General features: G+C 62.3%; 50 protein-coding genes (1 of these 50 only partly in view). 26 read left to right on the top strand and 24 right to left on the bottom strand.

The window, feature by feature from the left end:
- A protein-coding gene (locus QMK50_RS08195) for an MDR family MFS transporter (RefSeq protein WP_320332918.1) crosses the window boundary here: on the bottom strand, nt 1–101 show its 5' portion. Its footprint begins 1,417 nt before the window's first position; only the first 101 of its 1,518 coding nucleotides appear in the window; the start codon lies at nt 99–101; the stop codon falls past the left edge of the window.
- Between the two features lie 285 nt (nt 102–386).
- On the opposite strand from QMK50_RS08195, the gene QMK50_RS08190 reads away from it, so the two are divergent.
- Entirely contained in the window at nt 387–1,289 is a 903-nt protein-coding gene (locus QMK50_RS08190) for a helix-turn-helix domain-containing protein (protein ID WP_320332917.1), read from the top strand.
- A gap of 292 nt (nt 1,290–1,581) precedes the next feature.
- On the opposite strand, the gene QMK50_RS08185 is transcribed toward QMK50_RS08190, so the two are convergent.
- Complete coding sequence (locus tag QMK50_RS08185) at nt 1,582–2,487, bottom strand: LysR family transcriptional regulator (RefSeq protein WP_320332916.1); 906 nt, start codon at nt 2,485–2,487, stop codon at nt 1,582–1,584.
- Between the two features lie 115 nt (nt 2,488–2,602).
- Here QMK50_RS08185 and QMK50_RS08180 point away from each other — a divergent pair, with 115 nt between their 5' ends.
- Together QMK50_RS08180 and QMK50_RS08175 are read left to right on the top strand one after the other, a co-directional pair.
- Nucleotides 2,603–3,487: an MBL fold metallo-hydrolase gene (locus QMK50_RS08180; RefSeq protein ID WP_320332915.1), complete on the top strand. Its 885-nt coding sequence runs from the start codon at nt 2,603–2,605 to the stop codon at nt 3,485–3,487.
- A 46-nt stretch (nt 3,488–3,533) separates the two neighbouring features.
- Nucleotides 3,534–4,148 (top strand): NAD(P)-dependent oxidoreductase, encoded by a 615-nt coding sequence (locus tag QMK50_RS08175; protein ID WP_320332914.1) that lies wholly within the window; start codon nt 3,534–3,536, stop codon nt 4,146–4,148.
- 173 nt (nt 4,149–4,321) lie between these two features.
- Here the strand turns inward: QMK50_RS08175 and QMK50_RS08170 are convergent, their stop codons facing one another.
- Nucleotides 4,322–5,203 carry a LysR substrate-binding domain-containing protein gene (locus QMK50_RS08170; RefSeq protein WP_320332913.1) on the bottom strand — a complete coding sequence of 294 codons (882 nt, stop codon included), beginning with the start codon at nt 5,201–5,203 and terminating at the stop codon, nt 4,322–4,324.
- A 159-nt stretch (nt 5,204–5,362) separates the two neighbouring features.
- Between QMK50_RS08170 and QMK50_RS08165 the strand changes: the two genes are divergently transcribed.
- The 6 genes from QMK50_RS08165 to QMK50_RS08140 all read left to right on the top strand — a co-directional run bounded on the left by QMK50_RS08165 (nt 5,363) and on the right by QMK50_RS08140 (nt 12,739).
- The gene (locus QMK50_RS08165; protein WP_320334502.1) at nt 5,363–7,000 is read left to right on the top strand and encodes a 5-guanidino-2-oxopentanoate decarboxylase; all 1,638 of its coding nucleotides are present in this window, start codon (nt 5,363–5,365) and stop codon (nt 6,998–7,000) included.
- Nucleotides 6,997–8,445: an aldehyde dehydrogenase family protein gene (locus QMK50_RS08160; RefSeq protein WP_320332912.1), complete on the top strand. Its 1,449-nt coding sequence runs from the start codon at nt 6,997–6,999 to the stop codon at nt 8,443–8,445. Before QMK50_RS08165 ends, QMK50_RS08160 begins: the two co-directional genes overlap by 4 nt.
- 216 nt (nt 8,446–8,661) lie before the next feature.
- Nucleotides 8,662–9,765: an ABC transporter substrate-binding protein gene (locus QMK50_RS08155; protein WP_095165834.1), complete on the top strand. Its 1,104-nt coding sequence runs from the start codon at nt 8,662–8,664 to the stop codon at nt 9,763–9,765.
- Nucleotides 9,766–9,911: 146 nt separating this feature from the next.
- Nucleotides 9,912–10,820: an ABC transporter permease gene (locus QMK50_RS08150; RefSeq protein ID WP_320332911.1), complete on the top strand. Its 909-nt coding sequence runs from the start codon at nt 9,912–9,914 to the stop codon at nt 10,818–10,820.
- Entirely contained in the window at nt 10,817–11,665 is an 849-nt protein-coding gene (locus QMK50_RS08145; RefSeq protein ID WP_320332910.1) for an ABC transporter permease, read from the top strand. Before QMK50_RS08150 ends, QMK50_RS08145 begins: the two co-directional genes overlap by 4 nt.
- An 18-nt stretch (nt 11,666–11,683) precedes the next feature.
- On the top strand, nt 11,684–12,739 hold the full coding sequence (locus QMK50_RS08140) for an ABC transporter ATP-binding protein (protein ID WP_159997669.1): 1,056 nt from the start codon (nt 11,684–11,686) through the stop codon (nt 12,737–12,739).
- A 58-nt stretch (nt 12,740–12,797) separates the two neighbouring features.
- Here the strand turns inward: QMK50_RS08140 and QMK50_RS08135 are convergent, their stop codons facing one another.
- Complete coding sequence (locus QMK50_RS08135; RefSeq protein ID WP_095165827.1) at nt 12,798–13,727, bottom strand: AraC family transcriptional regulator; 930 nt, start codon at nt 13,725–13,727, stop codon at nt 12,798–12,800.
- Between the two features lie 336 nt (nt 13,728–14,063).
- Here QMK50_RS08135 and QMK50_RS08130 point away from each other — a divergent pair, with 336 nt between their 5' ends.
- Together QMK50_RS08130 and QMK50_RS08125 are read left to right on the top strand one after the other, a co-directional pair.
- Entirely contained in the window at nt 14,064–14,429 is a 366-nt protein-coding gene (locus QMK50_RS08130; protein WP_159997667.1) for a putative quinol monooxygenase, read from the top strand.
- A 9-nt stretch (nt 14,430–14,438) separates the two neighbouring features.
- The gene (locus QMK50_RS08125; RefSeq protein ID WP_174244595.1) at nt 14,439–14,702 is read left to right on the top strand and encodes a hypothetical protein; all 264 of its coding nucleotides are present in this window, start codon (nt 14,439–14,441) and stop codon (nt 14,700–14,702) included.
- 9 nt (nt 14,703–14,711) lie between these two features.
- Here QMK50_RS08125 and QMK50_RS08120 read toward each other — a convergent pair whose 3' ends face one another.
- The 6 genes from QMK50_RS08120 to QMK50_RS08095 all read right to left on the bottom strand — a co-directional run bounded on the left by QMK50_RS08120 (nt 14,712) and on the right by QMK50_RS08095 (nt 22,248).
- Entirely contained in the window at nt 14,712–15,344 is a 633-nt protein-coding gene (locus tag QMK50_RS08120) for a flavin reductase family protein (protein WP_095165822.1), read from the bottom strand.
- Between the two features lie 124 nt (nt 15,345–15,468).
- Entirely contained in the window at nt 15,469–15,687 is a 219-nt protein-coding gene (locus tag QMK50_RS08115; protein ID WP_159997665.1) for a hypothetical protein, read from the bottom strand.
- A gap of 312 nt (nt 15,688–15,999) precedes the next feature.
- Nucleotides 16,000–17,319, bottom strand: a complete 1,320-nt coding sequence (locus tag QMK50_RS08110; protein WP_095165819.1) for an MFS transporter — start codon at nt 17,317–17,319, stop codon at nt 16,000–16,002.
- A gap of 171 nt (nt 17,320–17,490) precedes the next feature.
- The gene (locus QMK50_RS08105; RefSeq protein WP_159997663.1) at nt 17,491–18,819 is read right to left on the bottom strand and encodes a sigma-54-dependent transcriptional regulator; all 1,329 of its coding nucleotides are present in this window, start codon (nt 18,817–18,819) and stop codon (nt 17,491–17,493) included.
- Nucleotides 18,819–20,579, bottom strand: coding sequence for an ATP-binding protein (locus QMK50_RS08100; protein ID WP_095165816.1), 1,761 nt, complete (start codon nt 20,577–20,579; stop codon nt 18,819–18,821). Before QMK50_RS08100 ends, QMK50_RS08105 begins: the two co-directional genes overlap by 1 nt.
- A 145-nt stretch (nt 20,580–20,724) precedes the next feature.
- Nucleotides 20,725–22,248 (bottom strand): fumarate hydratase, encoded by a 1,524-nt coding sequence (locus QMK50_RS08095; protein ID WP_159997661.1) that lies wholly within the window; start codon nt 22,246–22,248, stop codon nt 20,725–20,727.
- 312 nt (nt 22,249–22,560) lie between these two features.
- On the opposite strand from QMK50_RS08095, the gene QMK50_RS08090 reads away from it, so the two are divergent.
- From QMK50_RS08090 to QMK50_RS08080, 3 genes are read left to right on the top strand one after another with little or no spacing between them, the layout of a single operon-like run.
- The gene (locus tag QMK50_RS08090) at nt 22,561–23,667 is read left to right on the top strand and encodes a GGDEF domain-containing protein (RefSeq protein WP_320332909.1); all 1,107 of its coding nucleotides are present in this window, start codon (nt 22,561–22,563) and stop codon (nt 23,665–23,667) included.
- Nucleotides 23,660–24,595 (top strand): iron-sulfur-binding ferredoxin reductase, encoded by a 936-nt coding sequence (locus tag QMK50_RS08085; RefSeq protein WP_095165811.1) that lies wholly within the window; start codon nt 23,660–23,662, stop codon nt 24,593–24,595. The genes QMK50_RS08090 and QMK50_RS08085 overlap by 8 nt, the downstream gene beginning before the upstream one ends.
- Before the next feature lie 27 nt (nt 24,596–24,622).
- On the top strand, nt 24,623–25,372 hold the full coding sequence (locus QMK50_RS08080) for an enoyl-CoA hydratase-related protein (protein WP_095165809.1): 750 nt from the start codon (nt 24,623–24,625) through the stop codon (nt 25,370–25,372).
- A 967-nt stretch (nt 25,373–26,339) separates the two neighbouring features.
- On the opposite strand, the gene pyk is transcribed toward QMK50_RS08080, so the two are convergent.
- A complete protein-coding gene (gene pyk / locus QMK50_RS08075) occupies nt 26,340–27,791 on the bottom strand; it encodes a pyruvate kinase (RefSeq protein ID WP_095165807.1) in 1,452 nt (483 codons plus the stop codon).
- 156 nt (nt 27,792–27,947) lie between these two features.
- Between pyk and QMK50_RS08070 the strand changes: the two genes are divergently transcribed.
- Nucleotides 27,948–28,319 (top strand): hypothetical protein, encoded by a 372-nt coding sequence (locus tag QMK50_RS08070; RefSeq protein ID WP_095165805.1) that lies wholly within the window; start codon nt 27,948–27,950, stop codon nt 28,317–28,319.
- A 230-nt stretch (nt 28,320–28,549) separates the two neighbouring features.
- Complete coding sequence (locus tag QMK50_RS08065; protein WP_095165803.1) at nt 28,550–28,909, top strand: PilZ domain-containing protein; 360 nt, start codon at nt 28,550–28,552, stop codon at nt 28,907–28,909.
- A gap of 24 nt (nt 28,910–28,933) precedes the next feature.
- On the opposite strand, the gene QMK50_RS08060 is transcribed toward QMK50_RS08065, so the two are convergent.
- Genes QMK50_RS08060 through QMK50_RS08035 form a run of 6 tightly spaced genes read right to left on the bottom strand, consistent with a single transcriptional unit; the run spans nt 28,934 to nt 35,691 of the window.
- Nucleotides 28,934–30,265, bottom strand: coding sequence for a DUF58 domain-containing protein (locus QMK50_RS08060; RefSeq protein WP_320332908.1), 1,332 nt, complete (start codon nt 30,263–30,265; stop codon nt 28,934–28,936).
- Between the two features lie 40 nt (nt 30,266–30,305).
- Complete coding sequence (locus tag QMK50_RS08055; protein ID WP_095165800.1) at nt 30,306–31,307, bottom strand: AAA family ATPase; 1,002 nt, start codon at nt 31,305–31,307, stop codon at nt 30,306–30,308.
- Nucleotides 31,304–32,464 carry a DUF4350 domain-containing protein gene (locus QMK50_RS08050; RefSeq protein WP_320332907.1) on the bottom strand — a complete coding sequence of 387 codons (1,161 nt, stop codon included), beginning with the start codon at nt 32,462–32,464 and terminating at the stop codon, nt 31,304–31,306. The genes QMK50_RS08055 and QMK50_RS08050 overlap by 4 nt, the downstream gene beginning before the upstream one ends.
- The gene (locus tag QMK50_RS08045; RefSeq protein WP_320332906.1) at nt 32,461–34,002 is read right to left on the bottom strand and encodes a DUF4129 domain-containing protein; all 1,542 of its coding nucleotides are present in this window, start codon (nt 34,000–34,002) and stop codon (nt 32,461–32,463) included. Before QMK50_RS08045 ends, QMK50_RS08050 begins: the two co-directional genes overlap by 4 nt.
- A complete protein-coding gene (locus QMK50_RS08040; protein WP_320332905.1) occupies nt 33,989–34,969 on the bottom strand; it encodes a stage II sporulation protein M in 981 nt (326 codons plus the stop codon). Before QMK50_RS08040 ends, QMK50_RS08045 begins: the two co-directional genes overlap by 14 nt.
- Entirely contained in the window at nt 34,966–35,691 is a 726-nt protein-coding gene (locus QMK50_RS08035; protein WP_320332904.1) for an RDD family protein, read from the bottom strand. Before QMK50_RS08035 ends, QMK50_RS08040 begins: the two co-directional genes overlap by 4 nt.
- Before the next feature lie 185 nt (nt 35,692–35,876).
- Between QMK50_RS08035 and sbcB the strand changes: the two genes are divergently transcribed.
- On the top strand, nt 35,877–37,304 hold the full coding sequence (sbcB, locus tag QMK50_RS08030) for an exodeoxyribonuclease I (protein ID WP_159997647.1): 1,428 nt from the start codon (nt 35,877–35,879) through the stop codon (nt 37,302–37,304).
- A gap of 99 nt (nt 37,305–37,403) precedes the next feature.
- On the opposite strand, the gene mvaT is transcribed toward sbcB, so the two are convergent.
- Nucleotides 37,404–37,778: a histone-like nucleoid-structuring protein MvaT gene (mvaT, locus tag QMK50_RS08025; protein WP_005790963.1), complete on the bottom strand. Its 375-nt coding sequence runs from the start codon at nt 37,776–37,778 to the stop codon at nt 37,404–37,406.
- Between the two features lie 346 nt (nt 37,779–38,124).
- Here mvaT and purU point away from each other — a divergent pair, with 346 nt between their 5' ends.
- Nucleotides 38,125–38,973 carry a formyltetrahydrofolate deformylase gene (purU, locus tag QMK50_RS08020; RefSeq protein ID WP_095165714.1) on the top strand — a complete coding sequence of 283 codons (849 nt, stop codon included), beginning with the start codon at nt 38,125–38,127 and terminating at the stop codon, nt 38,971–38,973.
- A 71-nt stretch (nt 38,974–39,044) separates the two neighbouring features.
- Entirely contained in the window at nt 39,045–39,218 is a 174-nt protein-coding gene (locus QMK50_RS08015; protein WP_174244594.1) for a hypothetical protein, read from the top strand.
- A gap of 18 nt (nt 39,219–39,236) precedes the next feature.
- Here QMK50_RS08015 and QMK50_RS08010 read toward each other — a convergent pair whose 3' ends face one another.
- Complete coding sequence (locus QMK50_RS08010) at nt 39,237–41,126, bottom strand: methyl-accepting chemotaxis protein (protein ID WP_320332903.1); 1,890 nt, start codon at nt 41,124–41,126, stop codon at nt 39,237–39,239.
- A gap of 191 nt (nt 41,127–41,317) precedes the next feature.
- Here QMK50_RS08010 and QMK50_RS08005 point away from each other — a divergent pair, with 191 nt between their 5' ends.
- Nucleotides 41,318–42,805 (top strand): helicase HerA-like domain-containing protein, encoded by a 1,488-nt coding sequence (locus QMK50_RS08005; protein WP_320332902.1) that lies wholly within the window; start codon nt 41,318–41,320, stop codon nt 42,803–42,805.
- Between the two features lie 123 nt (nt 42,806–42,928).
- Here QMK50_RS08005 and QMK50_RS08000 read toward each other — a convergent pair whose 3' ends face one another.
- Nucleotides 42,929–43,384, bottom strand: a complete 456-nt coding sequence (locus tag QMK50_RS08000) for a DUF721 domain-containing protein (protein ID WP_095165711.1) — start codon at nt 43,382–43,384, stop codon at nt 42,929–42,931.
- 307 nt (nt 43,385–43,691) lie between these two features.
- On the opposite strand from QMK50_RS08000, the gene secA reads away from it, so the two are divergent.
- From secA to QMK50_RS07980, 4 genes are all read left to right on the top strand, one after another.
- Nucleotides 43,692–46,427 (top strand): preprotein translocase subunit SecA, encoded by a 2,736-nt coding sequence (gene secA, locus QMK50_RS07995; protein ID WP_095165709.1) that lies wholly within the window; start codon nt 43,692–43,694, stop codon nt 46,425–46,427.
- A gap of 138 nt (nt 46,428–46,565) precedes the next feature.
- Nucleotides 46,566–47,783 carry a bifunctional glutamate N-acetyltransferase/amino-acid acetyltransferase ArgJ gene (gene argJ, locus QMK50_RS07990; protein ID WP_320332901.1) on the top strand — a complete coding sequence of 406 codons (1,218 nt, stop codon included), beginning with the start codon at nt 46,566–46,568 and terminating at the stop codon, nt 47,781–47,783.
- 76 nt (nt 47,784–47,859) lie between these two features.
- Nucleotides 47,860–48,492, top strand: coding sequence for a glutathione S-transferase family protein (locus QMK50_RS07985; RefSeq protein ID WP_320332900.1), 633 nt, complete (start codon nt 47,860–47,862; stop codon nt 48,490–48,492).
- On the top strand, nt 48,489–49,433 hold the full coding sequence (locus tag QMK50_RS07980; RefSeq protein WP_159997639.1) for a Nudix family hydrolase: 945 nt from the start codon (nt 48,489–48,491) through the stop codon (nt 49,431–49,433). Before QMK50_RS07985 ends, QMK50_RS07980 begins: the two co-directional genes overlap by 4 nt.
- A gap of 96 nt (nt 49,434–49,529) precedes the next feature.
- Here the strand turns inward: QMK50_RS07980 and QMK50_RS07975 are convergent, their stop codons facing one another.
- The 3 genes from QMK50_RS07975 to QMK50_RS07965 are packed head-to-tail and all read right to left on the bottom strand — an operon-like array spanning nt 49,530 to nt 53,113.
- Nucleotides 49,530–50,111: a cob(I)yrinic acid a,c-diamide adenosyltransferase gene (locus QMK50_RS07975; protein WP_095165702.1), complete on the bottom strand. Its 582-nt coding sequence runs from the start codon at nt 50,109–50,111 to the stop codon at nt 49,530–49,532.
- Between the two features lie 2 nt (nt 50,112–50,113).
- On the bottom strand, nt 50,114–52,150 hold the full coding sequence (locus QMK50_RS07970; protein ID WP_095165700.1) for an ATP-binding protein: 2,037 nt from the start codon (nt 52,148–52,150) through the stop codon (nt 50,114–50,116).
- Nucleotides 52,151–52,195: 45 nt separating this feature from the next.
- On the bottom strand, nt 52,196–53,113 hold the full coding sequence (locus QMK50_RS07965; RefSeq protein ID WP_320332899.1) for a putative 2-dehydropantoate 2-reductase: 918 nt from the start codon (nt 53,111–53,113) through the stop codon (nt 52,196–52,198).
- Between the two features lie 144 nt (nt 53,114–53,257).
- On the opposite strand from QMK50_RS07965, the gene QMK50_RS07960 reads away from it, so the two are divergent.
- Nucleotides 53,258–53,743 carry a YajQ family cyclic di-GMP-binding protein gene (locus tag QMK50_RS07960; RefSeq protein WP_095165697.1) on the top strand — a complete coding sequence of 162 codons (486 nt, stop codon included), beginning with the start codon at nt 53,258–53,260 and terminating at the stop codon, nt 53,741–53,743.
- A 136-nt stretch (nt 53,744–53,879) separates the two neighbouring features.
- Complete coding sequence (locus QMK50_RS07955) at nt 53,880–54,716, top strand: mechanosensitive ion channel family protein (RefSeq protein WP_095165695.1); 837 nt, start codon at nt 53,880–53,882, stop codon at nt 54,714–54,716.
- A 247-nt stretch (nt 54,717–54,963) separates the two neighbouring features.
- Here QMK50_RS07955 and QMK50_RS07950 read toward each other — a convergent pair whose 3' ends face one another.
- Complete coding sequence (locus QMK50_RS07950) at nt 54,964–56,262, bottom strand: OprD family porin (RefSeq protein WP_095165693.1); 1,299 nt, start codon at nt 56,260–56,262, stop codon at nt 54,964–54,966.
- Nucleotides 56,263–56,282: the final 20 nt, after the last annotated feature.

Raw genomic sequence — 56,282 nt, 5'->3', positions numbered from 1 at the left:
ATGGTCTGGTCCAGCGCGCCGAGGAAGATCGCCAGCATCAGGGCGATCAGTACGCTGCGAATGGCCGGCTTGGGGGATTCAGGCTGATTCATGGTGGTCACGGGCAAACCCTGCGGGGGATGCCGCAGTGTAAGTCGGTAGCAGGCTATTCGATAGCCTCGTAAGAAAGCTGCTGGACGTTCTCCACCAAGCCGTTGCGCGTGGTTTGCAGGTCGTTATGGCTCAAAAGCGTCACTCGGACCGGCCGGCGGGTGGTTTTTATCGATCCAGCGCTTGCATTTTTCCTTGGTGAGTCGGTCAATTAAGGAAGAACGCTGAGCCAAAACCTGTACATTTCGCCAATCGGGGCGATTATCGCCCGTTACGCTGAGGCCTGGACTGACGTTATGAACAAGCCTGCCCTTCCTGCGATTCCGCTATTCAAACTCTATGGTGAAAGTCTGGACTGGCCGACACCGGACTTGCTGCATTGCGAAACGATCTCCCAGCGCAGCCGCGAACACCAATGGAAAATCAAACCCCACCACCATGCCGATTTATGTCAGTTGCTGTTTGTATTCAAAGGCCAGGCAGAACTCGAAATCGAAGGCCAACTGACCCGGCTTGACGAGCCTGGCATCCAGATCCTGCCGGCGCTGTCGATCCACGGTTTTCGCTTCAGTGAGGATGTCGAGGGTTTCATCCTGACCCTGGCGGCCCCGCTGGTGGTTCATCTGCAAGCTCAACTGGGTCATTCGATCAACGCCCTGGCCCAAGCTGAAAGTTACCTGGCGGGCGCTCAGGCCGAGTACCTCAATAGCCTGTTCGGCGCCTTGCAGGCGGAGTACAACGGCCATCAACCGGCGCGCGAGATGCTCATGCATGCTTTGGTCAGCGTGATTCTGGTCTGGGTCAGTCGCCAGGTGATCCAGCGCCGTAGCACCCACCAGCGCCCGCAGCGCGCCCGGGAATACCTCAACGGCTTCATTCAATTGGTGGAAGAGAATTATCGCCAGCACGTCAAGGTCGAGGATTTGGCCCGCCGCCTGGGAATTTCCGTATCCCACCTCAACGGCACGTGCCGTGAGCTGGCGGGGCAGCCGGCATTGCAGATCATGCACGAGCGCCAGTTGCTCGAGGCCAAGCGCATGCTGACCTACACCAGCATGACGATTTACGAGATGTCCGATCTGCTGGGCTTTTCCGACCCGACCAATTTCACCCGGCTGTTCCGCCGCCGTGTCGGCATCTCGCCCAAGGCCTTTCGTGATCGCTTGAAGAGCGATCAAGAGGGCGCGCGGTCTACCTGAGTGCGTTCAGGGTCGCGTTGTGTGGAATGCACTGGTCAACGCCACAACTGGCCGCGACCCTGGGTTGCTGCCTGGCCTGTTCGACACGGTAGGCGGCGGTGCCATATAGCGCCAATGTGGCGGTGCAGGTAATGAAGATCGCGAAATACCGTCTGGTTTTAATGTTCATGGCATCGACCTCTGAACGAATACCCGGGGGTACTACTATCAGCATAGGTCAGTTGTGCCTGGACGCCATGAATGCTGCCTGCGTTTGTAGGCGGACATTCAGGCGATTCATGGTGCAAAGTCTTTAAAGCCCCTTATCCCATTCCGGCTCTTGTGCAAATCTCGCCACCAGGAAGTCCAGCATGCTGCGCAATGCCGCCGGCATGTGCTTGCGTGATGCATACACCGCGTACATGTTGAGCTGCCGTGGCTCGGCGTGAGGCAGCAGGCGCACCAGTTCGCCGCGGTGAATGTGCACATGGGCCTGGTAGCTGGGCAGCATGGCTATCCCGGCGCCGGCCATGGCGGCGCGCAGCAGGGTGCTGGCCTCGTTGGCGCTGATGTTGCCCTGCACCGGCACCGAGACTTGTTCACCCGCCTGCTCGAAGTGCCACAGGCTCTTGCCGAAGTAGGAGTGAGTCAGGCAATTGTGCAGGCTCAGGTCTTCGACCCGCTGCGGCGCCGGGTGTTCGAGCAGGTACGCCGGGGAGGCGCAGATCAGCGAGCGGCAGACAGTCAGGCGCCGGGCGATCAGGTTCGGGTCCAGGTCGTTGCTGGTGCGAATCGCCAGGTCGATGCGTTCATCCACCAGGTTCACCGTGCGGTCGAGCATTTGCAGGTCGATGCTGACCCCGGGGAAGCGCTTGACGTAGACGGCCATGGCATCGGCCAGTTGCGCCTGGCCGAACGAAGTACTGACGCTGATGCGCAGCAGGCCGCGTGGGGCGTCATCCGGCTCGCTGACGGCGGCTTGCATGTCGCTCGACAGGTCGAGCATCTGCCGGCAGCGGGGCAGGATCTCGTTGCCGGCGGCGGTCAGGCTCAGCTTGCGAGTGGTGCGGTGCATCAGCCGGGCGCCGACCCAGTCTTCCAGTTCCGCCAGGTAACGCGACACCACCGGGCGGGAGAGGTCCAGATGATCGGCGGCGGCCGACTGGCTGCCGAGGTCGACCACGCTGACGAACACGCGCATTGCTTGAAGACGATCCATGATTTGCCCGCTTTCAGAAACAAACTATGTTCAAGCATCGCATTTTTTGTAGCGAGTAAGGCAACTAAGCTCTGTCCCATCGCCAAACCCGGCCCACGGAACACGGAGCAGCACCATGATCGGTTTCAGCACCTTCAAACGCCTTTTACTGGCCACCGCCACCCTCGGTTTTGCGGCGCATGCGGCGGCCGCCAGCCCGGCATTGACCCTGGATGTATATAACCCGGGCACTGCTGCCACCTTCCCGGTGAGCTCGGTGCTGGTCAGCGGCGAAAAAGAGGCGATTCTGGTGGATGCCCAGTTCGGCAAGTCCCAGGCCCAGCAGGTGGTGGAGAAGATTCGCGCCAGCGGCAAACAGCTGACTACCATCTACATCAGCCACGGCGACCCGGATTACTACTTCGGCCTGGACACCCTGACGACGGCGTTCCCCAACGCCAAAGTACTGGCCTCGCAACCGACGGTGGATCACATCAAGGCCACGGTTGAAGGCAAACTGAAGTTCTGGGGCCCCCAAATGGGCGCTGACGTGCCGGCTAAAACCATCATCCCCGGCGTGCTTAAGGGCCATAGCCTGAGCCTGGAAGGCCAGACCCTGGACATCGTGGGCCTGGACGGCAAGCAGCCGGATCGCAGCTTCGTGTGGATCCCGTCGATCAAGGCGGTGGTCGGCGGGGTGGTGGTCGCGGAAAACATCCACGTCTGGATGGCGGACACCCAGACCGCGCAGTCCCATGCCGACTGGTTGAGCACCCTGGACCGCATCGTCAAACTGCAGCCGCAGACGCTGGTTCCCGGTCACTACCTGGGTGACAGCAGCCGCTCGCTGGCCGCCGTGCATTTCACCACCGAGTACATCAAGGCCTTTGATCAAGAAACCGCCAAGGCCAAGGACTCCACCGCGCTGATCGCTGCGATGCTCAAGCGCTACCCGAACCTGGGCGAGGAAAGCTCCCTGGAGCTGAGCGCCAAAGTCGCCAAGGGCGAGATGCAGTGGTAACTCGTCACCCGGTCATTAGCCAACCGCAATCACTGGAGCACTGTTCATGAGCAAGATCGCACTCATTGGCGCCACCGGCCGTGCCGGTAGCCAACTGCTGGAAGAAGCCCTGCGTCGTGGTCACAGCGTCACCGCCATCGCCCGCGACACCTCGAAGCTCAGCCCGCGTCCGGGTGTGGTGAGCAAGAACGTGGACGTTCTCGATGCAGCCGCCTTGCAAGCGGCGGTGGCCGGGCATGACCTGGTGATCAGCGCCGCACATTTTGCGACCATCCCGGCCAGCGCCGTGATCGGCCCGGTGCAGGCGGCCGGGGTCAAGCGCCTGCTGGTGGTGGGCGGTGCCGGTTCGTTGTTGTTGCCAGATGGCAGCCGGGTCATCGACGCCCCGGACTTCCCGGCCGAGTACAAGGCCGAGGCCAGCGCCGGCGCGCAATTTCTCGAGGCCCTGCGCCAGGAGCAGCAACTGGACTGGTCCTTCCTTTCACCTTCGGCGTTGTTTGTCGAAGGCGAACGCACCGGCAGTTTCCGTCTTGGCCGGGATCAACTGCTGGTGAGTGCCGAGGGCAAGAGCTGGATCAGCTTCGCCGACTACGCCATCGCGCTGCTGGATGAGATCGAGCAACCCGCGCATTCGCGCCAGCGCTTCACTGTCGGCTACTGAGGAGGGAGCTGGAACCCGCTTCCACAAGGCCAGGTGCTCGCAGATTGTGCATACAGCCATCAAACTTGTGGGAGCGAGCCTGCTCGCGATAGCGGTGTGTCAGGTACCATCGATGTTGGCTGTGCCGGCCCCATCGCGAGCAGACGGAGGGGGAACAACGGCGCTCCGGCAGCTCAACGGGCCTGCGCCTGCAGCACCAGCCACTCCATCAATTCGCGCAACTGCGGTGATGGCCCGGGTTTCTGCGGGAACACCAGATAGTACGCCAGCCCCGTGCGCACCTTCAGCGCGAAGGGCATGACCAGCCGTCCGGCACTCAGGTCATCGCCAATCAACGACCAGTCACCAATCGCCACCCCGGTGCCTTGAGAGGCCACCGACATCGCCAGGTCGAGGGTCTCGAAGTGCTGGCCCTTGCCCACGGTGCTGAGGTTGACGTCCGCCGCTTTCAGCCAGGCTTTCCAGTCCCGTTGATCCCGCGTGGGGTGCAACAGCAAGTGCCGGTCGAGGTCTGCCGGGCTGTGCAGCGGCACCGGGCCATCGAGCAGCGGCTGGGAGCAGACGGGCGTCAGTTGTTCATCGAACAGGCGCAGCGACGCCAGCGCGCTGTCCGGTGGTGCGCCGTACATCACGGCGGCGTCGAACTGTTCGCGGTGAAAATCCACCCCGTGATGCACCGTGGTGGTCAGCTCCACCGGCACGTCCGGACGCTCCTTCTGCCATTGCAGCAAACGTGGCAGTAGCCAGCGCATCACGCAGGTCGGGGCCTTGAGCTGCAGGGTTTCGCGGTGCGCGCCGACCTGTTCCACCGCCTCGTCGATCAAACCGAACACCTGCTGGATGCGCGGCAACCATTCCTGGCCTTCGACCGTCAGGCTCAAGCCGCGTGCCTGGCGGTGGAACAGTGCGTACCCCAGGTGTTCTTCCAGCCCGGCGATCTGCCGGCTCACCGCGCCCTGGGTGATGTGCAACTGCTCGGCCGCCCGGGTGAAGTTGCAGCACTGGGCAGTGATCAGAAACGTGTGCAGGGCGGGGAGGGGAGGAAGTCGTTTCATGGGACGCCAAGGCATGAGGTGAGGACATGGCGAGTATGACTTTTTATCGATTGTTGCGGCTACCCGCAGACCGTTCCAATAACGCCATGACTGAGCCCCGTCGTGCAGCAACCAATGTCGCGCGGGGTCAGCGTCTCAACGAACAAGAAGGGCAAAGACATGGCGACGTGCGGTGAAGTATTGGTCAAGTTACTCGAAGGCTACGGGGTCGAGCAGGTATTCGGCATTCCCGGGGTCCACACCGTTGAGCTGTATCGCGGGCTGGCCCGTTCGAGCATCAACCACGTCACGCCGCGCCACGAACAGGGCGCCGGGTTCATGGCCGACGGCTATGCCCGCACCAGCGGCAAACCCGGGGTGTGCTTCATCATCACCGGTCCCGGCATGACCAATATCACCACCGCCATGGGCCAGGCCTATGCCGACTCGATCCCGATGCTGGTGATCTCCAGCGTGCAGTCGCGCAGCCAGTTGGGCGGCGGTCGCGGCAAGCTGCACGAACTGCCGAACCAGGGTGCCCTGGTGGCAGGGGTGGCGGCGTTTTCCCATACGCTGATGTCGGCCGCCGAGCTGCCGGGCGTGCTGGCCCGGGCCTTCGCCCTGTTCCAGGCCGGGCGTCCGCGTCCGGTGCACATCGAGATTCCCCTCGATGTGCTGGTGGAAGACGCCGACGCGTTGCTCGACAGCCAGCCGGTGAATATTACCCGCGCTGGCGCCGCGCCGTCGGCCGTGGCACAGATGAGTGAACTGCTGGCAAACGCCCAGCGTCCGCTGATTCTCGCCGGTGGCGGTTCGATCGATGCCGCCGTCGAACTGACCCGCCTGGCCGAGCTGCTGGACGCGCCGGTGGCCCTGACCATCAATGCCAAAGGCATGCTGCCCGCAGAGCACCCCTTGCTGATCGGCTCGACCCAATCCCTGGTGGCGACCCGCGCCCTGGTAGCGGACGCCGATGTGGTGCTGGCGATCGGCACCGAACTGGCGGAAACCGATTACGACGTGACCTTTGCCGGCGGCTTCGAAATTCCCGGGACGCTGCTGCGGGTCGACATCGACCCGGACCAGACCGTGCGCAACTACCCGCCGAAAGTCGCGCTGGTGGCGGATGCGCAATATGCCGCCCAAGCCCTGCTCGATGGCGTGGCCAAACATGCCCTGGCCGAGCGCCGTAGCGATTGGGGCCAGGCTCGCGCGGCCAGCCTGCGGGCTGAACTGGCAAGTACCTGGGACGCAACGACCCTGGCCCAGACCTTGTTCCTGCAAACCGTGCAGGAGGTCTTGCCAGAGGCGGTGTTCGTCGGCGATTCGACCCAACCGGTGTACAGCGGCAACCTGACATTCAATCCGCAGCGTCCGCGTCGCTGGTTCAACTCGTCCACCGGTTACGGCACCCTTGGTTACGCTTTGCCGGCGGCCATCGGCGCCTGGCTCGGCGGTGGCCAGGCGCGCGACACCCGGCCACCGGTGGTGTGCCTGATCGGTGACGGCGGCCTGCAGTTCACCTTGCCGGAACTGGCCAGTGCCGTGGAAGCGCGCACGCCGGTGATTGTCCTGCTGTGGAATAACCAGGGCTACGAAGAGATCAAGAAGTACATGGTCAACCGCGCCATCGAACCGGTGGGCGTCGACATCTATACCCCGGATTTCATCACCGTGGCCAAGGGCCTGGGCTGTGCGGCCCAGACCATCAATGGGCTGGATGAACTACGAGCGGCGCTGCGGGCCGCGGTGGATCGCCAGGGCCCGAGCCTGATTGAAATCGACCAGAACCAATGGCAGAAGGCGGTGTTGGCATGAGCTTCCCGATCACCCAGGACGGTTTGTACATCGATGGCCAATGGTCGGCGGGCAGCGAACACCTGCGGGTCATCAACCCGGCGACCGAAGCCCTGTTGACCACGGTCAACGGCGGCGACGAAACGGCGGTGGATCGCGCACTGAGTGCCGCCACCGCGGCCTTTGCCCAATGGTCGAACACCTCGGGCGCCGAGCGCGGAGCGATCCTGCGCCGCATTGCCTCGGGCGTGCAGGCAGGCCGTGAACGGCTGATGTACCTGCAGTCGAGCAACAACGGCAAACCGCTGTTTGAAGCCGGGATCGACGTCGATGACGTGATCGCCACCTTCGAGTACTACGCCGGCCTGGCAGAGGCGCTGGACGCCAGTCAGGACCGCCCGCTGGAGCTGCCGAGCGAGGCGTTTGCCGCCCGCGTGCGCCGGGAGCCCTGCGGCGTGGTCGGGCTGATCGTGCCGTGGAATTTCCCCATGGTCACCACCGCCTGGAAACTCGCACCGGCCCTGGCCGCCGGTTGCTGCGTGGTGCTCAAGCCCTCCGAGGTCACTCCGCTGCCAGAGCTGGAACTGGCGGCGATCATCGCCCAGAGCGGCTTGCCCAACGGCGTGTTCAATCTGGTCTGCGGCACAGGCCTGGCGGTGGGGGCACCGCTGTCGGGCGATCCGCGGGTGGCGAAGATTTCCTTCACCGGCAGCAACGCGGTGGGCGTCCAGGTCATGCAACGGGCGGCTGAAACCATCAAGGGGGTGAGCCTGGAACTGGGCGGTAAATCGTCGTTGCTGGTGATGGCCGACGCCGACCTCGACCTGGCGGTGGAGCTGGCCAGTGGCGGCGGATTCTTCAACGCCGGGCAGATGTGCTCCGCCACCAGCCGGGTGCTGGTGGCGGATGCACTGGCGGATGAGTTCCTGCAACGCCTGAAGAGTCGTGCCGAGTCGATCCGCGTGGCTGAGCCGTTCGACCCCGAGGTGGAGATGGGCGCGCTGGTCAACCAGGCGCAATACCAGCGAGTGCTGGGCCATATCGATCGCGGCCTGAGCGCCGGTGCGCGGCTGGTGTGTGGTGGCGGGCGTCCGGCGGACCTGCCCCGCGGGTATTTTTTGCAGCCGACGGTCTTCACCGACGTGCCCCTGGACAGTGCGCTGTGGTGCGAGGAGATCTTTGGGCCGGTGCTTTGTGTGCGCCGTTTTGCCAGTGAGCAGGAAGCCATCGCGCTGGCCAACGACAGTCAGTTCGGCCTGGTGGCCAGTGTCGTCAGCGGCGATGCGAGCGCTGCGCAGCGGGTCGCCGACGCGCTGCAGGCGGGGCTGGTGTGGATCAACGCGCCGCAAGTGATCTTCCCGCAGGCCGCCTGGGGTGGCTACAAGCAGAGCAGTCTCGGTCGCGAGTTGGGGCCGTGGGGGTTGCAGGCATTCCAGGAAATAAAACACGTGATTCGCGCCGTCTGACTGCCCGAAAACGGGCCCTGCATGCCTCGTCACGAGGCATGCGTGCGGGACATGGCACCAATGATTTTTTTTCGATTGTTGCGCTCAGGGCGTGACCTCAGGATGAACCCGCCGACATCGCCAAAGCCCTTGTAGCACAGGGGTTGGCAGCGATCGAACAGCGCGGTCGCAAGGGATGCAGCCACCTCAAATCAACAACAATAGAGGGAGTCCTTCATGGGCGAGCATGATCTGAACAGAAGACAATTCATCAAGACCGTTGGGGTCGCCTCGGTGGCGGCCGCCGCCATGAGCATGCCGTTCATCCGCGCCAACGCCAGTGATACGCGCTTTCAAGGCAAGACCTTGCGTCTATTGACCTGGTCCGATGACACCGGCCTTGCGGCACTGCGCAACATCGCCGCGACCTTCGAGGCCAAGACCGGCGCCAAGGTCATCGCCGACCGCACCGGCAGCACTTCGGAAATGGTCGCCAAGCTCAAGGCCGGTGGTGATCGCCCGCAGTACGACATCATCACCCTGGCCGGAGTCGGTGCCGAAGGCCTGGCCGCCGCCGGCCTGCTGGAAAAACCCGACCTCAACCGGATTCCCAACCTGCTCGATGTGCCGGAGAAATACCGTACTGGCGCCAACGGCCACGGCATTGGTTACCTGCTGTGGTGCAACAGCCTGGTCTACAGCACCCGCACCCTGAGCGAAGCGCCAACCAGCTACGCCGCGTTGTGGGATGCGGAGCTGGCGCCGAATATCTTCCTGCCGCCGCCGAACTGGACCGAGGCCATGGACCTGATCATCATCGCCGCGAAACTGGCCGGCGGTGATGAGCACAACATCGAGCCGGGCTTCAAGAAGCTCGCCGAGCTCAAGGACCGGGTAGTGACCCTGGGGGAAAATCCCAACCAGATCGCCGAGCTGTTCCGCACCGGTTCCCTGGACATGGGTGGGCTGTACGCCCCGGCGTTTTTCCCCAAGCAGATCCGCGATCCGGCCTACGGCCTGGGCGCCACTTTTGGCATGAAGGAAGGTTTCTATACCGACCTGATGCTGTCGGTGATGCCGAAGAACCGTCCCGGCGACACCGACCTGGCCTACGCCTTCATCGACCACTCTTTGGACCCGCTGGTCCAGGGCAAGATGGCCGAAGACATCTTCAACGGCCCGGTCAACGCCAAGGCCATCATCTCTGCCGAGGCCCGCAAGAGCCCATTCATCCTGACGCCGGAGCAGATTGCCGAGAAGGCGATCATGCACGACAACGCCTTCCTGGCGAGCGTGCATGACCAATGGATTCGTCGTTACACGGAAATCTTTTCTTCCTGATCTGAATCGCGGGGAGGTTCTTCGAACCTCATCGCTGGCAAGCCAGCTCCTACAAGAATCATGCACGACCTGTGGGAGCTGGCTTGCCAGCGATCGAGTGCGCAGTACTCGCCATGCCCCGATCTTCCATTGACGAGATCATTGCTATGGAACACCAACCCCTGACCCACCCGGTCGGCGCAGCTGTCGTGCGCCGCAACCGGGGTGTATCGCCGACGGCGCGTGCCTGGTTTTTTCTCTCGCCCTCGATGCTGTTCCTCGGCGTGCTGATCATCGCCAGCCTGCTGGTGCTGCGCATGAGCGTGGGCACCAAAGGTGCGGAGTGGAGCGGTTTCAGCCTGGCCAGTTACGCCCAGTTGCTGGAACCCTATTACCTCAAGTCCTTGCTGCTGACCCTGCGCCTGGCGCTGATCAGCGCGGTGATCGCCGTGGTGCTGGCGATCCCGGTGGCCTACACCATGTCGCGCCTGACTTCGCCTTTGCTACGGCGGGTGTTCCTGGCGGCGGTGCTGTTGCCGTTGCTGGTCAACCTGCTGCTGCAAAGCTATGGCTGGCTGGTGATTCTCGGCCCAGGCGGAATGCTCAACCAGGCCTTGATGGGCCTGGGGCTGATCAAGCGGCCGATCATGCTGCTGTACAACCAGAACGGCGTGTTGATGGGCCTGGTGCAAACCGCGTTCCCCCTGGCCGTGCTGCCGATCGCCAGCGCCATGCGTGGGGTTGCCCGGACCTATGAAGAAGCCGCGGCGACCCTTGGTGCCAGTCGCCTGCAGGTGTTTCGCCAGGTGGTGCTGCCCATGAGCCTGCCCGGCATCATTACAGGTGCGACCCTGGTGTTTGCCTACAACGCCAGCAGCTTCGTGGTGCCCTTGCTGCTCGGTGGCCGCCGCGTACCGATGCTGGCGGTGATGGTGCACGACCAGATCGCCCCGCTGATGAACTGGCCCGCAGCGTCTGCCGCCGGCGTGGTGTTGATTGTCACCACGCTGGCGATCATGACTCTTTCTGAATACATCACCGGCCGTCGCCGGCGCATGCTGGAGGCTTCGTTATGAGTCGTTTGTTCAAGCCACGCCAGGCGCTGTTGCCGGGCGACACCGGCAAGCTGGCAGGAGTGTTGTCCGGTTGCATCCTGCTGCTGGCGGTGTTGCCAATCCTGACCATGATCGTCATGTCGTTCAGTGGCGCGTCGAACCTCGACTTCCCGCCCAGCAGCTACAGCCTGCAATGGTACAAGGCCGCCTGGCACACCTTTGTCTCGCCGGATGCCAGCGATGTGCTGAGCCTGGGCAAGGCCATGACCACCAGCTTGATGGTGGCGTGCCTGACCATGGTGTTCGCTACCTTGATCGCAGTGCCCGCGGCCTATGCCCTGACCCGTTGCGAGTTCCGCGGCAAGGCGGTGGCCCTGCAACTGATGTCGTTGCCGCTGGTGTTCCCGATGGTGGTACTGGGCTTGGCCTTGCTGCTGGTATTCGACAGCCTGCCGTTCCAGATGACCACCTCGCGGTTGGTGATTGCCCACGTGATCCTGGCCTTGCCCTTCGTGGTGAAGAACTGCACGGCGGCAATGCTGTCGATCGGCAGTGAAGTCGAAGAGGCGGCGCAGATGCTCGGCGCCTCGCCGACCCGGGCGATTGTCGATGTGGTGGTGCCGATGATGAAGTCGGGGATCCTGGCCGGGATGCTGCTGGCGTTCATCGTCTCGTTCAACGAGTTCACGGTGACCTACTTCCTCTACACCATCGATGTCATGACCGTGCCGATCTGGATGTACAGCCGCACGGTGTCATCGCTGGACCCCACCGTTTTTTCGTTTGCCGTGCTGATCGTGCTGATCGACTTCGTCCTGATCTGGGCGTTGGAGAAGCTGGTGGGCGAAGGCGGCGTTTCCTTCTGATTGCTTGAGGTGATTCACATGACTGGTCTGATTCTGGAAAACGTCGAGAAACACTACGGCTCGGCCTGCGCGGTAAGGGACGTCAACCTGCATTTGCCCGAGGGCAAGCTGGTGTGTTTTCTCGGCCCCTCGGGCTGTGGCAAAACCACCTTGCTGCGGATGATCGCCGGCCTGGAAACCCTCAGTGGCGGCGAAATTCGCCTGGACGGCGAGGACATCGGCAACACCCCGGCGCACCTGCGCAATTTCGGCATGGTGTTCCAGTCGCTGGCACTGTTCCCGCACATGACCGTGGGCGAGAACATCGCCTACCCCCTGAAGCTGCGCGGCGTGGGCAAGGCCGAGCAGCAGGCGCGGGTGGTGGAGTTGTTGGAACTGATCCAGCTGCAAGCGATGATCGATCGCCCGGTCGCCAAGCTCTCTGGTGGCCAGCGCCAGCGGGTGGCGATTGCCCGGGCAATTGCCGCGCACCCGAAAATCCTCCTGCTCGATGAGCCGCTGTCTGCCCTGGACGCCAAGCTGCGGGAGTCGATGCAGGTGGAAATCCGCCAACTGCAACAGCGCCTGAACATCACCACCATCATGGTCACCCATGACCAGCGCGAAGCCATGACCATGGCTGACATCGTGGTAGTGCTGGGTGAGCACCGGATCCAGCAGGTCGGCACGCCGATCGAGATCTACCGGCACCCGGCCAACGCGTTCGTGGCGGACTTCATCGGCTCCGGCAACATCTTCCCGGCAACCGCGCTGGGCAACGGCAGGGTCAGCTTGCCGGGCGGCGACGCGCTGGCGGTGCCGATCTGCAGCAGTATCGTGGTCGGCGAGAAGCTCAAGATGCTGGTGCGCCCCGAAGACCTGCAACTGTCCCATCCCCAGGCAACAGCGGGTAATCGCCTGTTGGGCAAGGTGACGTTCGTGCGAGATATCGGCGCGACCATCGAAACCACGGTGGAGTGCTCCGGGGTCTCGCTGACGGCCTTGAGTACACCGTGCCAGGGCATTGGGTTGAGCATCGGCAACCCGGTGTCGGTGACCATTCCATCCGAGGCTTGCCGCGTATTGGGTGCCTGACTGGCCGCTCGCTCCTCAGTGGGAGCGAGCCTGCTCGCGATGGGGCCATCAGGTCTGATCAGACAGACAGTCGCAACCGCGCCAGGTCCCGCAGCGGCGGTGCGCCAAACAGCCGGCTATATTCGCGGCTGAACTGCGAGGGGCTTTCATAGCCCACGCGATATCCCGCCGCCGAGGCGTCGAGGCCTTCGGCCAACATCAGGCGCCGCGCCTCCTGCAAGCGCAGTTGCTTCTGGTACTGCAACGGACTCATGGCGGTCATTGCCTTGAACCGGTGGTGCAGGGTCGAGACGCTCAGGTTCACCTCGCGGGCCAGGTCATCGATACGCAATGGTTGCTCGAAGTTGCCGTTGAGCCATTTGATCGCCTGGCTGATGCGATGGCTCTGGCTGTTGGCGATGGCAATTTCGTACAGCCGGTGGCCTTGGGGGCTGCGCAGCAGACGGTAGAGAATCTCCCGGCGGATCAGTGGCGCGAGCATGGCGATGTCTTTGGGAGTGTCCAGCAAACGCGCCAGGCGCAGCACCGCGTCGAGCATCGGTTGATCCAGCTGTTCGACATACAGGCCCCGCCCGGTAGGGCGGGCAGGTACGCCAAGGGGGCCGGCATCGGCAATCAACGCGGTGATTTCCGTCGGGTCGATGTCCAGGCGCAAGGCCAGGATCGGCACTTGGGGCGAGACATCCACCACCCGTCCGCTAAGGGGCATCGAGACCGAGACCACCAGGTAGTTGAGCGGGTCGTAGTTGAACAGTTCGTCGGCCAGCCTGACCTCTTTGCGCCCTTGGGCCATGATGCACAGCGCTGGCTGCGCGAGCACCGGGGCAAAGTCGTGGGACTGGCTGTGGCGTGACAACACCAGCGCGTTGATGGCAGTGGTGTAGCTGCCGTCCTCCTGGGTGTTACGCCGGATGATGGCCGCCAGTTCCGCGCGCTGGTGCTCCAGGCTGGCGTCAAGTGGCGTGTGGTTGGAATCCACAGGTGACATGGCGAACATCCTCGGTAAGGCTGATGGGATGGGCATAGCTTAAGTTTGTGCAAGTCTTGGGGATAGGCCGATCCTGCGCAAAACTTGCCTGATCCTGCGGTGGTGGTAGATACCGCCTGCAGAACCGCAGCAAAGGGCTGCGATCGTTGCTTGAAACACTCTTGTCATCTTCATCGGGTAGATGCGCTGGACACAGCGGTGCGCCGGCGGTCGGCGCAGGATTGTGCAACAAGCCGGCAGGAATCGACTAACCAGTCTTGAGCCTGGCGCTTATTCTCTGGTCCTGTCGCAGCTTCTCTCAGGCTGCCGATTGTCTACATCCAGGGAGCGATGAACATGTCCATGCAAATACCCGTCAGCCATATGGCGTTGGTCCGGGCCCAGGCAGGCCGCTCGATGGAGTTGGGCGCGCGTTTGAGTTGCCTGATCGAGCCTACGCGCCAGGCCAGTGGCAACCTGCATTTTGCCCTGCAGCACTCGTTGTGCGACCCCCAGCTGTGGCTGGTGTCCGGCTCCTGGGTCGACCAGCCGGCCATGACCGCCTATTTCAGCAGCCCGGCCATGGCCGTTTTCGGCGAGTTGGTCCAGGAGTTGGTAGTTCATAGCCTGGACTTCCACACCTTCAGCGATGTCGGCGCCGACCAGGCACGCGCCGGGCATCCGTCCTGCGATGCGCTGGCCATGCAGCAGTTGGCCGGCTGAAGGTTTAGAATGGCCGACTTTCCATTGGCCAGGATCCGCAACATGGCACGTAAAGAGTTTGCACAGTTCGAAGCCGTTTCTGCCGCCGTGCGCGGTGACGAAGGTTACACCGCGGCCATCGCCGTCAAGGCCCTCGGTGGGGCGGGCGCCCCGCGTTTCAACAAGGTACTGATCGACCAGACGTTCAACACCGCCCTGGAGGCCGACCTGGCTGCCGAGCAGCAACTGGCTCGATTGGCCGACGTCGGTGAGGACGGTGAACTCATCTGGTAAAGCAATACCTCAAGCCTTGGTCGCCCCCGGGCGGTGCATCTTGAACAGGGCCTCGGGCCCCAACTGGAAGTAATCCGCCGGACCGCCGCCGCGCAGAATCGGTTCTGCCGCGGCGGTGTCGTACACCCCATCCTTGAGCAGCCACTTGGCGATATGCACGGCGACCACTTCGCCGAGGATCAGCCAGCTCGGCACCAATTGCTGGTCTGCACGCTGCAACTGAATGATCTGGGTCACCTTGCACTCGAAGGACACCGGGCTTTGCGCGACGCGCGGCACCTGGATGATTTTTGAGGCGACGGGGGTGAGCCCCGCCAGTTCAAATTCGTTGACGTCGGCGGGGACCATTGCGCAGCTCTGGTTCATCTGCTCGGCCAGCGGGCGGGTGGCCAGGTTCCAGGCGAACTCGCCGGTCTGTTCGATATTGTTCAGGCTGTCTTTGCGTCCGACGCTGGCGAACCCGATGATCGGCGGGATGTAGTTGAACGCATTGAAAAAACTGTAGGGCGCCAGATTCAAGCGGCCTTGGCCGTCCTGCGAGGAAATCCAGCCAATAGGCCGTGGGCCGACGATGGCATTGAACGGGTCGTGGGGCAGGCCGTGGCCCTGGGCAGGTTCGTAGAAGTGGATATCGTCGGGCATGGGCGGATTCCGTCAAGGTGAGGCGCAATAGTGCAGGGCGATTGCCGGTATTGCCAGTGTGCCGGGGCGAGCAAAAAGCACAAAGCCCGACGTGAGCCGGGCTTTGTGGGGGGGCATTCACGGCTTAGCTGATGGAGGCAGAACCGGTGCGATCGTAGCCATCTTCGGCAACGGTCTGGCCTTGCGGGGTGCGCTCGTAGCCATCTGCAGCCAAGGTAGCAGCGCCGGTGCGGTCGTATCCATCAGCGGCGACTGCCGAGCCGGTACGGTCAAAGCCATCGGCGGCGAAGGTGTTGGCAGCCAGTACGGAGAGGGTCAAGGCGAGGATCAGTTGGGTTTTCATGGTCTGTGCTCCAGGTTCGTTGACGTTTTGGGCGTGCGGTATGGAGTTCATACTACTCGCTCAAAACTGATCTAAAAGCGCAAAAATTAGCCTTTAGTGATCGGTTAATTCGATGTGTTTGCCGTCACTGACAGATTGCAGTGCGGCTTCCCCCAAGGGGGCCGAATGCCATGGACGGACGAGACGTCGTTCAGGATTCAGATGACAGCAGAGTGTCGTAGGGGAATTAACGGATCATTAATCGGGAGGGGAGGTACGAGGATAGGTCTGTAGGAACCGCCGCGGGCTGCGGCAGTTCCTACGGGGTGTGGATCAGTCAGTTTCGATCCGCGAGTGTTTGCGGGTGTCTTTCATGGTCACGTATACCAACAGGGACACAGCAATACACGCGGTGACGTACCAGTAGTAACCGGTTTCCATGCCGATGCTCTTGAACCACAGGGCGATGTATTCAGCGGTGCCGCCGAAGATCGAGACGGTCAGGGCATACGGCAGGCCCACGCCCAGGGCACGGATTTCGGTCGGGAACAGTTCAGCCTTGACCACCGCGTTGATGGAGGTGTAGCCGCTGACGATGATCAGCGCCGCCATGATCAGGAAGAACGCGCCCCACCAGGTCTGGATGGTGTGCAGGGTCGTCAGGATCGGCACGGTGAACAGGGTGCCCAATACGCCGAAGGCGATCAGGATCGGGCGCCGGCCGATTTTATCCGACAGGCCGCCGACGAGAGGTTGCAAGCACATGAACAGGAACAGGGTCGCCGCCGAAATGGTGGTGGAGTCGCTGATGCTCATGCCAACCGTGTTCACCAGGTACTTCTGCATGTAGGTGGTGTAGGTGTAGAACGCCAGGGTGCCGCCCATGGTCAGGCCGACTACAGTCAGCAGTTCCTTGGGGTGGCGCATCAAGGTGCGCATCGCGCTTTCCTTGGACTTCTTTTTCTTGGTGAACGACTCGGTTTCTTCCATGCCACGACGCAGGTACAGCGCGACCACGGCACACAGCGCACCGATGGCGAACGGGATACGCCAGCCCCAGGCATACAGCTCTTCGGTGGTCAGCACTTGTTGCAGCACGATCAACACCGCCAGGGCGATGAGTTGGCCGGAAATCAGCGTCACATACTGGAAGCTGGAGTAGAAGCCGCGACGTTCCTTGGTGGCCATCTCGCTAAGGTAGGTGGCGGAAGTGCCGTATTCGCCACCCACCGACAGGCCTTGCAGCAAGCGCGCGAACACCAGCAGGATCGGCGCACCGATGCCGATGACTTCGTAACTTGGACTCAGGGCGATCAGCAGTGAGCCGAAGCACATCAGGTATACCGAAGCCATCAGGGCCTTTTTGCGTCCGACTTTGTCGGCATACAGCCCCATCAGCCAGCCACCGATCGGACGCATCAGGAAGCCTACGGCGAAGATTGCGGCGGTATTGAGCAGTTGGGCGGTGGTGTCGCCATGGGGGAAGAAGGTTTTGGCGAAGTACAGCGAGAATGCGGCGTAGACGTACCAGTCATACCACTCGACCATGTTGCCGACAGAGCCGCTGAAAATTGATTTGATGCGACTGGCCGAGGTTCTTTCTTTGGCAGGCGAAGCCGCCGACCCGAGAGGCAGGGGTTGTGAGTTATCCATGACGGATCCTTCAATTAATTGTTTTTGTGGAGCGCGCAAAAACGCAGCCTGCAGGGGCTATAGCAGGAGCCGTGCCAGGTTGTGCAGGGCCGTTCTAGAGGGGTTTTGTCGGGTAAGTGAGCGGAAATCCGCTCATGCGCCAGATTCGCTGAGCGGAAATCCGCCGAGTATTCAGCCCAGGAACATTTCGCGGGTCAGGCCGTGGCGCTGGAGTTTTTCATTGAAGGTGCGGCGTGGCAGTTGCAACTCTTCGAGCACTGCCTTGATATCGCCCTTGTGCCGAGTCAGGGCGGCGCGCAGGCACTGCGCTTCAAATGCTTCCTGTTGGGCTGCCAGCGACTGGCCGGGTTCGATGGCGTCCGGTTCGGGATCATCGAGGCCCAGCACCTGGCGCTCGGCAACGTTGGCCAGTTCGCGCACGTTACCCGGCCAGTCATGGCTGAGCAGGCGACTCAACTGCGGACCGCTCAGGGGCGCGACGCTGCGGCCCAGGCGTTGCGCCGCCGCACGGCTGAAGTGGGCGTAGAGCAAGGGAATGTCTTCGCGCCGCTCACGCAGCGCCGGCAAACGCAACTGGGCCACGTTGAGCCGATAGGCCAGGTCTTCGCGAAAACGCCCGGCCCGGGCTTCATCCAGCAGGTCGGGTTTGGTCGCGGCGATGATCCGCAAGTCGACATCGATGCTCTGGTTGGCCCCCAGGCGCTCGAGCTTCTGTTCCTGCAGCACGCGCAATAACTTGACCTGCTGGGCCAGCGGCATGCTTTCGATTTCATCGAGAAACAGGGTGCCGCCGTCGGCATATTCCAGCTTGCCGATACGCTTGCCCTGGGCGCCGGTGAAAGCGCCGTGTTCGTGCCCGAACAGTTCGGCCTCGAACAGTTGCTCGGGGATCGCCGCGCAGTTCAGGGCGACGAAGGGCTTGGCGGCGCGCGGGCCGAAATCGTGCAGGCAGCGAGCAACCAGCTCCTTGCCGCTGCCGGTTTCACCGCGAATTACTACGTTGACCGGCAGGCCTGCCAAGTCCAGGACTTGCCGGCGCAGGGTCTGCAGGCCCGGGGACACGCCCAGCAGGCTGGCCTCCAATTTGCTGCGGTGGTCGGCCTGTTCGTGCAGGGCACGGTTTTCCAGGACCAGCCGGCGCTTGTCGAGTGCCCGGCGCAGGCTGTTGAGCAAGGTCTCGGGGCTGAAGGGTTTTTCCAGGAAATCGTAGGCGCCATCGCGCATGGCATCGACCGCCATCGGTACATCGCCGTGGCCGGTCAACAGGATCACCGGCAGTTCGGCATCCCGTTGTTGCAGGGAGGCCAGCAATTCCAGGCCGCTGATCCCCGGCATGCGCACATCGCTGAGAATCACCCCGGGGAAATTCACCGGCAACTGCGCCAGGCAGTCCTCGGCACGGCTGAACAGCTGGACCTGGAATCCCGAGAGACTCAGCCATTGCTCGACGGCGTCGCGAATGCTGCGTTCGTCATCGACCACTATTACCGAGTTCAACATCAGATCTGTGCCTCCAGGTCGACGGGCAGGGTCACGGTGAAGCGCGCACCGTCGCCGTGGTTCTCGGCCGTCAGGCGACCGCCGAGCTCATGAATGATCGCAAAGGATACGGCCAGCCCGAGTCCCAGGCCATCGCCCACAGGCTTGGTGGTGAAAAACGGGTCGAAAACATTGGGCAGGTCCTGCGCAAGAATCCCGCCACCGCTGTCGGTGACGCTCAGGCGCCACAGCTGTTGGTCGGCTTCAAGACTGATGCGCAGCCGCTTGAGTGACTTGTCGCGCATGGCATCCAGGGCATTGCGCAGAAGATTGATCAGCACCTGTTCCAGGCGAATGGCGTCCCCACGAACCCGCGCCGGGCGGACCAGGTCCACAGTGAAGTTGATCTGTTCATCGCGCAGGCGGACTTCCAGCAGGTGCAGGGCCTGGTCGACCACCGCCGCCAGGTCCAGTGGCTCGCGCAAGCCGCTGGGGCTCTTGCGGGCGAAGGTCTTCAGGTGGCCAGTGAGGGCCGCCATTCGGGTGAGCATGTCATCCAGCGGTTTGAGTGCCTTGTAGGCATCATCGACGCGGCCGTGGTCCAGCAGCAGTCTCAGCGTGGCAAGCTGCATGCGCTGGGTGGTGAGCGGCTGGTTGATCTCGTGGGCCAGGGCCGCTGACATCTGCCCCAGGGCGGCGAGTTTGGCTGACTGCACCAGGCCGTCCTGAGCCGTGCGCAACTCTCGGGTGCGTTCCTCCACCAGGCGTTCCAGTTCCTCGCGGCTGCGCTGGCGCAGCTTGGCGATACGCCAGCGCTGGCTGAGGAACAGCAGCACAAACACCAGCGTCAGCCACACGCCGGCTGCGGCCAGTGCGGCGTTGCGCAAATCCTCGAAGGCCACCTGCGGGCGCCGCAACAGGTGCAGTGTCCAGCCTTCGGCACTCAGGGGCAGTGACTCCCAGAGGTACTCGGCCGATCCGTCGGGACCCTCGACCCGCGCCAGGTAACTGTTGTCGTCGAAGCGTCGAAGCTGTTCGTGGGGTAGGGGCACCAGCGTTTGCTTGTCGTACTGACGAGTAGCTTCGAGCTCGGCGAGGTCGGTCGGCGACAGGGTTTCAAGGAGGCGATAGCGCCAGCCCGGCTGGTTGGCAATGAACACAATGCCGCGGGCGTCGCTGACCAGCAGGGTGTCAGTGCCCTGGCGCCATTCGCGCTCCAGTTCCGGAAACTCCAGCTTGACTACCATGGCGCCAAGAAACTCTTGGTTGTCGCCCAACACGGCACTGGACAGGAAGTAGCCGGGAATGCCGCTGGTCACGCCTACCGCATAAAAGCGTCCGGTGCCCTGGCTGCGGGTCTGGCTGAAGTAGGGGCGGAAGCCGTAGTTGTGGCCGACATAACTGCTGGGCAGGCGCCAGTTGCTGGCCGCGACGGCCAGTCCGTTGCGGTCCAGCAGTTCGAGGGTGGACGACTGGGCCGCGCCGTTGATTTTCTCCAGCTTGTGGTTCAGCGAGTCCTGCTGTTGCGGGCTTACCGGGCCTGCCAGCGCCGAGCGCAATTGCGGGTCCAGTGCCAGCACGGCGGGCAGGGCGCGGTAACGTTCAATCAGCGTATGCAGGGACGTGGCGTACAAGGCTAATTGCTGGTTGGCGCGTTGAGCGTCGTCCTCCAGGGCCTGGCGCTCGGCGTGGCGCACGGCGGCGGCGCTGACCAGGACTGTGCCGGCCACGATCAGCAGTACATAGAGCATCAGGCGCAGGGAACGATAAATAGGTGGCATGCGATGGGCACAGACTACGGGGTCGGGGGCGCACGATAGCATGCAGCGCGGCGACGGCGCAGAGTCCGCGCAGTGCGCAGGGACCATAAAAAAGCCGCGCTGTTCTGACAAACAGCGCGGCTTTTCCTGACTGGGGTGTGGGTGCTTACTGCACTTCTACCGCCAGGCTGTCACTGATCTTCTTCTGCCAGATGGCAGGACCGGTGATGTGGACCGACTCGCCGTTGCTGTCGACTGCAACAGTCACTGGCATGTCCTTGACGTCGAACTCGTAGATCGCTTCCATGCCCAGTTCGGCGAAAGCGACTACGCGGGATTTCTTGATGGCTTGCGCCACCAGGTAAGCCGCACCGCCGACTGCCATCAGGTAGACGGCCTTGTGGTCCTTGATCGCTTCGATGGCGGTCGGACCGCGCTCGGATTTGCCGATCATGCCCAACAGGCCGGTCTGCTCGAGGATCTGGCGGGTGAACTTGTCCATCCGCGTCGCGGTGGTCGGGCCTGCCGGGCCAACCACTTCTTCGCGCACCGGATCAACCGGGCCGACGTAGTAGATGAAGCGACCCTTGAGGTCTACCGGCAGGGTTTCGCCCTTGTTCAGCATCTCGACCATGCGCTTGTGCGCGGCGTCGCGACCGGTGAGCATCTTGCCGTTGAGCAGCACGGTTTCGCCCGGCTTCCAGCTTTGCACGTCTTCCGGGGTCAGGGTGTCGAGGTTGACGCGACGGGCCGACGGACCGGCTTCCCAGACGATTTCCGGGTAGGCGTCCAGCGATGGCGCTTCCAGCGAAGCCGGGCCGGAACCGTCGAGCACGAAGTGCGCGTGACGGGTGGCGGCGCAGTTCGGGATCATGCACACCGGCAGGGACGCGGCGTGGGTCGGGTAATCCATGATCTTCACGTCGAGCACGGTGGTCAGGCCACCAAGGCCCTGGGCGCCGATGCCCAGTTGGTTGACCTTCTCGAACAGCTCCAGGCGCATTTCTTCGATACGGTTCTGCGGGCCGCGAGCCTTGAGCTCGTGGATGTCGATGGATTCCATCAACACTTCCTTGGCCATTACCGCGGCTTTCTCAGCGGTGCCGCCGATGCCGATGCCGAGCATGCCCGGTGGGCACCAGCCGGCGCCCATGGTTGGAACGGTCTTGAGCACCCAGTCGACGATCGAGTCGGACGGGTTGAGCATGGCCATTTTCGACTTGTTCTCGGAACCGCCGCCCTTGGCTGCCACGTCGACTTCCACGGTGTTACCCGGGACGATCGAGTAGTGGATCACGGCCGGGGTGTTGTCCTTGGTGTTTTTGCGAGCACCTGCCGGGTCGGCGAGGATGGACGCACGCAGGACGTTTTCCGGCAGGTTGTAGGCGCGACGCACGCCCTCGTTGATCATGTCGTCCAGGCCCATGGTCGCGCCATCCCAGCGCACGTCCATGCCCACGCGGACAAACACGGTGACGATACCGGTGTCCTGGCAGATCGGGCGGTGGCCGGTGGCGCACATGCGCGAGTTGATCAGGATCTGTGCGATCGAATCGCGGGCCGCTGGCGATTCTTCGCGCAGGTAGGCCTCGTGCATCGCCTGGATGAAGTCCACGGGGTGGTAATAAGAAATGAACTGCAGGGCGTCAGCAACGCTCTGAATCAGGTCGTCTTGCTTGATCACGGTCATGAGTCGCGCTCCTCTAAAGGACGGGAACATTTAATAAAGGTGCTTGCAGTGGGGTGCATCGGTCGGCTGCAAACACCTTTCAGGGCACGCCGGGGTTGCTGGCGCGACGCTAAAAAGGCGCGGCAGTATAGCGCGCCTCGCCGCCGGGCACACCCGCCGGCAGTCAAACCAAGGTCGCATAACAATGATGACGCGACCCGAGGCAGCCCGACAAAAATTGGATGGTCATTTTCGAGCAGCAACACTAAAGTGATCCAAGGCCTTTAGGGTAGGACACTCTTATCAGCCCCCCTTTGCACGGTGAGTCAACGATTGACCCATAACGCGATCCAGAATCTATTGCTCAAGCGCTTTATTCTGGCGACGGGCACCTATGTGCTGGCGTTATTGCTGCTATGGCTGGCGATCCTCAGTGGGCACTTCCAGGGCTCGGTGCGCAGTGCGCTAGTTGCCACCGCGTTGGTGATGCTCTGTCAGTCGTTGCTGTTCGCGATCTTCTTCAGTGGGCGCAACCTGCGGTTCCCCGATCCCAGCCTGACCGAAGTCCAGGTGCTGCTGGGCATTGGTTGGCAAACCTGGCTGATCGCCCATCTGGACGCTGCTCGTGGCGCCTTCCTGATCTTTTACGTACTGATTCTGATGTTCGGCCTGTTTCACCTGCCGCGCCGAGCGTTTGTGCGCTGTGCGGCCCTGGTGTTCTTCAGCTTTGCCTGCCTCAACCTGTGGGAAGGCTACCATTTCGAACTGGCCGACCCGACTCTGGCGGCCTTGCAGGTCTGTGTGCTGTTTATTGTGTTGGTCTGGCTGGCGTTGTATGCCAGCTATGTGCAAGCTTCGCGCCTGCGCATGCGCCAGCGCCGGTTTGCCCTGCAGGCGCATCAGGACACGCTGCGCGGGATGATGCGTCAGCTCGAGGATCTGGTGGCCACCGATGAGTTGACCGGTTTGTTCAATCGTCGGCATTTCCTGCGCTTGGCCACCCGTGAATTGCAAAACATGGAAGCCTCGGTGGAGCATGGCCTGGCGCTGATCGACCTGGACCACTTCAAACGTATCAACGACCTGCATGGCCATGCCGCCGGCGACCAGGTCCTGCAGGCATTTGCCGGCGTCGCCACGGCCTGTTTGCGCGAGGGCGATGTACTGGCCCGGTATGGCGGTGAGGAGTTTGTGTTGTTGTTACCTGATTGCAATCCCGAGCGCTTGACCTCCTGTTGTGAACGGTTGCGCCTGGCGTTCACCGAAGTGCAGTTGATCGGCCTGTCTGTGCCGGATCTTAGCCTGTCTGCGGGGATGACCCTGCTGGCCGTCGGCGATGACCTCGACGACGCCTTGCAACGTGCCGACCAGGCGCTTTACCGGGCCAAGCGCGATGGCCGTAATCGCTGTGCGGCGGCCTGGGAAAACATCGATGCCTGAAGTGACTGTCGGTGAGCGTCAATGGACGGTAGCGGCGGGCAGCAACCTGCTTGATGCCTTGAATCAGCAGGGTTTGCAGGTGCCTTACAGTTGCCGGGCGGGCAGTTGCCACGCGTGCCTGGTGCAGTGCCTGCGCGGTGAGGTCGGCGACCGTCGCCCGGACGCTCTGAGTGCCGGGCAGCGCCAGCAGGGCTGGCGCCTGGCCTGTCAGTGCGAGGTGCTGGATGACCTGCAGGTGGCGGTGTTCGATCCGCTGCGTGACGGCGCCCCCGCCGTGGTCGAGGCGCTGGACTGGTTGAGTCCCTGTGTGTTGCGCCTGCGTTTGTTGGCCGAGCGCCCGCTGCGCTATCAGGCCGGTCAACACTTGGTGCTGTGGGCCGGCCACGTGGCGCGTCCGTACTCCCTGGCCAGCCTGCCGCAGGAAGACCGATTCCTCGAGTTTCACCTCGACTGCCGACTGCCCGGTGCCTTCAGCGATGCCGCCCGGGCGCTGAAGATCGGTGATTCGATCCGCCTCGGTGAACTGCGCGGCGGGGCCTTGCACTACGACCCTGACTGGCAAACCCGTCCGCTGTGGCTGCTGGCCGCAGGCACGGGGCTGGCGCCTCTGTTCGGGGTGTTGCGTGAAGCGCTGCGCCAGGATCATCAAGGGCCTATCCGGGTGATTCACCTGGCCCATGATGGGGCAGAGCATTACCTGGCCAAACCCCTGGCGGCACTGGCAGCCAACCGCGCCAACCTGAGTGTCGAGCTGTGGACAGCGGCCGAGCTGTCAGCGGCTTTGGCGCAATTGCGCCTTGTTTCCCGGCAAACCCTGGCCTTACTCTGCGGGAGCCCTGAGAGTGTCGACGCCTTTGCCCGGCGCTTGTACCTGGCAGGGCTGCCACGTAATCAACTGCTGGCCGATGTGTTCCTGCCGCGTGGTTGAGCTGACTTTCTTTGCATGAGATTGACCATGACCGATGCCATTTTGCTGGAACGCGAAGGCGGGCTGCTGACGTTGCGCCTGAATCGCCCGGACAAGAAAAACGCCCTGACCCGCGCCATGTACAGCCAATTGGGCGCAGCCCTGCAACAGGCGGATACCGACCCTGAGATCAATGCGGTGCTGATCACTGGCAGCCTGCAGTGCTTTACCGCCGGCAATGATATCGCCGACTTTCTCCAGGAGCCGCCGAGTGATCTCGACAGCCCGGTGTTCCAGTTCATGCGCAGCCTGCTGGAGTGCCGCAAGCCGGTGGTCGCCGCCGTTGCCGGAGCCGCAGTAGGCATCGGCACCACGCTGCTGCTGCATTGCGATCTGGTGTACGTCAGCGCCGATGCCAAGTTGCGCATGCCATTCGTCAACCTGGGTCTGTGTCCGGAGTTCGGCTCCAGCCTGATCCTGCCGCGACTGCTCGGCCAGGCCAAAGCGGCCGAATTGTTGCTGCTGGGCGAAGCGTTTACCGGCGAGCAGGCCGCCGCCTGGGGCATTGCCAGCCAGGCATTGCCGAGCGCGGAAGCGACCTTCGCCAAGGCGCGGGAGATGGCGCTGCGCTTCGATCAACTACCGCCGCAAGCTGTGCGCATCAGCAAGCAACTGATGACGGCCCCGGACCGCGAACTGCTGCGCAGGGTGGTCGAGGAGGAGGGCAAGTTGTTCGTCCAACGACTGCGCTCGCCGGAAGCGTTGGCGGCGTTGTCGGGGTTTCTCAAGCGGTCGTGAATGTTGGGTGGTCGCGCGAGCCCCATCGTGGCATAGGTATCTACACAACGTTGTAGCGGCCTGTGGCGAGGAAGCTTGCTCCCGTGGCTGCCTCTGGGGGGTTGGATTAGGCGGAGTACATATCCATTTCTTCGGTAACGGCCTCTTATGGTTCCGCCTGACGGCGGCTCACTTTTGAACAGCCGGAATGCCGGCCCAGGCAAAAGTAAGCAAAACGCTCTTGCCCCACCACTTGGCACCTCGCTTGGGCTCGGTGTGCCCTCACTCCGGCTTGAATCCGTGGGCCGCCGCCACGCGCCATCCATGGCGCGGGGCGGCTAACCCGGCGTCCTGCCGGGTTACCCACGGATTCAAGCCTGCGTTCGGCCAGCGTGCTTAACGGGGCGCCCCAGGATCAAAAGCCAAAGCCAAAGCCAGATCAAAAGATTGCTGACTTCGTCAGCGTATTAGGAAGTAGAAGCTACACCGCGCATGCTTTAGCGATCAGGTCGGCTCTAAGGCCGCCTCGCTTTGTTTTTGATCCTGGGCGCCCCGTTAACCACGCTGGCCGTACTTCGATATTGATTTGGGGGTAAACCGGCAGGACGCCGGTTTAGCCGCACTGGGCCAGGGAGGGCCCATTGCGGCGGCCCCCAAATCAATGTCGGAGTACGGGCATGCCGAGCCTAAGCGAGGCACCGAGTGGTGGGCAAGAGCGTTTTGCTTACTTTTGCGCTCCTCAAAAGTGAGCCGCCGTCAGGCGGAACCATAGGAGGCCGTTACCGAAGAAATGGATATGTACTAGGTCTAATCCAACACCCCAGAGGCCCACAGGTGCAACGTCGCACCACAGTTGTGTAGATACCTATGCCCATCGTGGGCAAGCCCACTCCCACAGGGTTCTGTGTTGACCTGGAATCACTGGATCGCAAAGCAAAAAGCCCCGCCATTCACATGGCGGGGCTTTGGTTTTTCAGCGCTTGGTCAATCAGACCATCTTGTCGCCAACGTGCAGGATTTTCATGCCGTTGGTGCCGCCGATGGTGTGGTAGCTGTCGCCCTTGGTCAGGATGACCCAGTCGCCTTTCTCGACCACGCCGCGAGCCAGCAGCTCGTCGATGGCCGCCTGGCTGACTTGCTCAGGTGGCAGGGATGCCGGGTCGAACGGGACGGTGTAGACGCCACGGAACATCGCCGCGCGGGCCTGGGTTTCACGATGCGGGGAGAACGCGTAGATCGGCACCGAGGAGCGAATGCGCGACATGATCAACGGCGTGTAGCCACTTTCGGTGAGGGCGATGATCGCCTTGACGCCCGGGAAGTGGTTGGCGGTGTACATGGCGGCCAGGGCGATGCTCTGGTCGCAGCTTTCGAAGACCTTGCCGATGCGGTGGCTGGAGGTCTTGCTGGTCGGGTGCTTTTCCGCGCCGACGCAGATACGCGCCATCGCCTGCACAGCTTCCAGTGGGTACAGGCCGGCAGCACTTTCCGCCGAGAGCATCACGGCGTCGGTGTAGTCGAGCACGGCGTTGGCCACGTCGGACACTTCGGCGCGGGTCGGCATCGGGTTCTGGATCATCGACTCCATCATCTGGGTCGCAACGATCACCGCTTTGTTGTGGCGGCGTGCGTGCAGGATGATCTTCTTCTGGATACCCACCAGCTCGGCGTCGCCGATTTCCACGCCGAGGTCGCCACGGGCAACCATCACTGCGTCGGAAGCCTTGATCAGGCCATCGAGGGTTTCGTCGTCGGCCACGGCTTCGGCACGCTCGATCTTGGCCACCAGCCAGGCGGTGCCGCCGGCTTCGTCGCGCAATTGACGGGCGTATTCCATGTCGGCGGCGTCACGCGGGAAGGACACGGCGAGGTAGTCGACCTGCATTTCGGCGGCGAGCTTGATGTCAGCCTTGTCTTTTTCAGTCAGGGCCGGAGCGGTCAGGCCGCCACCACGACGGTTGATGCCCTTGTGGTCCGACAGCGGGCCGCCGATGGTCACGGTGCAATGCAGTTCGGTGGCGCTGGCGGTATCAACACGCATGACCACGCGGCCGTCGTCGAGCAGCAACTCGTCGCCAACGCCGCAGTCCTTGACCAGGTCCGGGTAGTCGATGCCGACCACTTGCTGGTTGCCTTCGGTCAGAGGATGGCTGGTGGAGAAGGTGAATTGATCACCGATCTTCAGCTCGATCTTCTTGTTGGCGAATTTGGCGATACGGATTTTCGGGCCTTGCAGGTCGCCCAGCAGGGCGACGAAGCGCCCGTGCTTGGCCGCGAGGTCACGGACCAGCTTGGCGCGAGCCTTGTGCTCGTCGGGCGTGCCGTGGGAGAAATTCAGGCGGGCAACGTCCAGGCCAGCGAGAATCAGCTGTTCGAGAACTTCCGGCGAGTTACTGGCCGGGCCAAGGGTAGCGACGATTTTGGTACGACGGACGGACATGCAAAGACTCCTGAGTTCAAGCGCTGAGTGAGGCTACTATGCTGGGAAGTTGTAGTCATTGTTCGTTTGCACTACTTATTGGATTCTTTATTGAACACGCCGCACTGAAGATTTTTGCCGCCGGGTCGATACAAAGCCCAAGACAGGAGAACTCTCATGCGATTCGTGCTTTTAGCTGCCCTGGCCCTGAGTGTCGTGGGCTGTACCCGTTGGTCGATGGACCATCATCTGAACACCGCCTACCGTGCCTACGACGCCGGCAACTGCGAGCGGGTGATGCTCGAACTGTCCCAGGTCGATCGCAAGAGCCGGGCGCGGCGCTACATCCAGCCTGAAGTGTCGATGTTGCGTGGCCAGTGCCTGGAGCGGCAGAAGCTCTATGTCGATGCCGCCCAGACCTACCAGTTCATCATGGCGCAGTACCCGAACAATGAGTACGCCTACCGTGCCCGCGCGCGCCTGGAAACCTTGCAGTCGCTGGGCTGGTACCCGCCGCGCAGCGCCAGAAGCATTCCCGCGGCATTGTAATGTCGGGTCTCATTTAACCACTGGCCGTGTTTCAGCCTTGAGCTAGTCTCTAGTGAGACGTTTCAGCGGGTCGACCCTGGACGTCGTTGATACCTGAGAACGGCAGAAGTAGCGCGAGCGCAACGCGGGGGCGTTCGCACCGTAATCGGGGACAGCGAGCTCGCTCTGCCGGCTCGTTGCGAAGCAGTAGTGCGACCCTGCTCAAGGGCCTTGGCAAAGCGATACTCAGTATGTTCACAGAACGCCGGATCGAGCGGCACCAGTTGCCGTATTTTCTCAAAGTCTTCAACCGTATCACCGACAAACCCATTGGCTACATCGGCAATGTCTCGGAAGACGGGCTGATGCTGATCAGTCAGTTGCCGCTGATGTTGGGGGCGGTCTTTGACTTGCGCCTGAAGATCCCCGACGGCGATGGAGCCTGTCAGGTCATCGACCTGCGGGCCTGTTGCCTGTGGTGCCATGAAGACGCCACGCCCCATCATTACGACGCCGGGTTCGCCCTGCAGAATCCCCCGCCTGAATACGGCCAGATGGTCAGCGCGTTGCAGCGCTATTTCAGTTTTTATCCGGTCTCGGCATCGGCCTAGCCCCGGCCCCAGGCAGGGGCAGCGCTAAAGCACGCCAGCTTTCTTCCAACTCAGGTAACGGGTGACCAGTTCGGTGCCCAGCTCACCGGGGCGGGTGTCCAGCACCGGCACGCCATGGGCGCTCAAGCGTTCATGCTGATCGGCCCGGGCGTTCAGGTAGTCCACTGTGCCGCAGTAGGCCAGGGCTTCGGGCAGGGTTTGCACCGGGACCTGGCGTAGCCGGTCGAGGACTTCCTCGCGCAGGCTCGCCACCAGCACCCGGTGCTGTCGGCCCAGGCGCTGGACCGCGCCGAGCAGGGTTTCGTCGGCTTCATCGCGCAGGTTAGTGACCAGCACCACCAGTGCCCGGCGCTGCTGGCGGGCGAGCAGTTGGCTGGCGGCGGCCTGGTAGTCAGCAGGGCGCTGGCTGCTGTCCAGGTCATAGAGGTTATTGAGCAGCACGTTCAATTGACCGTTGCCCTTACTCGGGGGCAGGTATCGCGCCTGCTCGGTGGCGAACGTCATCAGGCCGACCGCGTCGCCCTGGCGCAGGGCGATGTAGCTGAGCAGCAGGCACGCATTGAGGGCGTGATCGAAGTGCGACAACTCGCCGTCCTGACTACGCATCGAGCGACCGCAGTCGAGCATGAAGATGATCTGCTGGTCCCGTTCGTCCTGGTACTCCCGGGCAATCGGTGTGCGTTGTCGGGCCGTGGCTTTCCAGTCGATCTGGCGCAGGCTATCGCCTTCGCGAAACTCGCGCAGTTGATGAAACTCCAGTCCCAGCCCGCGCCGCTGGCGCTGGCGTACGCCCAGTTGGCTGAGCCAGTTGTCGACCGCCAGCAGTTGTGCGCCATACAGGTGGGCGAAATCCGGATAGACCCGGGTGCTGTCCTGCAACGTCAGGTACCTGCGGGCCGACCAAAGCCCCAAGGGCCCCGGCAGGTTGATTTCGCAACGCTCGAAACTGAAGTGCCCACGGCGCAAGGGGCGCAGTCGGTAGCTGAGTAGGTGAGTCTGGCCGGGATGCAGTTCGACCGTCTGGGGTAATCCCTCGAAGTCCAGGCCATCGGGGACATGATCGAACAGCTGCACGCTCAGGGGCTGTATGTAATCATGTTGCAGGCTGATCTGCACTTCGCTCCAGCGCCCCAGTGCCAGGCTGCCGGGCAGTTGCCGTTGCGCCCTGGGGGAGGGCCGGCGAATCAGGCGCGCAGCGTCGAGCAGGGCCAGCAGCAACAAAGCCAGCAACAATCCCCAGTTAATCGCCAGCAAGCTAGGTGCCACGTCGACGCCCAGGGCCCGGCAGGCGCCCAGCACGATGCTCAGCCCCAACAGGGTGGCGAGCCAGGCCAGCAGCAGACGGGTCGGCTTCATGGTCAAGGCTTCCCAGGGACGATCATTGTCATGGTGCTATTCACAATCTGGGTGCCGGAACCTGGTCAAGCATTAGCTTGAGCACCTGGTCGACGTCCAGCCCTTCGATGTCCAACTCCGGTGCAATCCGCACGCGGTGGCGCAGCACCGCCAGCGCGCAGCCCTTGATGTCATCCGGGATGACGAACTCACCGCCGCGCAGCAGTGCCCGCGCCCGGGCCACCCGCACCAGCGCGATGGAGGCTCGAGGACCGGCGCCCAGAATCAGCCCCGGCCAACTGCGGGTGGTGCGGGCCAGGCGTACGGCATAGTCCAGTACCTGCTCGTCCAGCGGCAGGTCGCTGGCAATCCGCTGCAGGGCGAGGATGTCCTTGGCTTGCAGCAAAGTGCGCAGCGGCTGCACGTCGAGCATGTCGGCGCGGGTCGAGCGACTGACCTGGCGCACCATGTCCAACTCCTGCTCGGCATCGGGGTAGTCCATGCGCACCTTGAGCATGAACCGATCGAGCTCGGCTTCCGGTAGCGGGTAGGTGCCTTCCTGTTCGATGGGGTTTTGCGTGGCCAGGACCATGAACGGCTGGGCGATCGGCAAGGCGCGACCTTCCAGTGTCACCTGGCGTTCCTGCATGGCTTCGAGCAAGGCGGCCTGGGTCTTGGCCGGGGCGCGGTTGATCTCGTCGGCCAGCAACAGGTTGGTGAACAGTGGGCCCTTGCGCAACTTGAACTGCTCGGTCTGCAGGTCGTAGACGGCATGCCCGGTGACGTCGCTGGGCATCAGGTCGGGGGTGAATTGAATCCGCGCGAAGTCGCCGCCAAAGCAGCGGGCCAGGGCGCGCACCAGCAAGGTCTTGCCCAGGCCAGGCACACCCTCGAGCAGCACATGGCCCCCGGCAATCAAGGCGCTCAACACATCGTCGATCACGCTTTCCTGGCCGATCACGGCCTTTCTCAATTCGACACGCAGGGCTTGCGCCAGTTGGCTGGCGCGTTGCCGTTGTTGCGCTGCGCGGGGTTGGCTAGGCGGTTCGAAGGCTTCACTCATAAGGCATTCCTGAGGGTTTGCAGGTGGGCGACCTGGCGGCTGAATTCGCTGCTGGACAGTCGTCGTTTCGCCAAGGGAGCGAGCAACTGGCCAATGGTGTCGGCCGGGTGGCCGGTCAAGCGTGCGATGACCTGCCATTGTTCGGCAGTTTCCAGCTGTTCCAGGCCCGGGTGCCGCTGCCGGGCGCGGCGTTGCACATCGTGTTGCAGGCCTTGCAGAAGGCTGTGTTGCCCGGCGTTGCGCAGCAGGAAGTCAGCACTGGCGCCCACGTGCTCCTGCAACTGCCGGCGAGCCTTGGTCGCTGGGGCGATTAATGGGCCCTGGCGCCAGCCGACGTGCCAGCACCACAGGCCAAGCAATGCAGCGAGGGCCACCAGCGCCTGGGGGAAATACCGCAGCAACAGGGTCAGCAGGTGGTCGTGGGCAATGTCGAACAGCAGGGTGACTTCGGTGTCGGCGTTCAGGTACCAGAGCAGCCAGGCGTTGTCATAGTGGCCGATGTTGGGGTTTTTCCACAGGTCGGCATCGGTGATCACCGTGATCAGGCCTTCGCCGTAGGGCAGTTGCATCATGTGCGTGGCCAGGGCGCTGTTGGCCCAGGCCTGGGCCAGGTTGTGCGGGTCTTCGAGGTGGAACTGCGGATCGAAGCTGGCATAGGCCGGCGCTTGTTCGTCTTCCAGGTAAAGCTTGGTCAGGGTGGGATAGGGGTCTGTCGTAGCCTCGGGCGGTGGCTCCTTGAGGTCCTTGCTCATGGATTGCTGCACCTGGACCCGGTCCAGCAGCAGGTCGGCGCTTTTGCCGGCCTTGGCGTCCCACAGGGCCTCGGCAACCAGCAGCAGGCGGCCGCCGGCGTGGGCCCAGGCCAGCACTTGCTCGACCTGCGCCGGGGTCATGTCGACACGCTCCCCCAGGAGCAACAGGCTGTGTTGCCGGGAGGGCAGCGGGGGCAGGGTCTCGAGGCTATTGGCGTGGCTGACGCGCAGCCCTTGCTGGCGCAAAAAGTGCTCGGCGGCCAGGTACGGGTTGGCCTGGGCTTCGGGGGAGGGGCCGTGGTCGATGGTTTCTGCATAGGGCGTGGCCTGTAGGAACAGGTAGACCGCGACCGCCGCTAGCAGCCCGGCCAGCAGTGTGCCGAGAACCATCTGCAGCCGGTTCATTGACCCACTCCGTGGCCGAACAGCGCGCGCCAACCTGCGCAGAGTTGTGTTTGCAGGGCGAGTGGCGGGACGCGGTGACCGTAGGCGATATTTTGCCAATGCACGGTGAGGGTGCTGCTGAAGGCATGCAGTTGCGGCTGCTGCAGACGCTGGACATGGTCCAGCACCTGGCCTTCGGTGTCGGCACTGGTCAACGGCAACGCGTAGTCGTGCAGCAAGCGCACCAGCAGCGCCCGATACAGCAAGCCGAGGGCCTCACGAGGCTGGCTCGCCCAGAGCCGCTCGACCTCGGCGGCGACGTCGTCCGGCAGGGAGTCACGGCCTAGGTCGAGGCCGAACAGTTGCGCCGGCAGCGGGCGCTGGGGGCTGAGTTGTGGTGCCGGGCGGCGGCTGACGAAGGTCTGCAGCCACTCGCGGTAGCGCCAGGCCAGTAACACCAGCAGGCCGATGACCGTCGTCCACAACAGGACTTCGATGATGGACGCCAGGCTGGCCAAGCGCGGGGTGTCGAACAACTCGAGCAACGCCTTGAGCCAGCCGGGTGCCTGGCCCGCCTGGGGTCGTTCGGGCTCGGCGTCACCCAGGCGATAGCGGGTCAGGGTCTCGGTGTTCTTGAACGGCGGGGCGTCGAGTATGGCATTGATGGCGCTGCTGGCAGCCTGGCTGTTGAGGGGTTGCTGGAGCAGGCGCGGGCTGGCGGGCGCAGCGCTCGATTCGGCGGCCAGCAGCGGTTGCCCGGCAGGCCCTACCAGCAGCAGGCCGAGCATCAGCACGCTGGCGACCACCGCGCTCAGGCGTTGGCGCAGGCGCCGGAATACCAGCTCGATGTCCCAGGCTTCCAGCGTGGTGCGCCGGTTCAGGTACAGGCTGAAACCACAGGCCACATACACCGGTTCCCAGACGATCAGGATCAGCACGTACAGCGCGTTACTCAGGTGCTCAAGCCACAGCCAGTCCTGAGCGCTGCTGGCGATCATGGTTTGCCAATCCCAATCCAGTTCGATCTGCCCAGGCAGGAACAGGTAGAGCAGGCTGATGATGCCGATCCACAGCACGCTTTCCAGCAGCATCCCAATGAGTGTCAGCCAGCGCGCTGCCCCGGCGTCGCGTTGCTGCAACACCGCCAGGCGCTGCTGGCGCGCCACGCCGCCCAGTCCCTCTAGCTGCAGCACCGGCAAGGTGAAGCTGCGGCTCAGGCTCAGGCGTCGCCAGGTCAGGCTGGCGAGCAACTGTGGCTTGAGCAGGCGTGGCCATTGGCGCAAGGCCTGCTGCACGCTGGGCGCCTGGCCGAACAACGCGCTGGAAAGGATGTACAACGGCAGGCGCTCGAACGCCGGCTTCAGCCACCAGAACAGCCCCAGGGCGAGTGCGGGGGATTCCCACAGCAGCACGCTGAGCAGGACAAACACTGGCACGGTGACCAGCGCCCAACTGCTCATCAGCACCCGGCGATGACGCTGGCTCAGCAGGATCCCCAGGTCAATGGCTTCCCAGGTGGTGCGTGGGCGAATCACGACGCTGGCGTCATTCAGGCGCATGGCGACCCCGTCCCGCACCGAACAGGTAGAGCCCCACCAGTAACCACAGGGCCGCCCCTACCAGGTATTTGCTCAGCGGCGCCGGCCCGGTGCGTGCCGACCAATAGGCCTCGATGAACGCAGCAATCAGCAGGAACAGCATCACCCCGCAAATCATCAGCACGCTCTTGCGCGCGGCCAGGCGCAGGGCTTCACCTCGGGGTAGCCGCCCGGGGGCGATCAGCGCCCAGCCCAGTTGCAAGCCAGCCGCACCGGCCAGGGCGATGGCGCTGAGTTCAAAGGCACCGTGGCCGACGACGAACGACCAGAAGTTTTCGCCGTAGCCGATGCGCGTCAGGTGGCCGGCAATGGCCCCGATCAGCAGCCCGTTGAACATCAGGAAAAACACACTGCCCAGGCCAAACAGCAGGCCGCTGGCGAAGGTCTGAAAGGCTATGCCGATGTTGTGCATGATGTAGTAGCCGAACATCACCCAGTTATCGCTGGCGGCGCGCTCGGTGTCGCGGCCCAGGTGTCCGGCGGCCGGGTCGTACATACCTTGCATCTGCGCGACCTGATCGCCCGGCATGATGCTGTAGACCAGGTCGGGAAACAGGTACACCAACAAGGCGGTGCCCAGCAGCGAGCCGAAAAACAACAAGCCGGCCGCCAGCACGAACGGCCATTGCTCACGCACCAGGCGCGGAAAGCCGGCCAGGACAAAGGCTAGCAACTGGGCGCCGAGGTGGCTGCGATGGCGGTACAACTGCTGGTGTCCGCGCAGCACGAGGTGCTGCAAGGGGTCGACCAGGTAACTGCTGTAGCCGCGCTCCTGCGCCAGCGCCAGGTGTTGGCACAGGCGCCGATAGTCCCTGGGGAATGCGCGGGCCTCCTCGGCGCTGGCCTTGCCGCGCTCCAGTAGATCGAGGCGGTGGGCGAACTGCTGCCAGTAGGCTTGATGGCGGATTTCGAACTGGCTTTGCTTCATGTCGGCCCCAACAAGCCACGGGCGATGCCATTGAGCTCGGCGACTGCCTGCGTCGGCGCGACCAGCAGCGGCTCGGCGAGCAGCGTCGCCAGTTCAGTGACCCGTGCGCTGGAAAGCTGCGCCTGGCGTTCGGCAAAACCCAGCACTGCGCGTTGCTCATTCAGGCTCAAGGTAAAAGGCGCGCGCAGGGGCTGGGCGGCTGGCAACTGCGGGCGGTGTACCGGCTGTTCGCGATAGATCACCAGGGTGCCGGCGGCCATGTCGCCCAGGCGCTTGAAGGTCGGATGCTGCAGGCAACTAATGGCGCCGAGGGCGTAGCCCAGGGGCAGCATGTCGACGAACCGCAGTAGGTTGCGGATCAGCGAGGCCGACCAGCCGACCGGGGTACCGTCGTCCTGCACCACGCGCAATCCCAGCAGTTGTTTTCCGGGCGAACGGCCTTGGTTGAGGACTTCGAACAGCACCATGTACCACCAACTGACGACAAACAGCAGCAGCGAGCCCAGCCCCATGCCCAGCTTGCCGAGAAACCCCAGGCCGAGGAACAGCAGGCCCAGTATCAAGGCGCGCAGCCCAAGGTCGATGGCAAATGCCAGGGCGCGGGGCGGCAATCCGGCCGGGCGCAGTGGCAAGTCGATGCCTTCGGGCGTTTCGACCTGGTACCGCGTATCCAGAGGCGGGGGCAGCGGTGCTTTCCTTGGCAGTGCTGAGGTAGGGATCATGGGCAGCCTGGTGATGGAGCCAGTTCGGGACGTTACCTGGGGTCGATGCTAGCAGCCTTCGCCAGCGCAAACGACCTGTGTCTGGGCGATCCTGACTTTGCCACGTAACGTTCTAAAGCAAGATAGCTGGCCGGCGCAGCGCTTGAGCGCCTAGACTTCGTCGGTCTCAAGTTCAGGAACAGCCCGTGACCTCTATCTTCTGGTACGACTACGAAACCACCGGGATCACCCCGCGCTGCGACCGCCCGCTGCAAGTGGCCGGGATCCGCACCGACTTCGAACTCAACGAGATCGATGCGCCGGTCAATCTCTACTGTCAGCCCAGCGACGACATCCTGCCGCATCCGGCCGCCTGCGCGATCACCGGGATCACCCCGAGTCGCCTGGCCGAGCAAGGTTTGAGCGAGGCGGATTTCATGACCCGGGTGCATGCCCAACTGGCAGCCCCGGGGACCTGCGGCGCCGGTTACAACACCTTGCGTTTCGACGATGAAATGACGCGCTACAGCTTGTACCGCAATTTTTTCGACCCCTATGCTCGCGAATGGCAGGGCGGTAACAGCCGCTGGGACCTGATCGACGTGGTGCGTGCGGCCTATGCATTACGCCCGGACGGCATCGTCTGGCCGCAGGAAGAAGGGCGTGTCACGCTCAAGCTCGAACGCCTGACGGCCGCCAACGGCCTGGACCATGGCCAGGCCCACGAAGCCTTGTCCGATGTGCGCGCCACCATTGCCCTGGCGCGGCTGATTCGTGACCGGCAGCCCAAGCTCTATGACTGGCTGTTCAAGTTGCGCAGCAAACAAAAAGTCATGGACCAGATTCGCCTGCTGCAACCGATGGTGCATATCTCCGGGCGCTTTTCTGCCGAGCGCAGTTATGTGGGCGTCGTCCTGCCGCTGGCCTGGCATCCGCGCAATCGTAATGCACTGATTGTCTGCGACCTGCACCTGGACCCCGAGGGCCTGCTGGCAGATGACGTCGAAACCCTGCGTCAGCGCCTGTACACCCGCCATGCGGATTTGCCCGAGGGGGCGCTTGCGGTGCCGCTCAAACTGATTCACATCAACCGCTGCCCGGTAGTGGCGCCGTTGTCGGTATTGCGGGCCGAGGATCAGCAACGACTGCAATTGGACATGGCGCTGTATCAGGCGCGGGCGCTGCGGCTAAGTGACGCACAGGAACTTTGGCGAGATAAAGTTCCAGCCATTTATGCCCTGGACGACTTCACCCCCAGCGATGACCCTGAGCAACAGTTGTACGATGGTTTCATTGGTGACCGTGACCGACGTTTATGCGAGCAAGTGAGAGCGGCCGACCCACAGCAATTAGCGCAAGAACAATGGCCGTTCGATGATGAACGTTTACCGGAATTATTATTTCGATATCGCGCGCGCAACTTCCCCGAGACCTTGAATGAACAGGAGCAAGAACGTTGGAAATTATTTTGCCAGCAGCGTTTGAGCGATGCTCGATGGGGAGCGCCCAATACCGTGCAGGCATTTGATCAAGCCTGCGAGCAATGGTCGCAGAATGCCGCGGGCGGAACGCTTGAGGTTCTGCAGGAATGGCGCGAGTACGTGGCGCTATTGCGCAAACGTTTGGATATTTGAAATGCCCTGATGAAATGTGTTGAATAACATGGATAAAAAAACGCCAGCGAAAGCTGGCGTTTTTTTGTTCGCAAGTGAACCTGCGAGACGGGTCGCGGCTTAGCCCAGCAGGGTTGCCCAGCCTTCAACCACGTCGCCGCCCCACTTGGCTTTCCACTCTTTCAGAGTCTTGTGGTTGCCACCTTTGGTTTCGATGACTTCGCCGTTGTGCGGGTTCTTGTATTGTTTAACCTTGCGTGCACGCTTGGTGCCGGTAGTTTTCACTGCGCCGCGTGGGGCTTTAACTTTAGATTCCGGATCCAGCAGGGCGATGATATCGCGCAGGGATTTGGAGTATTCGCCCATCAGGGTGCGCAGTTTGCCTTCGAATTCCAGCTCGGTTTGCAGTTTGTCGTCTTGGGACAGGTTCTTCAAACGGGCTTGCAGCTCTTTGATAGCTTCTTCGGTGGCGCGGTATTCGTTGATCAGGGACATGAGGACTACCTTATGTTAGGCACAGGATGCAGGGGACAGTGGCGCAATAATAGTCAGGGTGTTTCATCAAGTAAACATATAAGCGAACTTTTATTTGATTTGATTAGAGTCAATGGCAGACAAATACACTGACAGTTAAAACATCAGCGGTAATGATCACAGTTATTCACAAAGACCTTCTTGCGTATTCTCACAAGGCGTCCTGCGCCAGCATGCAGTGCTGCCAATCGGTCGACGACGGCCTGCTTGCGCAGGCGGCAGATGGGGCAATTGCTGATCAATACTGCAGTTTTTCTGCGCAATCGCTAGAATGGCGGCCTTTGCGAAGTTCTGGAGTTTTCCCCCTATGCGCACTTTTCGGCTAGTGATTGCTTGCCCGGACGGCGTCGGCATCGTTGCTAAGGTCAGTAACTTTCTGGCGTCACACAATGGCTGGATCACTGAAGCGAGCCATCACTCGGACAATCTCAGTGGCTGGTTCTTCATGCGTCACGAAATTCGGGCCGACTCCTTGCCGTTTGGTCTGGAGGCCTTTCGTGAGGCATTTGCCCCGATCGCCGAAGAGTTCTCGATGAACTGGCGTATCACCGACACCGCGCAGAAAAAACGCGTGGTGTTGATGGCCAGCCGTGAATCCCACTGCCTGGCCGACCTGCTGCACCGCTGGCACAGCGACGAGCTGGACTGCGAAATTTCCTGTGTGATCTCCAACCACAACGACCTGCGCAGCATGGTCGAGTGGCACGGCATTCCTTACTACCATGTGCCGGTGGATCCGCAGAACAAAGAGCCGGCGTTTGCCGAAGTGTCGCGCCTGGTCAAACAGCACGATGCTGAAGTGGTGGTGCTGGCGCGCTACATGCAAATCCTGCCGCCTGAGCTGTGCAGCGAGTACGCGCACAAGGTGATCAACATCCACCACAGCTTCCTGCCGTCGTTCGTGGGGGCCAAGCCTTACCACCAGGCGTCGATGCGTGGTGTGAAGCTGATTGGCGCCACTTGCCACTACGTCACCGAAGAGCTGGACGCCGGTCCGATCATCGAGCAGGACGTGGTGCGCGTCAGCCACAGCGATAGCATCGAAGACATGGTGCGTTTCGGCCGTGACGTCGAGAAGATGGTGTTGGCCCGCGGCCTGCGCTATCACCTGGAAGACCGCGTGCTGGTGCATGGCAACAAGACCGTGGTGTTCTGATTCGCCGCCGACAGGCACGAGGGCCTCAAGCGTTGTACGCTTGAGGCCCTTTTTTATTGAAGGTGCGGACCATGAGCGATCCACTGGACAAGGCCACCTCCACAGCCCCCGCCACCCTGGGTGAAGGCTGCCTGAGCCGTTACGACCCCGATGACTTGAGTAGCGAGGACGGCACCGAGTTTCCCGGTGCGGCCGAGTTGTGGCAGCAGTTACAGGACCAGCCGGAACCTGAAGGCAAGTCCTGACAGATCCTGCCAGCGCATTCAGATACGGAAGCTGCCCACCAGTTGCTTGAGGCGCGCCGCCTGTTGTTCCAGGTCGGAGCAGGCCCGCAAGGTCGACTGCAGGTTTTCCACGCCTTCCTGATTGAGGGTGTTGATCTCGGTGATGTCCACGTTGATCGACTCCACCACGGCAGTCTGTTCCTCGGTGGCCGTGGCCACCGACTGGTTCATGCCGTCAATCTCGCCAATGCGCAGGGTCACGCTATTCAGGCGCTCCCCGGCGAGGTTGGCGATCTCCACGCTGTCCTGGCTATGGCGCTGGCTGTCGCCCATGGTGCTGACCGACTCGCGGGCGCCGACCTGCAGCTCCTCGATCATGGTCTGCACCTGTTGCGCCGACTCCTGGGTGCGGTGCGCCAGGTTGCGCACCTCATCGGCCACCACTGCAAAACCGCGTCCGGCCTCACCGGCCCGTGCGGCCTCGATCGCCGCGTTGAGCGCCAGCAGGTTGGTTTGCTGGGAGATGCTGGTGATCACTTCGAGAATCTGCCCGATGTTCACGGTCTTGCTGTTGAGCGACTCGATGTTGCTGCTGGAAGCGCTGAGCATGCTCGACAGTTGATTCATCGCGGCGATGCTGCGATCGACCACTTGCTGGCCATCCTCGGCCAGGCTGCGGGCATCGCTGGCCTGGTGCGATGCTTGCGCGGCGTTGCGCGCGATTTCCTGGGTGGCGGCGCCCAACTGGTTGATGGCGGCCGCGACGCTGTTGGTGCGGCTCGATTGTTCATCGCTGTTGAGCATCGACGAGTTCGAGGCGCTGACCACCCGCAAGGCCACTTCGTTGACCTGCTCGGTGGCTGACGAGACTTCGCGGATCGAGCCGTGGATGCGCTCGACGAAGCGGTTGAACGCAACGCCCAGGGTGCCGAATTCATCATGGTTCTGGATGGTCAGGCGGCGGGTCAGGTCGCCCTCACCGTCGGCGATGTCCTGCATGGCGCGGGTCATGACGTGCAATGGCTGGATCAACAAGCGGATCAGCATGCCGAGCAGGGCGATGATCACGGTCACGGCAATCACCGTGGCGACGATTGCCGAAGTGCGGAACTCGCTGAGCATCGCGAAGGCGGTGTCCTTGTCCACGGACAGGCCGATGTACCAGTTGACCGATGGCAGGCCCTTGATCTGGCTGAAGGTGAAAATGCGCGTCTTGCCGTCCACCTCGACTTCGCTGAAGTCGCTGCCGATGCGCGGGGTGCTGTGCGGATAAGCCTCGCTGAGGGACTTCATCACCAGGGATTTGTCCGGGTGCACCAGGATCTTGCCGTCGGCGTTGACCAGGAAGGCATAACCCATGCCGTCGAAGTCCACGGCCTTGAGGTTGTCGATCAGGGTCTGCAGGCTCAGGTCGCCGCCCACCACCCCGACATTGCTGCCGGCTTTTTTCGAGGCGCTGGCAATGGAAATAATGGTCTGGCCGGTGGCCGCATCGACATAGGGTTCGGTCAGCGTGGCGCTGGCGCTGTTCTGCGCGCCGGTGTACCAGGGCCGTCCACGCGGGTCGAAGCCGTCGGGCATTTTCACATCGGGACGGATGGTGAAGCTGCCACCGGCATTGCCCAGGTAGGAGGCCATGAAGGTCGAAGTCAGGGCTTTTTGTTCCAGCAGCTCGGCGACGTGCGGATCATCGGCATTGATGGCGATGTTCTGCGCCAGGTTATCGATCAGAAGAATGCGCCCGGACAGCCAGGTCTGAATGTTGCTCGCGGTGACATCCCCCATTTCATTGAGGTAGCTGTCGAGGTCCTGGCGAATTGCATTGCGCTGCAGATAATCGTTGTACAGCGTAAATGTGGCGAACGCGGCAATGACGATAAGGGCGGCGGCAAGCAGGATTTTGTGGCTGAAGCGCAGATTGTTGTTCATGGCTTGTGGTGTCCGCTAATGTCTTATTGTGTGGGGCGTGTTGCGACAAAAAAGCGCGCACGATAGGCGCTGTGGCACATAAGCTGATATTTCCGTGGATCCTTAGGGAATTATCTGACCTGATATTCAGTCTGGTCTCTCGCTTATCTCTATCGGCTGTGTAGGACCAAAGCTTAATCATGGGTGACAAAATGCCTGATTCATTAAAACTCGTTATTGGTGCCGACCTTCAGGGCCAGCCGATTGCCCAGGCCATGCGCCTGGCCAACCGCCACGGATTGGTGGCGGGTGCCACCGGGACCGGGAAGACCGTCACCCTGCAACGCCTGGCCGAGGCGTTCAGTGATGCCGGGGTCGCGGTGTTTGCCGCTGACATCAAGGGCGACCTCTGCGGGCTGGGGGCGGCGGGTAATCCCCAGGGTAAGGTGGCCGAGCGGATTGCCGGCATGCCATGGCTCAACTACCAGCCGGCGGCCTATCCAGTGACGTTGTGGGATATCCACGGGCAGTCTGGTCATCCGTTGCGTACAACCTTGAGTGAAATGGGCCCGTTGTTGCTCGGCAGCCTGCTGGAACTGACGGACAGCCAGCAGTCGGCGCTGTATGCCGCCTTCAAGGTGGCCGATCGCGAGGGGTTGTTGCTGCTCGACCTCAAGGACCTCAAGGCTCTGCTTAACCACCTCAAGGACAACCCTGAGCTGCTCGGCGATGACGCCGCTCTGATGACCACCGGCTCCAGCCAGGCGCTGTTGCGGCGCCTGGCCACCCTGGAGCAGCAGGGCGCCGAGGCGCTGTTCGGCGAGCCGGCGTTGCAACTGCAGGACATCCTCGCCCCGGCCAGCGATGGTCGCGGGCGCATCCATCTGCTGGATGCCAGCCGCCTGGTGCATGAGGCGCCGAAGGTCTATGCGACCTTCCTGCTGTGGTTGCTGGCCGAACTGTTCGAGCAACTGCCGGAGCGCGGCGACGCCGAGAAACCGTTGCTGGCGTTGTTTTTCGATGAGGCGCACTTGCTCTTCGCCGGTACGCCCAAGGCCCTGCAGGAGCGCTTGGAGCAGGTGGTGCGGTTGATCCGTTCCAAGGGCGTGGGGGTGTATTTCGTCACCCAGTCGCCGGGCGACTTGCCGGATGACGTGCTGGCCCAGCTGGGTTTGCGCATCCAGCATGGGTTGCGGGCATTTACCGCCAAGGAGCAGAAATCCCTGAAGGCGGTGGCGGACGGCTTCCGCCCCAACCCGGCGTTCAGCGCCCTGCAAGTGCTGACCGACCTGGGGATTGGCGAGGCATTGGTCGGGACCCTGCAAGAGAAGGGCACGCCGGAGATGGTCCAGCGGGTGCTGGTGGCGCCGCCGCAATCGCGTATCGGACCATTGAGCGAAGCTGAACGTGCCGCGCTGATTGCCAGCTCACCGTTGGTCGGGCGTTACGACAAGCCGATCGACCGCGAGTCGGCCTATGAAGTGCTGGTGGGGCGCAAGGGCCTGGCGCCGGAGGCCGAGGCCGTGCCGGACAAGCCGGCGGCAGAGGGGCCGAGCTTCACTGAGCAGGCCGGCGAGTTTCTCGGCACCGCCGCCGGGCAAGCGCTGAAGTCGGCGATGCGCCAGGCGGCTAACCAGTTGGGCCGGCAGTTGGTGCGCGGGTTGATGGGATCGTTACTGGGGGGCAGCAAGCGCCGCTGAAGGTGTTTGTCGGAGCGCGCCGGACGGCGCTCCGCTTGCTCGGGAGGGCATTTGCCGTGTCACCACAAAGGTGGCGGGGTTGGCGCTGTCGCTAGCCTGCTCCCACCTTCATAAATGAATCGCTCAGGCCTTGGGCTTGGCGTGTGCCGCCAGGCGCTCCAGGGCTGCTCGCAGATTGGGATCGGTAATCCCGTCGGCCGTGGCCTGGATGGTGGCCGCCGCGTCGCTGGAGAGGTCCATGGTGTGGCCGGCCGCTCCTTGCTGCACGGTGGGCGGTTGAACCTTGAACAGAATCCGCGTCAGGCTGGCGAACTCGTCGAAGGCCTGCAATTGACGTTGCAGGCGTTTTTGCTGGTAGCGCAAGCGGGTGGCCCAGTGTCCGTCGGTGACGATCAACAGCAGGCTGCCTTCGCGCCAGGAGGCGACGTGGCAATGTTCGCGGGCGGCCGGCTGTAATTGGCTTTCGAGCAAGCGCTGCAAATGACCGAGGCGTTGTGCGTGGCCAAATATGGCTTTTAACGGTTTGGCTTCGCGTAGCAGAACGGCGGGTGCTCTGGCCGTAAGAGGGCGAAATGCCATGATCAGACACCTGAAGTAACAGAGCCGCCATGGTAGCAGAAAGCGCCGGATCCGCCCGAGCCATTGCTTTGTTACCGCTTTACTCATTAAATCAATGAGTAACTTCTGCTGCAAATGGCTTGAAGTTCAGTAAAAAGCCCTTATTTTAAGTGAGCCCCGTCACAACGCTGTGCCAGCATCGTGGAATAACGCCACTTTCCTCACCATCGTTTCCGGGTAGAATGCTCGTTCGCATGCGGCCATGAGGGCTGCTCGGGCGACTCACGGGGCCGCCCTCCATCCCTTTAGTGTGGAAGATCCTGCCGATATGTTTGCGCCTTTGTTAAAGAAACTTTTTGGAAGCAAGAATGAGCGTGAAGTCAAACGCATGCTCAAGACGGTGCAACTCGTCAATGCCTTCGAAGAGCGAATGGTGGCCCTTTCGGACGATCAATTGCGTGCCAAGACAGACGAGTTCAAGGCCCGCTTCGCCAAAGGGGAGACCCTCGACAAGCTGCTGCCAGAGGCCTTTGCGGTAGCCCGCGAAGCCGGCAAGCGCGTCATGGGCATGCGCCACTTCGACGTCCAGTTGATCGGCGGCATGACCTTGCACGAAGGCATGATTGCCGAAATGCGTACCGGTGAAGGCAAGACCCTGGTGGCGACACTGGGCGTTTACCTCAACGCACTGTCCGGCAAAGGCGTGCACGTGGTCACGGTGAACGACTACCTGGCCCGCCGCGATGCCAACTGGATGCGTCCGCTCTATGAATTCCTCGGCCTGACGGTCGGCGTGGTCACGCCGTTCCAGCCGCCGGAAGAAAAGCGCGCGGCCTACGCCTGCGACATCACCTACGGCACCAACAACGAATTCGGTTTCGACTACCTGCGCGACAACATGGCGTTCAGCATGGAAGAAAAATTCCAGCGCGAACTCAATTTTGCCGTGATCGACGAAGTCGACTCGATCCTCATCGACGAAGCCCGTACCCCACTGATCATTTCCGGTCAGGCCGAAGACAGCTCCAAGCTCTACATCGAGATCAACAAGCTGATCCCGCAACTGGAGCTGCATGTCGAGGAAGTGGAAGGCGTCGTCACCAAGGCCGGTCACTACAGCGTCGACGAGAAGACCCGCCAGGTCGAACTCAACGAAGCCGGTCACCAATACATCGAAGAAGTGCTGACCCGCATCGGCCTGCTGGCTGAGGGCGAGAGCCTGTACTCGGCGCACAACCTGGGCCTGTTGACCCACGTGTATGCCGGCCTGCGCGCGCACAAGCTGTTCCACCGCAACATCGAATACATCGTGCAGGATGGCCAGGTAGTCCTGGTCGACGAACACACCGGCCGTACCATGCCGGGCCGTCGTTTGTCCGAAGGCCTGCACCAGGCCATCGAGGCCAAGGAAAACCTGAACATCCAGGCCGAGAGCCAGACCCTGGCATCGACCACCTTCCAGAACTACTTCCGTCTGTACAACAAACTGTCCGGCATGACCGGTACAGCCGACACCGAAGCGTTCGAATTCCATCAGATCTATGGCCTGCAGGTCATGGTCATCCCGCCGAACAAGCCGCTGGCGCGTAAAGACTACAACGACCTGGTGTTCCTCACCGCGGACGAGAAGTACGCCGCCATCGTCACCGACATCAAGGAAAGTATGGCTGCGGGGCGCCCGGTTCTGGTGGGCACCGCGACCATCGAAACTTCCGAGCACATGTCGCGCCTGCTCGATAAGGAAGGCATCGAGCACAAGGTCCTGAACGCCAAGTTCCACGAAAAGGAAGCCGAGATCATTGCCCAGGCCGGTCGCCCAGGCGCGCTGACCATTGCCACCAACATGGCCGGTCGTGGTACCGACATCCTGTTGGGCGGTAACTGGGAAGTGGAAGTGGCTTCCCTGGAAAACCCGACGCCGGAACAGATCGCCCAGATCAAGGCCGACTGGCAGAAGCGTCACCAGCAAGTGCTCGAGTCGGGCGGCCTGCAGGTGATTGCCTCGGAACGTCACGAATCGCGCCGTATCGACAACCAGTTGCGTGGTCGTGCCGGTCGTCAGGGTGATGCCGGCTCCAGCCGCTTCTACCTGTCGCTGGAAGACAGCCTGATGCGTATTTTTGCCTCTGACCGGGTGAAAAACTTCATGAAGGCCCTGGGCATGCAGCCTGGCGAAGCGATCGAGCACCGCATGGTGACCAACGCCATCGAAAAGGCCCAGCGCAAGGTTGAAGGTCGTAACTTCGACATCCGCAAGCAATTGCTGGAGTTCGACGACGTCAACAACGAACAGCGTAAAGTGATCTATCACATGCGTAACACGTTGCTGGCCGCCGACAACATCGGTGAGACCATCGCCGACTTCCGCCAGGACGTACTCAACGCCACCGTTTCGGCGCACATTCCTCCGCAGTCGCTGCCTGAGCAGTGGGACGTTGCCGGTCTGGAAGCGGAACTGGAAAGCGGTTTCGGGGTGAAGCTGCCGATCCAGCAATGGCTCGACGAAGACGATCACCTGTACGAAGAGACCCTGCGCGAGAAGCTGATGCAGGAGCTGATCGCCGCCTACAACGAAAAAGAAGACCAGGCGGGCGCCGAAGCCCTGCGTACCTTCGAGAAGCAAATCGTGTTGCGCGTGCTGGACGACCTGTGGAAAGACCACCTGTCGACCATGGACCACCTGCGTCACGGTATCCACCTGCGTGGCTACGCCCAGAAGAACCCGAAGCAGGAATACAAGCGCGAGTCGTTCACGCTGTTCTCCGAGCTGCTGGATTCGATCAAGCGCGACTCGATCCGGGTCCTGTCCCACGTTCAGGTACGCCGCGAAGATCCGATCGAAGAAGAGCAACGCCTGCGCCAGGAAGCCGAGGCGCTGGCCGCCCGCATGCAGTTCCTGCACGACGAAGCGCCTGGCCTGGAGCAACCGGAGCTGTTGGGTGAAGAGGTCGATGTGGCCCTCGCCACCGCGCCGGTACGCAACGAGCAGAAGCTGGGCCGCAACGAGCTGTGCTACTGCGGTTCGGGCAAGAAGTTCAAGCATTGCCACGGGCAGATCCAGTAAAACCCGTCGTCAACGCTGAAATACCCGCGCCGCGACCGGCATCAGCCGTCGCGGCGTTTTACCATTCGAAGCACCAACGCCGCGCGCCGAAAAGCGTGGCGATCCGGGTGCAGACATTATCTAGTGAGGAGCGCATTCATGGCTGTTGGTCTTGGTCCTTTGCCTACGTTGCACCCGGTTGCCGGTTTTGAACTCGGTATCGCTTCGGCTGGCATCAAGCGCCCTGGGCGCAAGGATGTCGTGGTCATGCGCTGTGTCGAAGGCTCGACCGTCGCTGGGGTGTTCACCTTGAACGCCTTCTGCGCCGCACCGGTGATCCTGGCCAAGCAACGGGTCCAGGGCGCGGTGCGTTACCTGCTGACCAACACCGGCAACGCCAACGCTGGCACCGGTGAGCCGGGCCTGGCGGCCGCCGAGCGGACCTGCGCCAAACTGGCCCAACTGACCGGCGTCGACGCGAGCCAAGTGCTGCCGTACTCCACTGGGGTGATCGGCGAACCGCTGCCGGTGGAGAAAATCGAAGGCGCGTTGCAGGCGGCCCTCGATGACCTGTCGCAAAACAACTGGGAAGCCGCGGCCACCGGGATCATGACCACTGACACCCTGCCCAAGGGCGCCAGCCGGCAGTTCCAGCACGACGGCGTGACCATCACCGTAACCGGCATCAGCAAAGGCGCGGGGATGATTCGTCCGAACATGGCGACCATGCTGGGCTACATCGCCACCGACGCCAAGGTGTCCCGCGAAGTGCTGCAGAACCTGCTGCTGGACGGCGCGAACAAGTCGTTCAACCGCATCACCATCGATGGCGATACCTCGACCAACGACTGCTGCATGCTGATCGCTACCGGCCAGGCGGCCCTGCCGGAAATCACCGAGGCCAGCGGTCCGTTGTTCGCGGCGCTCAAGCAAGCGGTGTTCGAGGTGTGCATGGACGTGGCGCAGGCCATCGTGCGTGACGGCGAAGGGGCGACCAAGTTCGTCACCGTGGAAGTCAACGGCGGTGGCAATCACCAGGAATGCCTGGACGTCGGCTACACCGTGGCGCACTCGCCGCTGATCAAGACCGCGCTGTTCGCCTCCGACCCGAACTGGGGCCGGATCCTCGCCGCCGTCGGCCGTGCCGGCGTGCCGAACCTGGACGTGAGCAAGATCGACGTGTTCCTTGGCGAGGTGTGCATCGCCAGCCGTGGCGCACGCGCAGCCAGCTACACCGAAGCCCAGGGCTCGGCGGTGATGCAGCGTGAGGAAATCACCATTCGCATCGAACTGGGCCGTGGTGACTGCAGCGAAACCATCTGGACCACCGACCTGTCCCACGAGTACGTGAAGATCAACGCCGAATACCGCACCTGACGCACTCCGGGCAGGCCTTGCTCCTCCTATAGGAGCAAGGCCTGCCACTTGTCCCCTCAGCCAAAGGTCCCCGAACATGAGCTACCACCTGATCATCGGCGACAAACTGCATTCCTCCTGGTCCCTGCGCGGTGCCCTGGCACTGGATCTCGCTGGCGCGACCTACACCGAAGAACTGATCAAACTCAACCAGCCCGATACCCGCGAGCGGTTGCTCAAGCATTCGCCGACGGCCAAGGTGCCTCTGCTCAAGACCGAGCACGGGACCATTGCCGATTCGCTGGCGATTGCCGAGTACCTGGTCGAGCGTTTCCCGGACGTGGGGCTCTGGCCCAAGGACATCGCTGCTCGCGCCCAGGCGCGTTCGGCGTGTGCACAGATGCACAGCGGCTTTTTTGCCATGCGCGGCAACATGCCGTTTGACCTGAGCCGTGACGCGCCACTGACGCCGATGCCGGCCGAGGTGCAGGCAGAGATCCAGCGGATGCTGGCGCTGTGGGCCGAGTGCCGCGCCGCCGCCACTGAAGCCGGGCCGTTCCTGTTCGGCACGGTCAGCCTGGCCGATGCGTTTTTTGCCCCGATTGCCGTGCGTTTGCGCACCTATCGGGTCGAACTGCCGGCGGCCGACGCGGCCTATGTCGAGACGATTTACCAATGGCCAGCCTTCAAGGCCTGGCAGCAAGCCGGCCTGGAGGAAGTAGCGCGGTGAAACGAGTCCATGTAGCCGCAGCGGTGATCCGCGATGCCAGCGGCAAGATCCTGATCGCGCGTCGCGCCGATAGCCAGCACCAGGGCGGTCTTTGGGAGTTTCCCGGGGGCAAGGTCGAGGAGGGCGAGTCGGTTCAGGCCGCGCTCGCCCGCGAATTGCAGGAGGAGCTGGGTATCGGCGTCACGGCCGCACGGCCGTTGATCAAGGTCCAGCATGATTATCCGGATAAGCAGGTGCTGCTGGACGTCTGGGAGGTGTCGGCCTTCAACGGCGAACCCCACGGTGCCGAAGGCCAGCCATTGGCCTGGGTCACTGCACGGGAGCTGGGCGACTACGAATTTCCCGCGGCCAACCAGCCGATCGTTGCGGCGGCGCGCTTGCCCGCTGAATATCTGATTACCCCAGAGGACCTGGAAACCCCGGCCCTGCTGCGCGGAATCCAGAAAGCCATCGCCGGCGGCATCAAGCTGATCCAGCTGCGGGCCCCCAACGGTTACGACCCCAAGTACCGCGATCTGGCGGTGGATGCGGTCGGCTTGTGCGCTGGCAAGGCACAATTGATGCTCAAGGGGCCGTTCGAGTGGTTGGGGGATTTCCCCTCGGCCGGTTGGCACATCACGGCGGCACAACTGCGCAAGTACGCCAGTGCCGGGCGTCCGCTGCCGGCTTCGCGCTGGTTGGCGGCGTCCTGTCATAACGCCGAGGAGTTGAGCCTGGCCGAGCAGATGGGCGTGGACTTTGTCACCCTGTCGCCGGTACAACCGACCCAGACTCATCCTGACGCTGTGCCATTGGGCTGGGAGCAGGCTTCGCAGTTGATCGCCGGTTTCAGCAAGCCGGTGTTCCTGCTGGGCGGGGTCGGTCCTGAAGAGCGGCAGAAGGCCTGGGACGCAGGGGCCCAGGGTGTCGCAGGGATTCGGGCGTTCTGGCCTGGGGCCTGATGGGGTGTTGCGGGCCTCTTCGCCGGCAAGCCGCTCCTATTGTGGGAGCGGGCTTGCCCGCGATGACGGCCTTGAATACGCGGCTAGTCTAGGGGGCTAAGCCTCAGGTTTAGCCGCCGCCTGCCACAGAATCTCGCTGACCCCCTGGCGCTTGGCAATCAGGCGTGCCGCCACGAATAGCAGATCCGACAAACGATTGATGTAGGCCAGGCCCACCCCGGCCAACGGCTCGATTGCATTCAACTGTTGGCAACGGCGTTCGGCACTGCGGGCCAGGCTGCGGCAGACGTGGGCCTGGGCGATCAGCGCCGAGCCACCTGGCAAAATGAAATTCTCCAGTGGCCCCAGTTCCTCGTTCCAGCTATCGATGGCCGACTCCAGGCGTTCGACTTCCGCCCCATTCAGTGCCTGGTACACCGGCATCGCCAGTTCGCCACCGAGGTCGAACAGGCGATGCTGGCACGGCTCCAGGACTTCGCTGACTTGCCTCAGGCCAGGATAGACCTCGCTCTGCTCCGCCAGTGCCGCCAGCAGCAGGCCGAGCTGGCTGTTGAGGGTGTCGACTTCGCCGATGGCTTCGACGCGCGGATGGTCCTTGGGCACGCGGCGACCGTCGCCCAGCCCGGTTTCGCCGGCGTCGCCGGTGCGGGTGTAAATCTTCGACAGGCGAAAGCCCATGCTTAGCGCTCCAGTTGTTTGAGTTCGTGAGAGGCGAGGGGGGAGCCGGCCAGGGGTAGGCGCAAAGTGAAGCAGGTGCCTTGGCCCAGGGTCGACTGCACTTCCATCTGGCCTTTGTGGTTGTTGGTGATGATGAAGTACGACACCGAAAGCCCCAGGCCTGTGCCCTGGCCGATTTCCTTGGTGGTGAAGAAGGGTTCGAAGGTGCGTTTGCGCACGTTTTCGCTCATGCCGATACCGTTGTCTTCGACCTGGATCTCGGCCCAGGGCGGGTTCAGGCGGGTGCGCAGGATGATGCGCCCGGGTTCGCTGTCGTCTTCGCGCAGGTGAATCGCCTGGGCTGCGTTTTTCAGCAGGTTGAGCAGCACTTGTTCCAGCTCGTTGGCGGTGCCGGGCACCGGCCCCAGTTGCGGGTCGAACTGGCGAATGATGGCCTGGCCCTTGAAGTCGAAGCCAATGGCCAGGTCGAAGTCGTTGCCGGCAATCTCCACGGCCTGGTCGATCAGGGCCGGCAGGTCGCAAGGGGCCATCTGCCGGTTGCTGCGGCGGCTGAAGCTGAGCATATGGGTGACGATCTTCGCGGCGCGGGCTCCGGCCTGCTGGATGCCATCCAGCAGTTGTGGGACTTCCCGGCTTTGCAGGTACTGATTGACGTTATCCAGTTCGACACCAACCTGCTCGGCGGTCTCGAGGTTTCTTGGCAACTCGTTCGACAGGCGCCGGCGGATGTTTTGCACGTTGTGCAGGATGGCGCCCAGGGGGTTGTTGATTTCGTGGGCCATACCCGCCGCCAGGCCGCCGACCGAAAGCATCTTCTCCGACTGCACCATCATTTCTTCCAGGGACAGGCGCTGGGTGATGTCGTCGATCCGAATCACCACGCCGCGCCCAGCCCCACCCATCAGCGGATAGAAGGTCAGGGCGTAGTGCTTGGCTTCATCGTCCTTGACCCAGGTGACCCGTTCGATCTTGACCACGCTGTGCTGCTCGACGGTTTCCTTGAGCTGCGGCAGGAACGGCTTGAGCGGCTCAAAGGCGAGGAAGATCGGCTGGTTCAGCGCTTCGTCCAGGCGGGTCCCGGAAAGCGCGCTGGCCTCCTGGTTCCACTGGGTCACGTAAAGTTGCTCATCGAGGGCGATCAACGCCGAGGGCATGGAATCGATGATGCTGTTGAGGTAGTTCTGGAACCCGGTGAGCTTCTTCTCGATCTTGCTGCGTACCTGGACTTCCAGCTCCAGCTTGCGGTTGGTGTGCCGGGTTTCCTCGGCGAGGCCCTGGGCCTGGTCGTAGGCGGCCTGGGAGTCGTCGCGGGCGCGCTTGAGTTGTTGTTCACGGGCTTCGATGCGCGAAAGCATGGTGTTGAAGGCTTCGGCGAGGCTGCCGATTTCATCGAGGTTGCCCCGGGAGGCACGCAGTGCGTAGTTCTCCTCGCGGGTGACCTGGCGCGACAGCTCTTCGAGTTGATGGATTGGCTGGGTAATCAGGCGTTTGATCTGCTGGGCGATCAGCAGCCACAGCAGCACGCTGAAAATCAGGATCCCCAGGCTGGCGGTGAACGTGCCCGTGTAGAACGCCACCGGCAATTCGCTACTGGCCACCAGCAGCAAATGACCGGGCTCCTGACCCGGGCGCAGCAGGGTGATCACTTGATTGCTGCGAAACTCGGTGGCTTGCCAGCCTTCGATATGGCGATAGCGCTTGGGCAGCTCAAGGGGGTCGCCCCGTTGCACCTGGGCCAACAGTCGACCCTGGGCGTCGTACAGCGCGGCGGCGCGCAACGGCGTATAGCTGTTGAGTTCGTTGAGCAGTTTTTCCCCATCCGCGGGCGAGTTCAGGGCCTGGCTGGCGATCGACGGGTTGGCGACCAACCGGCCGATGGTCTGCAGGGCTTGTGGCGCCATGCTTTCCTGGGAGATCCAATAGGCGGCGCTGATAAAGGTCAGGTTGGCCACCAGCAGGACGGTGATCAACAGCACCAACAGGGCAGCCAGCAGTTTCTGGCCGACCGGTAGGTTTTCAAGGCGCTGGCGCAAGGGCATCGGGGTCGTCGCTGAAGTAGAACAGGAGGCCAGCGTAGCCGCTGCTCAGTCGCTGGGCAATCCGCGTGTGCGCAGGTGGGTCATCAGGCGCTGCTGCAGCTGGTTGAGGTGTGGCAGCACCAGTTGGTGGCGTGTGGCGACCTCGCAGGCGTGGCCCAGCAGGTAGCTGATTTCGGTGCGGCGCTGGTTGGCCACGTCCTGGTACATGGACGAGTAGTTGGCTGCGGTGGCCAGGATCACCCGTTCGACTTCCTGCTGCAGGTCTTGCGCCGCCGCGGGCTGGCCACAGCGTTCGAGCAGCTGGGCAAGTTCGCTGCACAGGGTGGCGACTTCGCACTGGTGCTGCTGCAGGCCGCCATTGCGGCAATCGTGGAGCACCGTCAACGGATTGATCGCACAGTTGAGCGCCAGTTTGCGCCACAGCCGGGTCAGGATGTCCACGCTCCAGGCATGGGGGATGCCGGCGGCATCAAGGTCGTCGAGCCAGATCGGTGCCACTGGGTGGCTGCTATCGCCGAGCCAGGTGTAGCCATGGCCGGCGAACACCACCCGCCAATCGCCATCACGAAACGCGCCTTCGGTACTTGAGGCAAAAATACAGCGCGCCTGGGGCACCCGTGCGGCGACGGCGTCCTGGCTGCCGAGGCCGTTCTGCAGCAGGATCAACTCGGCGTCAGGGGTCAGGCGATGGGCCAGTTGCGCGACGGCGGCCTCGGCGTCGTAGGCCTTGCAAGCCACCAGCAGGCGCTCGATCGGCGCGTCGTTGTCGAGGGTTTCGGCCGGCACCGGATAACGCTGGGCCTGGCCCTGTTCCACCAGGGTCAGGCCGCCGGCCGCCTGATATGCCTGCAAGCGTGCCCTATCGCGCACGATCAACCGCACCGGCAGGCCGGCGCGCGCCAGGCGAGTGGCCCACAGGGTGCCGAGGCTGCCTGCTCCGAGGATATGCCAGGTGGTCGACATCAGTTTTGTGCTCTGATTGGCAGGTGCATGTGCGGCTCGCAGATTCGAATGGGCAAGACCCGTTATAATCAGCGCGGATTTTAACCGCAAGCCAGGCGTGCACCTGAGTTATTGTGCGCGGCCATTTTTTATTGGAGAGATTACATGCCGTCGTTCGACGTGGTATCCGAACTGGACAAACACGAAGTCACCAACGCGGTCGAAAACGCCGTCAAGGAACTCGACCGTCGTTATGACCTGAAAGGCAAAGGCAGCTTCGAGTTCAAGGAAAAGGACCTGACCGTCAACCTGACCGCCGAGGCCGACTTCCAGCTCGAGGCGATGATCGAGATCCTCAAGCTGGCACTGGTCAAGCGCAAGATCGACGTACAGTGCCTTGAGGTCAAGGACGCCTACGCCTCTGGCAAGCTGGTGAAGCAGGAAGCCGTCCTCAAGGAAGGCATCGACAAAGAGCTGGCGAAGAAGATCGTGGCTCACGTCAAGGACGCCAAGCTCAAGGTCCAGGCTGCCATCCAGGGCGAGCAGGTACGCATCACCGGCAAGAAGCGTGATGACCTGCAAGATGCGATCGCCGCATTGCGCGCCAAGGAATTCGGCATGCCGCTGCAGTTCAACAACTTCCGCGACTGATCAGTCATCGGGGAACCTCTCGGCGTAATTGACGTCCGAGGCCCAAGCAACAGCAGAAATGATTGAGCCCTGAACGGTTCGATCTTTCTGCTGCTTGGTTTTTAAGTGCCGGGTAGCCGGGAATCAGGAGAGAAAGATGGATTTGAATGCTGAAGTGGACAACCTGGTCAAGGCTTCCCAGGCCTGGATCCCGATGATCATGGAATACGGCAGCCGGGTGCTGCTGGCGGTCCTTACCCTGGCCATTGGCTGGTGGTTGATCAACAAGCTGACCCACAAGGTCGGCAAACTGCTGGCGCTGCGCAATGCCGACCTGGCTTTGCAGGGGTTTATCAGCAGCCTGGCGAACATCGTCCTCAAGGTACTGCTGGTCGTCAGTGTCGCGTCGATGATCGGTGTCGAGACCACCTCCTTTGTCGCTGCCATCGGTGCCGCAGGCCTGGCCATTGGCCTGGCGTTGCAAGGCAGCCTGGCGAACTTCGCCGGTGGGGTGCTGATTCTGCTGTTCCGCCCGTTCCGTATCGGCGACTTCATTGAAGCCCAGGGCACGGCGGGTACTGTCGACAGCATCCAGATCTTCCACACGATCATCCGTACTGGCGACAACAAGACAGTCATCGTGCCTAACGGCGTGCTGTCCAACGGCATCATCACCAACACCAACCGTCAGTTGACTCGCAAAGTCGTGTTCGATGTGGGCGTGGACTACGAAGCGGACCTGCAGAAGGCGCGTGCCGTACTGCTGGAACTGGCCAAGGACGCGCGGGTACTGGCCGATCCTGAGCCGGTGGCCGTGGTTTCGGTCCTGGGTGACAGCTCGATCACATTATCGCTGCGAGTCTGGGTGAAGACCGCAGACTACTGGGATGTGATGTTCCACTTTAATGAACACTCCCGTGATCGCTTGAAAGCGGCGGGTATTGATATTCCGTTTCCACAACGCGTGATTCGAGTAGTTCAAGAAACTGCGTAAAGTAAAAGCTCTACAGCTTGGCTTGCTGGTCAGGCAGTGAGTTAGAACCCAAGGGGCGATAAACCCCTTGGGTTTTTTTATATCGGTAGTTTGCAAATAGAGTGGCTGCTTACTATTAGCTTGCTACTCAATTGCTCTTGATGAATGTTCGCTCTTGTCATCAAGTTGCAATAAAAAAGCCCCCCACCTTTTCAGGTGAGGGGCTTTTATTTGAGCCAGGCTCAAGACGCTAGGCAATAACCACTGATTACAAAATGTTCAGAGGGTATTCAGCGATGATACGCACGTCGTTGTTGTCGGCGGTGTATTCAGCGTTGTAAGCGTTGTTTGCACGGTAGATTGCGCTACGCAGACGCAGGGACAGATCCTTGGCCGGACCTTCCTGGAACACATACTTCGTTTCGAAGTTGAATTCGTGTTCCTTACCTTCGGAACCGCCAGCGGTATCGATGTTGTTACCGTAGACATAACGGGACATGAAGCTCAGGCCAGGCACGCCGTAGGTGGCCATGTTCAGGTCATAACGAGCCTGGTACGACTTCTCGTCCTTGCCGATGAAGTCGGAGATCTGGATGGAGTTGGCTACGAAGATCGTGCCGTTACCATCAACGCCGTACAGGTAGTTGGTGTCACCGGAGGACTGCTGGTAGCCCAGGGTGAATTTGTGCGCGCCCAGGCTGTAGGCAGCTGCCAAGCTCCACAGTTTGTTGTCCAGAGGGCCGTACAGCGCTGCGCCCTGGTCTTTGGTCTTGTAGGCGTTCAGGTCGAAGTTCAGCGACTGATCGTCATTGATCGGCAGGGTGTAGTTGGCGTTGATGTATTGCTTCTTGAAGTAGTCGTCTACGTCGGAAGCAGCAAAGCCGGCTACGAAGTTATCGGTGAACTGGTAGGTAGCACCACCGATGTTGGCGCTGGTCAGGCCAGGAGTGTGTGCACCGTTGATGCTGTCCTTGCCCATGCCAGTCTGCGAGCTCAGCGCAGTCAAGCGACCCAGGTTGACTTCCAGGCCCTTGATTTCTTTACTGGTGATGATGGTGCCTTCAGCAACTTCTGGCAGCAGGCGGCTGTCGTCAGTCGAGAAAACCGGGCTGGCAACGAATTGACGGCCGTATTTCAGAGTGGTGTCGGAGAGACGGAACTTGATTGCCGCGCCGCTTTTCGATTGGGTATCTTCCGGGTTGCCATCGCTGTCGCGGGCAAACAGACCGTTACCAGCACGACCTGCACCGCCATCAAGCTTGGCAGTACCCATTACCATGGCGTCCAGACCTACGCCGATGGTGCCTTGAGTGAAGCCGGACTCGTAGGTAATCAGTTCGCTGATACCGGTGTCCTGACGATAGCCGCTCTTGTAGCCGCCACCTGGCTTGGCAATGTTGCCAGCACCGTTACGGAAGTCGCGGTTCATGTACTCGATACGAGTCTTGGCTTTCAGACTTTGGTCTTCAATAAAGCCTTTGGCTTCGTCCTGGGAGGACGCGATTGCGAACTGCGAGGTGCCTGCTGAAACAGCCAGTGCGATCATGCTCCACTTCATCACGCGCATCGTGATTTGCTCCTTTGGTT

The organism is Pseudomonas sp. P5_152, from assembly GCF_033989915.1.
In the GTDB taxonomy this organism is placed as follows: Bacteria; Pseudomonadota; Gammaproteobacteria; order Pseudomonadales; family Pseudomonadaceae; genus Aquipseudomonas.
Note: the sequence above shows the minus strand (reverse complement) of the source record. Positions and strands in the feature narration are given on the sequence as shown.

What these genes read in the sequence shown, in the direction of transcription:
- QMK50_RS08190 (WP_320332917.1), top strand. Translation starts at nt 387, where the DNA reads ATGAACAAGCCTGCCCTTCCTGCGATTCCGCTATTCAAACTCTATGGT.
- QMK50_RS08185 (WP_320332916.1), bottom strand. Translation starts at nt 2,487, where the DNA reads ATGGATCGTCTTCAAGCAATGCGCGTGTTCGTCAGCGTGGTCGACCTC.
- QMK50_RS08180 (WP_320332915.1), top strand. Translation starts at nt 2,603, where the DNA reads ATGATCGGTTTCAGCACCTTCAAACGCCTTTTACTGGCCACCGCCACC.
- QMK50_RS08175 (WP_320332914.1), top strand. Translation starts at nt 3,534, where the DNA reads ATGAGCAAGATCGCACTCATTGGCGCCACCGGCCGTGCCGGTAGCCAA.
- QMK50_RS08170 (WP_320332913.1), bottom strand. Translation starts at nt 5,203, where the DNA reads ATGAAACGACTTCCTCCCCTCCCCGCCCTGCACACGTTTCTGATCACT.
- QMK50_RS08165 (WP_320334502.1), top strand. Translation starts at nt 5,363, where the DNA reads ATGGCGACGTGCGGTGAAGTATTGGTCAAGTTACTCGAAGGCTACGGG.
- QMK50_RS08160 (WP_320332912.1), top strand. Translation starts at nt 6,997, where the DNA reads ATGAGCTTCCCGATCACCCAGGACGGTTTGTACATCGATGGCCAATGG.
- QMK50_RS08155 (WP_095165834.1), top strand. Translation starts at nt 8,662, where the DNA reads ATGGGCGAGCATGATCTGAACAGAAGACAATTCATCAAGACCGTTGGG.
- QMK50_RS08150 (WP_320332911.1), top strand. Translation starts at nt 9,912, where the DNA reads ATGGAACACCAACCCCTGACCCACCCGGTCGGCGCAGCTGTCGTGCGC.
- QMK50_RS08145 (WP_320332910.1), top strand. Translation starts at nt 10,817, where the DNA reads ATGAGTCGTTTGTTCAAGCCACGCCAGGCGCTGTTGCCGGGCGACACC.
- QMK50_RS08140 (WP_159997669.1), top strand. Translation starts at nt 11,684, where the DNA reads ATGACTGGTCTGATTCTGGAAAACGTCGAGAAACACTACGGCTCGGCC.
- QMK50_RS08135 (WP_095165827.1), bottom strand. Translation starts at nt 13,727, where the DNA reads ATGTCACCTGTGGATTCCAACCACACGCCACTTGACGCCAGCCTGGAG.
- QMK50_RS08130 (WP_159997667.1), top strand. Translation starts at nt 14,064, where the DNA reads ATGTCCATGCAAATACCCGTCAGCCATATGGCGTTGGTCCGGGCCCAG.
- QMK50_RS08125 (WP_174244595.1), top strand. Translation starts at nt 14,439, where the DNA reads ATGGCCGACTTTCCATTGGCCAGGATCCGCAACATGGCACGTAAAGAG.
- QMK50_RS08120 (WP_095165822.1), bottom strand. Translation starts at nt 15,344, where the DNA reads ATGCCCGACGATATCCACTTCTACGAACCTGCCCAGGGCCACGGCCTG.
- QMK50_RS08115 (WP_159997665.1), bottom strand. Translation starts at nt 15,687, where the DNA reads ATGAAAACCCAACTGATCCTCGCCTTGACCCTCTCCGTACTGGCTGCC.
- QMK50_RS08110 (WP_095165819.1), bottom strand. Translation starts at nt 17,319, where the DNA reads ATGGATAACTCACAACCCCTGCCTCTCGGGTCGGCGGCTTCGCCTGCC.
- QMK50_RS08105 (WP_159997663.1), bottom strand. Translation starts at nt 18,819, where the DNA reads ATGTTGAACTCGGTAATAGTGGTCGATGACGAACGCAGCATTCGCGAC.
- QMK50_RS08100 (WP_095165816.1), bottom strand. Translation starts at nt 20,579, where the DNA reads ATGCCACCTATTTATCGTTCCCTGCGCCTGATGCTCTATGTACTGCTG.
- QMK50_RS08095 (WP_159997661.1), bottom strand. Translation starts at nt 22,248, where the DNA reads ATGACCGTGATCAAGCAAGACGACCTGATTCAGAGCGTTGCTGACGCC.
- QMK50_RS08085 (WP_095165811.1), top strand. Translation starts at nt 23,660, where the DNA reads ATGCCTGAAGTGACTGTCGGTGAGCGTCAATGGACGGTAGCGGCGGGC.
- QMK50_RS08080 (WP_095165809.1), top strand. Translation starts at nt 24,623, where the DNA reads ATGACCGATGCCATTTTGCTGGAACGCGAAGGCGGGCTGCTGACGTTG.
- pyk (WP_095165807.1), bottom strand. Translation starts at nt 27,791, where the DNA reads ATGTCCGTCCGTCGTACCAAAATCGTCGCTACCCTTGGCCCGGCCAGT.
- QMK50_RS08070 (WP_095165805.1), top strand. Translation starts at nt 27,948, where the DNA reads ATGCGATTCGTGCTTTTAGCTGCCCTGGCCCTGAGTGTCGTGGGCTGT.
- QMK50_RS08065 (WP_095165803.1), top strand. Translation starts at nt 28,550, where the DNA reads ATGTTCACAGAACGCCGGATCGAGCGGCACCAGTTGCCGTATTTTCTC.
- QMK50_RS08060 (WP_320332908.1), bottom strand. Translation starts at nt 30,265, where the DNA reads ATGAAGCCGACCCGTCTGCTGCTGGCCTGGCTCGCCACCCTGTTGGGG.
- QMK50_RS08055 (WP_095165800.1), bottom strand. Translation starts at nt 31,307, where the DNA reads ATGAGTGAAGCCTTCGAACCGCCTAGCCAACCCCGCGCAGCGCAACAA.
- QMK50_RS08050 (WP_320332907.1), bottom strand. Translation starts at nt 32,464, where the DNA reads ATGAACCGGCTGCAGATGGTTCTCGGCACACTGCTGGCCGGGCTGCTA.
- QMK50_RS08045 (WP_320332906.1), bottom strand. Translation starts at nt 34,002, where the DNA reads ATGCGCCTGAATGACGCCAGCGTCGTGATTCGCCCACGCACCACCTGG.
- QMK50_RS08040 (WP_320332905.1), bottom strand. Translation starts at nt 34,969, where the DNA reads ATGAAGCAAAGCCAGTTCGAAATCCGCCATCAAGCCTACTGGCAGCAG.
- QMK50_RS08035 (WP_320332904.1), bottom strand. Translation starts at nt 35,691, where the DNA reads ATGATCCCTACCTCAGCACTGCCAAGGAAAGCACCGCTGCCCCCGCCT.
- mvaT (WP_005790963.1), bottom strand. Translation starts at nt 37,778, where the DNA reads ATGTCCCTGATCAACGAATACCGCGCCACCGAAGAAGCTATCAAAGAG.
- purU (WP_095165714.1), top strand. Translation starts at nt 38,125, where the DNA reads ATGCGCACTTTTCGGCTAGTGATTGCTTGCCCGGACGGCGTCGGCATC.
- QMK50_RS08015 (WP_174244594.1), top strand. Translation starts at nt 39,045, where the DNA reads ATGAGCGATCCACTGGACAAGGCCACCTCCACAGCCCCCGCCACCCTG.
- QMK50_RS08010 (WP_320332903.1), bottom strand. Translation starts at nt 41,126, where the DNA reads ATGAACAACAATCTGCGCTTCAGCCACAAAATCCTGCTTGCCGCCGCC.
- QMK50_RS08005 (WP_320332902.1), top strand. Translation starts at nt 41,318, where the DNA reads ATGCCTGATTCATTAAAACTCGTTATTGGTGCCGACCTTCAGGGCCAG.
- QMK50_RS08000 (WP_095165711.1), bottom strand. Translation starts at nt 43,384, where the DNA reads ATGGCATTTCGCCCTCTTACGGCCAGAGCACCCGCCGTTCTGCTACGC.
- secA (WP_095165709.1), top strand. Translation starts at nt 43,692, where the DNA reads ATGTTTGCGCCTTTGTTAAAGAAACTTTTTGGAAGCAAGAATGAGCGT.
- argJ (WP_320332901.1), top strand. Translation starts at nt 46,566, where the DNA reads ATGGCTGTTGGTCTTGGTCCTTTGCCTACGTTGCACCCGGTTGCCGGT.
- QMK50_RS07985 (WP_320332900.1), top strand. Translation starts at nt 47,860, where the DNA reads ATGAGCTACCACCTGATCATCGGCGACAAACTGCATTCCTCCTGGTCC.
- QMK50_RS07975 (WP_095165702.1), bottom strand. Translation starts at nt 50,111, where the DNA reads ATGGGCTTTCGCCTGTCGAAGATTTACACCCGCACCGGCGACGCCGGC.
- QMK50_RS07970 (WP_095165700.1), bottom strand. Translation starts at nt 52,150, where the DNA reads ATGCCCTTGCGCCAGCGCCTTGAAAACCTACCGGTCGGCCAGAAACTG.
- QMK50_RS07965 (WP_320332899.1), bottom strand. Translation starts at nt 53,113, where the DNA reads ATGTCGACCACCTGGCATATCCTCGGAGCAGGCAGCCTCGGCACCCTG.
- QMK50_RS07960 (WP_095165697.1), top strand. Translation starts at nt 53,258, where the DNA reads ATGCCGTCGTTCGACGTGGTATCCGAACTGGACAAACACGAAGTCACC.
- QMK50_RS07955 (WP_095165695.1), top strand. Translation starts at nt 53,880, where the DNA reads ATGGATTTGAATGCTGAAGTGGACAACCTGGTCAAGGCTTCCCAGGCC.
- QMK50_RS07950 (WP_095165693.1), bottom strand. Translation starts at nt 56,262, where the DNA reads ATGCGCGTGATGAAGTGGAGCATGATCGCACTGGCTGTTTCAGCAGGC.